The organism is Streptomyces sp. NPDC052910 (genome assembly GCF_055585605.1).
The window spans coordinates 56,335-114,005 of record NZ_JBVJJR010000012.1; the positions used below are offsets into that span (position 1 = coordinate 56,335).

The window sequence follows — 57,671 nt, forward strand, 5'->3', positions numbered from 1 at the left end:
CTTCGCTCACTGGGCCGTCTCCTGTTCCTGTGCGTTGGCGTCGGCTTCCTGTGCGATGGCACCGTCGATGACATCGGCCTCGTCGGCGCCCGCGGTCTGGGCCCCGGTCGGCTCGTAGACGAGCACCGCGCGGTTGTCGGGGCGCAGCCGCGCCTGGGCGACGGCCCGCACCTCCTCCGGCGTGACCTCCAGGACCCGCCGGACCGCGGTGAGGGCGAGCTGCGGGTCGCCGAAGAGGACGGCGAAGCGGCACAGTTCGTCGGCCCGGCCGCTGACCGTGGCCAGCCGGTCCAGCCACTCGCGCTCCAGTTGCGCCTGGGCGCGCTCCATCTCCTGGGCGGTGGGGCCCTCCAGGGCGAAGCGGGCCAGCTCCTCGTCGACGGCCGCCTCGATGTCGGCGACCTCGGCGCCGGCGGACGCCTTGACGTCCAGCCAGCCGAGCGAGGGGGCGCCCGCCAGGCGCAGCATGCCGAAGCCCGCCGCGACGGCGGTACGGTCGTGCCGGACGAGGCGGTTGTGCAGCCGCGAGGACTCGCCGCCGCCGAGGACGGTCAGCGCCAGGTCGGCGGCGTCCGCCTCACGGGTGCCGTCGTGCGGGAGGCGGTAGGCGGCCATCAGGGCGCGCGAGGGCACCTCCTCGCGGACCACCTGGCGCAGTTGCCCGCCGATGACGTCGGGCAGGGCGCCGTCGCGCGGCGGCTGCTTGCGGTCGTGGGCGGGGATGGACCCGAAGTACTTCTCGATCCAGGCCAGCGTCTGCTCGGGGTCGATGTCGCCGACCACGGCGAGAACGGCGTTGCCGGGCGCGTAGTACGTGCGGAAGAACTCCCGCGCGTCCTCCAGGGAGGTGGCGTCCAGGTCGGCCATCGAGCCGATGGGCGTGTGGTGGTAGGGGTGGCCCTCGGGGTAGACCATCGCGGTCAGCCGCTCGAACGCGGTGCCGTAGGGCACGTTGTCGTACCGCTGGCGGCGCTCGTTCTTGACGACGTCGCGCTGGTTCTCCATGGACTCGTCGTCGAGCGCGGTGAGCAGCGAGCCCATCCGGTCGGCTTCCAGCCACAGCGCCAGCTCGAGCTGGTGGGCGGGCATGGTCTCGAAGTAGTTGGTCCGCTCGAAGCTGGTGGTGCCGTTGAGCGAGCCGCCGGCGCCCTGCACCAGCTCGAAATGGCCGTTGCCCTTCACCTGCGCCGAACCCTGGAACATCAGGTGTTCGAAGAGGTGGGCGAGGCCGGTGCGGCCCTTGACCTCGTGACGCGAGCCGACGTCGTACCAGAGGCAGACTGCCGCGACCGGGGTCAGATGGTCCTCCGAGAGCACCACCCGCAAGCCGTTGGCCAGGCGGTGCTCGGTCGCTGTCAGGCCGCCGGTGCCGGCCTGTTGCGCGGCCGTGTGACCCATGGGCATGTACGTCCCTTCGATCGCTCGATATCTCGCTGCATCCCGCGCCGCCGTTGCCCCGCCCGCGGCGCCCGCGACGACTCGCGTGATGAACACTGCTGTCACTGTATGCAAGCGCACCGGCATCCGGCGAAGTTCCCGGGGCCTCCGCACGGACGACGCGGTCCCCCGCGGACGGGTCGCGGTCGGCGTTGTCAGTGGGGAGGTCCACAATGGTCCGCGTCAGTCCGCCCCCGGCAATCGACCGAAGGAGCCGCAGCCGCGATGGCCCGCCGCAGCACGAAGACCCCGCCGCCGGAAGAGTTCGAGGAGCGCATCCTCGACATCGACGTCGTCGACGAGATGCAGGGCTCCTTCCTCGAGTACGCCTACTCCGTCATCTACTCCCGGGCCCTGCCCGACGCCCGCGACGGCCTCAAGCCGGTGCAGCGCCGCATCCTCTTCCAGATGAACGAGATGGGCCTGCGGCCGGAGCGCGGCTATGTGAAGTGCGCCCGGGTCGTCGGCGAGGTGATGGGCAAGCTGCACCCGCACGGTGACGCCTCCATCTACGACGCGCTGGTGCGCATGGCACAGCCGTTCTCCATGCGGGTCCCCCTCGTCGACGGACACGGGAACTTCGGCTCGCTGGGCAACGACGACCCGCCGGCCGCCATGCGGTACACCGAGGCCCGGATGGCGTCCGCGACCTCGCTGATGACCGAGTCGATCGACGAGGACACGGTCGACTTCGCGGCCAACTACGACGGCAGCGAGAAGGAACCGGTCGCCCTGCCGGCCGCCTATCCGAACCTGCTGGTCAACGGTGCCACGGGCATCGCGGTCGGCATGGCGACGAACATGCCGCCGCACAACCTGGGCGAGGTCATCGCCGCCGCCCGGCACCTGATCCGGCACCCGAACGCCGACCTCGACACCCTGATGAAGTACGTGCCCGGCCCCGACCTGCCCACGGGCGGCCGGATCGTCGGCCTGAGCGGCATCCGCGACGCGTACGAGACCGGCCGCGGCACCTTCAAGATCCGCGCCACCGTCTCCGTCGAGAACGTGACGGCCCGCCGCAAGGGCCTGGTGGTGACCGAGCTGCCGTTCGCGGTCGGTCCGGAGAAGGTCATCTCCAAGATCAAGGATCTGGTCGGCGCGAAGAAGCTCCAGGGCATCGCCGATGTGAAGGACCTCACCGACCGCTCCCACGGCCTGCGGCTGGTCATCGAGATCAAGAACGGCTTCAACCCCGAGGCCGTGCTGGAGCAGCTCTACAAGCTGACCCCGATGGAGGAGTCCTTCGGCATCAACAACGTCGCGCTGGTGGACGGCCAGCCGCTGACGCTGGGGCTGAAGGAGCTGCTGGAGGTCTACGTCGACCACCGCTTCGAGGTGGTCCGGCGGCGCAGTGAGTTCCGCCGCGGCAAGCGCCGTGACCGGCTTCACCTCGTCGAGGGCCTGCTGGTGGCGCTCGTTGACATCGACGAGGTCATCAGAATCATTCGATCGAGTGATAACGCCGCGGCGGCCAAGGCATCACTCGTCGAGCGCTTCTCCCTCTCCGAGGTGCAGACGCAGTACATCCTCGACACCCCGCTGCGCCGGCTGACGAAGTTCGACCGGATCGAGCTGGAGGACGAGCGCACCCGGCTGACCTCGGAGATCGAGGAGCTGACGAAGATCCTCGAGTCCGACGCCGAGCTGCGCAAGCTCGTCTCCTCGGAACTGGCCGACGTGGCCAAGAAATTCGCCACCGACCGCCGCACGGTCCTGCTGCAGTCGGCGGGCGCCCCGGCCTCGGCCGTCCCGCTCCAGGTCGCCGACGACCCCTGCCGGGTGCTGCTCTCCTCGACCGGCCTGCTGGCCCGCACCGCCACCGGGGAGCCGTTCGCACCCGGCACGGGCGAGGCCAAGCGGGTGAAGCACGACGTGATCGTCTCGGCGGTCCCCGCCACGGCGCTCGGCGAGGTCGGCGTGGTGACCTCGGCCGGGCGGCTGCTGCGGGTGCGGGTGATCGACCTGCCGCAGCTCCCCGAGACGGCCGCGGCGCCCAACCTGGCCGGCGGCGCGCCGATCTCGGAGTTCCTGTCGCTGACGGACGGCGAGCGGGTGGTCTGTCTGACCACGCTGGACGAGTCGTCGCCCGGCCTCGCCATCGGCACCGAGCAGGGTGTCGTCAAGCGGGTGGTCCCCGACTATCCGGCCAACAAGGACGAGCTCGAGGTCATCTCCCTCAAGTCCGGCGACCGCGTCGTGGGCGCGGTCGAGCTGCGCACCGGCGAGGAGGACCTGGTCTTCATCACCGACGACGCCCAGTTGCTGCGCTACCAGGCCGGGCAGGTCCGGCCGCAGGGCCGGCCCGCGGGCGGCATGACGGGTGTCAAGCTGTCCTCCGGGGCGAAGGTGATCTCCTTCACCGCCGTCGACCCGGCGGAGGACGCGGTGGTCTTCACGGTGGCCGGGGCCGCGGGCGGCCTGCCCGGCGCGGCCTCCGAGGGGACGGCGAAGCTGACGCCGTTCGACCAGTACCCGCGCAAGGGGCGGGCCACCGGCGGTGTGCGCTGCCAGCGGTTCCTCAAGGGCGAGGACTGTCTGGTGCTGGCCTGGGCGGGGGCCGCTCCGGCCCGCGCCGCCGCGGCCAACGGCACGCCCGTGAACCTGCCGGAGATCGACCCGCGCCGGGACGGCTCGGGCACACCACTGGCCAAGCCGGTGGCGGTGGTGGCCGGACCGGTGTGACCGGACCGATGTGATCCGGCCGGTGTGACCGGACCCATGTGATCCGGCCGGTGTGATCCGGCCGGACGCCCGGGGCCGACCCGCGCCGTCAGCCCTGGGTGTACCGCAGGACGCCCCACATGCTGTGGTCGTCGGCGTCCTGCGGTGCCGGGTGCCGGCAGGCCTCCAGTCCGTCCCGGAGAGCGTTCCCGTCGACGCCGCTGCCGATCATGACCAACTGGGTCCGGCGGGGCTCCGACCGCGCCCACGGCGAGCGGTACATCCGCAGGAAGTCCCCGACCGCGTGCAGGGCGAACTTCTGCCGGTGCCCGGGCACCCCGAAGTACACGAACCCCTTGATCCGGTAGAGCCCTTCCGGCCTGCGGTCGAGGAACTCCATGAAGCGGCGCGGGTGCAGGGGGTCGTCGGAGACGAACTCGACGCTCTCGTACGCCGTGTGCAGATGCCCGGCGTGCGCGTGGTCGTGCTCCTCGTGGGCCAGGTCCTCGAAGGAGAGCTGCCGGATCGCCTCCGGACGGTCCTCGCGCGGCTTGCGGTCGAAGAGCAGCTCGGGGTCGACCCGGCCGTGGGAGGAGGCGACGACGGGGGTGCCGGGCGCCAGTCCGGCGAGGACCGTTTCCAGCTCCTCCCGTTCGCCGTCGGTCACCCGGTCCGTCTTGTTGAGCACCACCAGGTCCGCGATGCCCAGGTGCCGGTCGAGCTCGGGGTGCCGCTCCCGGGTCCGGCCGAACTCGGCGGCGTCCACCACCTCCACGAGGCCGCCGTAGACGATGCTCCGGTTGTCACTGGCCAGGATCATCCGGACCAGTTCCTCCGGCTCGGCCAGTCCGCTGGCCTCGATCACGATGACGTCGATCCGGGCCGCCGGCCGGGCCAGCCGCTCCAGGAAACCGTCCAGCTCGCTGGTGTCGACCGCACAGCACAGGCAGCCGTTGCCGAGCGACACCATGGAGTCCACCTGGCCGGCCACGCTCATGGCGTCGATCTCGATGCTGCCGAAGTCGTTGACCACCACGCCGATCCGGCTGCCGCCGCTGTGCGCCAGCAGGTGGTTGAGCAGCGTGGTCTTGCCCGACCCGAGGAAGCCCGCCAGCACGATGACGGGGATCTGTCGTCTGGCCACGCGAGCGCCTTTCCTTCGTCGGCCGGAGAGCAACGGCGGGCCTCCGCGCGCCCGCCCGCCCCAGGATATGGTCGTACCGGAAACCGGGGCCGACCGGGCGCGCAGCGCCCTCCGCCCCAGGTTAGGCTCACCTATGTGAGCACGTGCGCCACCGCTTCCCGACTGCTGACCGAGCCACTGGCCGGTACGGCCGTCACCGCCCCCACCTGGCTGCTGATCGAACAGCCCGGCCCGTGGGGAGCCAAGGCGCTCACGGGCAGCCGCCTCGACCCCGCCGTGGGACACGCCCTGGAGGAGGCGGCCGCCGGTACGGGCGTACGGGTCGCCCTGATCCGCCGCCCCGGCCGGCACGCGGACTGCCGCCCGCCGGCCGGCCGCCGGATCTTCGTCGCGCACACGGCCCCCGGCGGCTCCTGGATCCGCACCACCGAGCTGGGCGACCCGGCGCTCCTCCAGGGCCTGGACTTCCCCGCGCTCGGAGCCGGCCGTCACGGCGGCCTGTGGGAGCCGTACGCCGGCGATCCGCTGGCCCTGGTGTGCACCAACGGCAAGCGCGACCGCTGCTGCGCCCTGCTGGGCCGTCCGCTCGCGGCGGAGCTGGCGGCCGCCGGGGGCACCGGGGTCTGGGAGGTCACCCACATCGGCGGCCACCGCTTCGCGCCGACCCTCTTCGTCCTGCCCTTCGGCTACGCGTACGGCCGGGCCACCGCCCACGGTGTGAAGGACGTGCTGGAAGCCGCCCGTGAGGGCCGGGTGGTGACCGCGAACTGCCGTGGCCGGTCCGCCTGGGACCGCCCCGCCCAGGCCGCCGAGCTGGCCGTCCGCGGCCTGACCGGCGAGCCGGACGCCAACGCCCTCGACGTGGTCGGTACCACCGCCGGCACCGCCGCCGGATCCGCCTCCCGCCACGAGGTGACCGTGGCCCACACCGACGGCCGCTCCTGGCGGGTCGTCGTCGAGCGGGGCGCCGCCGAGCCGCCCCGCCCCGAGAGCTGCGGCCGGGCCCTCGGCACCCCGGCCCGGATGGACGTCGTCGCCATCGTCCCGCTCACCTGAGGCACCGTGGAAGCGGTCCCTCCGCGCCGGACCTTGTGCGCGTTCCGCCGCTTGAGCACACGAACCCTGTTCTGCTCGTTCTGCGCGCGCTAGAACAGGTGACGGCACGACGGGGACCGCGCGACGGCGGAACCGCAGGCCGTCCGGCCACACCGCTCGAAGGGGTGAACCAATGATCGAAGTCCTCGTCGTGGACGACGACTTCCGTGTGGCGGAGATCAACGCGGCGTACGTGGAACGGGTTCCGGGCTTCCGCGTACGGGCCACCGCCCACAACGCGGCCCAGGCCATGGCCGTTCTGGAGCGCGAGCGCGTCGACTTGATGCTGCTCGACCACTACCTGCCGGACGAGACGGGCCTGTCCCTGATGGGCCGCGTCCGGCAGTCGGGGCATCTGACGGACGTCATCATGGTGACCGCGGCCCGGGACATCGCCACGGTCCGCACGGCCATCCGTTACGGAGCCCTGCAGTACCTCGTCAAACCGTTCTCCTTCCCGGGTCTGCGGGTGAAGCTGGAGGCCTACGCCCGACTGCGGCTGGCCCTGGACGGCACGGAGGAGGCCGAACAGGAACAAGTGGACCGGATCTTCGGCACCCTGCGCACGGCCGCCTCCCCACCGTTGCCCAAGGGCCACTCCGCCCCGACGGCGGAGCTCATCCGCCGGGTACTCCGCGACGCCGCGCACCCCCTCTCCGCCCATGAGGTGGCCACCCGCGCCGGCCTGAGCCGCTCCACCGCCCAGCGCTACCTCAAACGCCTGGAGGCGTCCGGCCGGCTGAGTCTCACCCTGCGCTACGGCTCCACGGGCCGCCCGGAACACCGCTACACCTGGGCGCCCCACTGACCTGACCGCCCCAGGGCCGCCCCGGACGGTCGAGGGGCAGCCGTCGCCGTCAGCTCCGCGCCCCCGGGCCGAGGGGCCCGGCGATACCGTGGTGGAACGCGTACCGAACGGCCTGCGCCCGGTCCCTCACCCCCGTCTTGGCGAAGAGGTTGTTGATGTGCGTCTTCACCGTGGCCGTGCTGACGTGCAGCCTCCGGGCGATCTCCGCGTTCGACAGCCCGTCCGCGACCAGCGCCAGCACTTCCGCCTCCCGCGCCGTCAGCCCGTCGGGCAGCCCCTCCGCCGCTGCCGCCGCTCCCGCCGACCCCTCCGTCCTCGCGCCGGCCGGCGCGCCCGACCGCCCGTACCCGCCGGGCCCCGTAGCGGGTGCGGTGACGGGTGCCGCCGCCAGCCGCTCCAGCAGCCTCCGCTGTACGTGCGGGGAGAGACCCGCCGCCCCCGACCTCACGTCCGCGATCGCCCGGACGATCTCCTCCCCTCCGGCGTCCTTGGTCAGATAACCCCGCGCCCCGGCCTGGAGCGCGGGGAACAGCGAGTCGTCGTCACCGAAGGTGGTGAGCACCACCACCTGGGTGTCCGGATGGCTCTCGCGGATCCGCCGGGTGGCCTCCACCCCGTCACACCGCGGCATGCGCAGATCCATCAGCACCACGTCCGGGGCGTGCTCGGCGACCAGCCGCACGGCCTCCAGCCCATCGGCCGCCGACCCGACGACCTCGATACCGGGCAACAGCCCCAGCAGCATCACGATCCCCTCGCGCACCACGGTCTGATCGTCCACCACCAGAACCCGCGCCGGCGACCCTTCCACCTCGCTCGCTCCGCTCACACCACACCCGTCTCCCGAACGCACTCTCACTCCCCCAGCCCGTCGTGCCCCACACCCCGCATCACGCCGGGACTCTCAGGCGCACCACGAACCCGTGCCGGCCCTGACCCGCCGGCCCGGCCTCCAGGCTGCCTCCCAGCAGTTCGGCCCGCTCCCGCATGCCGAGCAGTCCGTACCCGGCCCCGGAGGCGGCCAGTTCGGAGTTCTTCCCCCGCGCCCCACCGTCGTGAACCGCCAGCTCGATTTCTCCCTCCAAATAGGAGAACTCCATCTCGACCCGCGCGCCCGGAGCGTGTTTGCGCACATTGGTGAGCGCCTCCTGAGCGACCCGGCGCACCGCCTGCCCGGCCTCCGCCGGAAGCCGCCTGGGCTCCCCCGACACCCGCAGGGCGGCCCCCTGCGCCGCCGCGAGGTCCCGCAGGAACTCCTCCGGCCGGGTCATCTCCCCCCGCAGCGCCGACAGCGCCTGCCGCGTCTCGGCCAGCCCTTCCCGTGCCATCCCCCGCGCCGACACGATCCGTTCCAGGATCCGGTCCCGCTCCGCACCGCTCTCGACCAGCAGCCGCGCGGCCTCCAGATGCACCAGTTGGGCCGAGAGACTGTGGGCGAGGACGTCGTGGATCTCCCGTGCGATCCGGGCCCGCTCGTCCAGGGCCGCCGTCTCCGCCTCCGCCCGGCGCGCGGCCCGCTCCTGGGCCAGCATCCGGAACCCGGCCCCCCGTGCCTCCTCGTCCAGCCGCAGCGAGTATCCGATGAGCAGCACCATGGCCACCGTCCCGGCCGTCCCCACCCACGAGCCCCGCGTCGTCAGCACATAGGCCCCGAGGGGCACCACCGCCAGCCCCAGACCGGGCCCGAGCGGCAGCCTCTCCACCGCGACCGCCGCGGCGACGCACCACAGTCCGGTGGCGGCGACATGCGTCCCCGCCCATTCCGCGAGGACTCCCGCCACGACCGGCACCGCCAGCCACCCGACCGAGGCGGAGAGCCGCCGGTCAAGCGTCGTGAGGAAGCACCGCCACATCGCGACGCCGCACACCGCGAAGCCCGCGGCCACCACCGCGTACTGCCACCGGGGAAGCGCGTCCTCGCGCAGCACACCGACGAAGAACGCTCCGACCAGTACGGCCCGTACGATCCAGGTCAGCACCCGGCGTCGGCGTGGCACCCCGGCCCCGGAGAGCGCCTCCCGGGCGGGCCACGCGGTCCAGCTCTCCCTGGGCACGTCCGGCTCGTCCACCGCTGCTCCCGTCTCAGCCACCGGCGAGCACACCGTACGACGGAAGCGTCCGCCGGGCCCGCGACACCACGATCCCGGTACGGGCCAGGAGCATCGCGGCGAGCGTGAGCAGTGTGGCCGAGGTCCCCTGGTGGACGCCGATCAGCGCGCCGACCCCGAACAGCCCCAGCCGCAGCAGCAGCCCGCCGGCCCAGACCCCCGCCGCGGCCTTCGTGCCGCGCGCCCAGACCGCCCCCGACTCATCGGTCCATATTCGTGTGGTCCAGGCCCAGGCGGCACCGGTGGCGAGCCCGACCGCCACCCCCGCCGCCAGCAGCCCCGCGGACGCCGCCCGGTGGCCCGCGTCCACCATCCCGGGCTCCCTCACCGCGACGAAGGCCAAGACCGCAGGCGCGACCCACCACGCCCGTCCGTCCGAGGTCACCTTCTGCGGCCTGAACTGCCGGACGACGACAAGCGCGACGACGGCGACGATCACCCCTGCGTCGATCAGACCGGACATGGCAAGCCCCTCCGTTGAGCGTGGACACGGCGGCCGGTCGCGGGCGAACACGCCGCCGGCCGACACATCCGACGTTACGGAGCAGGCACCCGGCACGGATCGGAGCACGGGTGGAGCCGGGGTGGGCTTGTGAGGGGCCTGGGTGGAGATCTTCTCTCCACCCAGGGGTGGAGACTCAGGCGTCGATGCGCGAGCGGTCGAGCGTCGCCGCCGAGTTGGTGATGAACTCCTTGCGCGGCGCGACCTCGTTGCCCATCAGCAGGTCGAAGGTGCGCTCGGCGGCCTCCAGGTCGCTGATGTTGATCCGGCGCAGGGTGCGGTGACGCGGGTCCATCGTGGTCTCCGCGAGCTGGTCGGCGTCCATCTCGCCCAGGCCCTTGTAGCGCTGGATGGAGTCCTTGTACCGGACGCCCTTGCGCTCCAGCTCCAGCAGCGTCTGCCGCAGCTCGTTGTCGGAGTACGTGTAGATGTACTTGTCCTGCCCCTTCTTGGGCTGGGTGAGCTCCACCCGGTGCAGCGGCGGCACCGCCGAGAACACCCGCCCCTCCTCCACCATCGGCCGCATGTAGCGCTGGAAAAGGGTGAGCAGCAGGATGCGGATGTGCGCCCCGTCGACATCGGCGTCGGCGAGGAAGATGACCTTGCCGTAGCGCGCGGCGTCGATGTCGAAGGTCCGGCCGGACCCCGCTCCTATCACCTGGATGATCGCCCCGCACTCGGCGTTCTTGAGCATGTCCGAGACCGAGGCCTTCTGCACGTTCAGGATCTTGCCCCGGATCGGCAGCAGCGCCTGGAACTCCGAGTTCCGCGCCAGCTTGGCCGTGCCCAGCGCCGAGTCGCCCTCGACGATGAACAGCTCGCTGCGCTCGACGTCGTCACTGCGGCAGTCGGCCAGCTTGGCCGGCAGCGACGAGGACTCCAGCGCCGTCTTGCGGCGCTGGGCCTCCTTGTGCTGCCGGGCCGCGATCCGGGTCCTGGCCGCCGCGACGATCTTCTCCAGCACGGCCCGCGCCTGCTGCTTCGCGTCACGCTTGGTCGACGTCAGGAACGCCTTGAGCTCCTTGGCGACGACGTTGGCGACGATCCGCGAGGCCGCCGAGGTGCCCAGCACCTCCTTGGTCTGCCCCTCGAACTGCGGTTCCGCCAGCCGCACGGTCACCACCGCCGTGAGGCCCTCCATGGCGTCGTCCTTGACCACGTCGTCCTCGGCGACGCGCAGCAGCTTGCTCGCGCGCAGCGCGTCGTTGACGGTCTTGGTGACGGACCGCTCGAAGCCCGTGACGTGCGTACCGCCCTTCGGGGTGGCGATGATGTTGACGAACGACCGGACCGTCGTGTCGTACCCGGTCCCCCAGCGCAGCGCGATGTCCACGCCGAGCTCCCGGGTGACCTCGGTGGGCGTCATGTGCCCGCGCTCGTCGAGGACGGGCACGGTCTCCTTGAACGTGCCCTGCCCGCTGAGCCGCAGGACGTCGCAGACCGCCTTGTCCTGCGCGAGGAACTCGCAGAACTCGCTGATCCCGCCGTCGTAGCGGAACGTCTCCTCGGTGACGTCCGCGCCGTCCAGGCCCCGCTCGTCCCGGACCACGATGGTCAGGCCGGGCACCAGGAAGGCCGTCTGCCGGGCGCGCCCGTAGAGCGTCTCCAGGGACAGCTTGGCGTCCTTGAGGAAAATCTGGCGGTCCGCCCAGTAGCGGACCCGGGTGCCGGTCCGGTTCTTCGGCACCTTCTTGCCCTTGAGCAGCCCGTTCGCCGGGTCGAAGGGCGCGTCGGGGCCGGACTCGGTGAAGATGCCCGGCACACCGCGCCGGAAACTGATCGCGTGGGTCCTGCTGTTGCGGTCCACCTCGACGTCCAGGCGGGCGGAGAGCGCGTTGACGACCGAGGCGCCCACGCCGTGCAGACCGCCGGAGGCGGCGTACGAGCCGCCGCCGAACTTGCCGCCCGCGTGCAGCTTGGTCATGACGACCTCGACGCCCGACAGCCCCGTCTTGGGCTCGACGTCCACCGGGATGCCCCGGCCGTTGTCCCGGACCTCCACGGAACCGTCGCCGTGCAGGATCACCTCGATGTGGTCGCAGTAGCCGCCCAGGGCCTCGTCGACGGAGTTGTCGATGATCTCCCACAGGCAGTGCATCAGGCCGCGGCTGTCCGTGGACCCGATGTACATGCCGGGACGCTTCCGGACGGCTTCCAGTCCCTCGAGGACGAGCAGGTGCCGCGCGGTGTAGTTGGATCCGTCCCGGTCTGCCCCGGTCAGCAATGCGGTGGACGGCACGGACGTATCGGCGGTCACGCGGTTCGCTCCTCGCTGAATTTCTCTGTCACCCATCTGCGGGCGCATGGCTGGCTCGTTCGCCGTTCAGAGGGTACCGAGGCCCGGTAGAGCCTTTGTGCCGCCACCCGCGGCGCCGACCATGCTAGTCGAGTTTCGAATGCCTGTTCGATGACTCGATGGGGTGACGTGCACATCACGTTCCCTTGGAGGCATGAACCATTTAGGCTCCGGGCACGTCCTGAAGAACAACCCGGCAAGCCGGCCGGGCGGAGGGACCCCCCGACGATGCGAAACTCAGCGATGTGAAACCGTAGACCCACGCAATACGGCTCATTCGCCGCCAAACGTCAAGATCCGGCTCACTCGGAAGGAAGTTTCGAGGAAAAGCCACGAGCGGGAACGTTTTCGGCCTGGTTGGATGTTGACCCTGGTACGACAGCTCGTCGAGCTAGAGAAGAGGCGACGTGACTACTGTTCTGACCCCCGCGAGCCCGCTGACGGCCGCTGACCGCTGCGACCGGTGCGGCGCTCAGGCATACCTGCGCGTCGTTCTCCTGAGCGGCGGTGAGCTGCTGTTCTGTGCCCACCACGGGCGCAAGTTCGAGCCGGAGCTCAAGAAGATCGCCGCGGAGATACAGGACGAGACCGAGCGACTGACGGCCGTCCCGGCCTCCGCGTCCGACGAGGATCACTGAGGTCCTCCCGAGGACCGCTGGGTCCACCGCTGGAACGCCGGCACATCGCATCCACGACGAGCGAGGTCCGACCCCTGTGGGCTGGACGGCGACGGGCGGCACCCCCACCCGGGGGCGGCCGCCCGTCCTCGTCCGGTCCGACGCTCACCACTCTCCCGACCCTCACGACGGGACAGCCGGCCGCGCCAACTGTGCGGGCCCCTGAGAGGCGTGCTGTTTCGCGTCGACACTGTGTGCCGTGACCATCGCGGAAACGGCTGAGATACGCGTATAGACCCCTGGATGGCCGGGTTGGGCGCATCCGGCTCCCCACGACACCAGCCCCACCAGCCGCCCGTCCGCCACCAGCGGCCCTCCGCTGTCCCCCTGGCAGGCGTCCTTCCCGCCTTCCGGCCAGCCGGCGCAGAGCATGGTCTTCCGGTCGTAGGCGCCGTCCGGACCGCCGGGATAGGCCTGCTCACAGAGCTCGTCACCGAGGACGAGCACGGACGCCGCCCGCAGCGTGTCCGAGTACGACCCGTTGCCCTGGGTGTCGCCCCAGCCGTACACCATGGCGGGCGTATTCGCCGCGTAGACCGCCTCGCCCTGCTGGGCCATCGCGATGGCCCGGCCGTCGGGAAGCGGCTCCGCCAAGGTGAGGACGCCGACGTCCCCGGAGTTCGTCCCCGCGCTGAAGTCCGGGTTGACCCACGCCTCCTTCACGGCCAGCTCTTTTCCGGCCGTCCCCCGCAGATCGTCACGGCCCACGATGACCCGCAGGTCGGAGGCGGAGCTCGGCTCCGTACCGAGTACGTCGCGGGTGAGGCAGTGGGCGGCGGTCACGATGGTGCTGCGCCCCACCACGACGCCGCCGCAGAACTGCCCGGAGCGCGTCGCGCCGAAGCGCTGGCGGCTCGCCAGGGCGACCGCCCAGGGCGCGTCCGAGGTCTTCACCTCCTGCCCGCCCACGACCAGCCGCTCATCGGCCGTCGCGGGTCCCGGCATGGCGAGCAGCAGTGCCAAGGCGGCGGTCAGCGAACAGCCCAGGGCACGCATACGGTCTCCTGACGCAGCGGAGTCACTTGCCTTCCCAGCGTCAACCCGGGTCTCTTCCGCCGCATCCGGAGTCCGCCGTCCGCCGCACCCGCCCAGCACGAGGGCCCGGCCCCTCCGAAGAGGAACCGGGCCCCAATGACCGGGACGGCCGGGCCGTCGCCCGGAGATCAGTCCAGGTAGTCGCGCAGTACCTGAGAACGCGACGGGTGACGCAGCTTGGACATGGTCTTCGACTCGATCTGGCGGATGCGCTCACGCGTCACCCCGTAGACCTTGCCGATCTCGTCCAGCGTCTTCGGCTGACCGTCGGTGAGGCCGAAGCGCATGGACACCACGCCGGCCTCGCGCTCGCTGAGCGTGTCCAGAACCGAGTGCAGTTGCTCCTGCAGAAGCGTGAAGCTCACCGCGTCGGCGGGGACGACCGCCTCGGAGTCCTCGATGAGGTCACCGAACTCGCTGTCCCCGTCCTCACCCAGCGGGGTGTGGAGGGAGATCGGCTCACGGCCGTACTTCTGGACCTCGATGACCTTCTCGGGGGTCATGTCGAGCTCCTTGGCCAGCTCCTCCGGGGTGGGCTCGCGGCCCAGGTCCTGGAGCATCTGGCGCTGCACGCGCGCGAGCTTGTTGATGACCTCGACCATGTGCACCGGGATACGGATGGTGCGGGCCTGGTCGGCCATGGCTCGCGTGATCGCCTGGCGGATCCACCAGGTGGCGTAGGTCGAGAACTTGTAACCCTTGGTGTAGTCGAACTTCTCGACCGCACGGATCAGACCGAGGTTGCCCTCCTGGATCAGGTCCAGGAAGAGCATGCCGCGGCCGGTGTAGCGCTTGGCCAGGGACACCACGAGACGGAGGTTGGCCTCCAGCAGGTGGTTCTTGGCGCGCCGGCCGTCCTCGGCGATGATCTCCAGCTCGCGCTTGAGCTTCGGGGCGAGCTTGTCCGCGTTGGCCAGCTTGTCCTCGGCGAACAGACCGGCCTCGATCCGCTTGGCGAGCTCCACCTCCTGCTCGGCATTGAGGAGGGGGACCTTGCCGATCTGCTTGAGGTAGTCCTTGACCGGGTCGGCGGTGGCGCCGGCCACCGCGACCTGCTGCGCCGGGGCGTCGTCCTCGTCCTCGTCGGACAGCACGAAGCCCTTGTTCTCGCCGGTCTCCTCCTCCTCGTCGACCTTGCCGGGAGTGGGGGTCTCGTCGACGAGCTCGTCCTCGAGGAGCTCGTCGGCGTCCTTCTTGGCGGTGGCCTTCTTGGCCGTCGTCTTCTTCGCGGTGGCCTTCTTGGCCACCGTCTTCTTCGCGGCCGTCTTCTTCGCGGCGGCCTTCTTGGCGGGCGCCACGGCCTCGTCGCCCGCTTCGTCGCCGTAACCCGCGGCGGACGTGGCGGCCGCGGACGACGGGCGGGACGTGACCGTCTTGGACGAGACGGCCTTGGTGGCGGTGCGCTTCGCCGGGCTCTTCGCTGCGACGCTCTTGCGGGTGCGCTTGGGCGCCTCTGCCGCACTGACCATCAGCGTCACACCTTCCTCATCGAGGACCTGGTTGAGGCTGCGCAGAACGTTCTTCCACTGGGTTGGCGGAATCTGGTCAGCCTCGAAGGCCCGACGCACGTCGTCGCCGGCGATCTGCCCCTCGGCCTTTCCCTGCTCGATGAGCGCCATCAGAGACTCGGATTCGGCGATCTCCGGCGGGAGCGTACGGGATGTGCTGGCCGACACGAACAACCTCTCGGAACGATGGAAACGGCTTCCGGCTCCATCCCGCTGGGGATCGGAGCCGACGACCGCCGGCAAGGATGAACCGACGGCGCGGGCGATAGTGCGGTGCAACACAGCGCCTCGTTCGAGACCTGTATTCCCTCCGCGGCCACCGCCTCTTTAGTCATCGCGCTGCCTCAAGGAGCGTTACGCCCAATCCCCGTGGCCCGAGTCACACCCTATAACGGAGCGAATCACCACTGAAGGGGACGGATCGATGCGCTTCTCCGCAGCTTGACCCAAGACCGGCGGCGCGTTTCCTCTCGCATGCGCCTGTACGGGACGCCCCGCGCGGTTCTGCGACTCCGCGCGCGGCCGTACGCGCGGGGCGGACGAACAGTCCCGCGCGCGTCTCTCCTTGTCCGTGCGGCCCGTTCCCGCGGATCAGTGCTCGCGCGGCGCGGGCACGGCCCGCTCGACTTCCGGATGCGACACGAGCAACTGACGCATGGCGGATTCCGCGGCGGCCGCGTCACCCGCGCCGACGGCGTCGACGATCCGGAGGTGGTGTCCGACGCCCGCGTCCGTGGGGCGGTCACAGCCGCCGACCGAGGCGCCGGAGACGTGGAGGGCGGCCGACACGATGCCCGCCAGGTGCTCCAGCATGCGGTTGCCCGCGACCTGGAGCAGCAGGGTGTGGAACTCGGAGTCGGCGCGGGAGAAGGTGAGCGAGTCACCCTGGGCCAGGGCGTGCCCCATGATCTCCGCCATGTCGGCGAGGCGCTGCTGTACGTCCTCGCGGCCGTGCCCGGCCGCCAGCCGCGCGGCCAGCGGCTCGATGATCCAGCGGAGCTCGCAGAGCTCCCGGCGCTGGTCGTCGCGCTGGGGCCCGAAGGCCCGCCACTCGATGATGTCCGGGTCGAGCAGGTTCCAGTCGCTGACCGGACGGACCCTGGTGCCGACGTTGGGGCGGGCGCTGACCAGACCTTTGGCCTCGAGGACGCGCAGCGACTCCCGGACGACGGTGCGGGAGACTTCGAAGCGCTGGCCGATCTCCTCCGGGACGAGCGGGCGGTCGGCGCCGAGGTCGCCGGAGACGATCATCTGCCCCAACTGCTGGACGAGCTGGCCGTGCAGCCCCCGGCCCCGGCTGCCGGCCGCCCGGCGGCCGGCGCGGCCGAGCTCCGCGTCACCGTCCCAGGCGTGCGCGGTACCGCGGTCGGCCCCGGGGGCCTCCGCGTAGGAGTAGCGGTCGAGCTCGCCCGGGCCCGTCAGGCCGGAGTCGGCGGGGCGAGCCGCGGTCATCATGGTGTGCGCAAGGGTACTCACGTCTCCTTTGTCGGCGACGGGCCGACGAGCCTTGAGGTCTTTGGTGAAAAGCACACGAAAGGGTGATCGCCCATTACCTCACAATTGACGTCCAAACGGACAGATTTGGGCACTCTTCGAGGTCGGGCGCGTACGGAGAGCTATAGAGGGCCGGTTCCGGAGCGTGTCGTAGGACCTCTCCCCTCCGGCGTCGGCGGTCGCGGCGCCCGCCGGTGACGTCCGCCTTTCCCGGAGGCGCGGCCGGCGGCCGGTTACGCTCCGTACCCCTCGGCGCCCGGGGAAGCCGCGCGGCAGGCCGGCGGCGTCCTAGCACAGTCCTCGCCCCGGCCCTCATCGCGGTCTGCCCCGGAGCACCGTGAGGACGTAGGCCCCGAGCAGCCCGGTCAGGGACAGCACGAGCGCCCAGCCGACGGGCTGGGAGACCAGCCGCAGGGCCGTCGAGACCCCCTCGTCCATCCCGGCCGGCCACTGGAGCGGAGCCGTGGAGCGGAGCCGCTCGGGCAGGCCGGCCAGGGACCGGGCGGCGGGGCGGGTGAGCACGGCGTTCACCACCGGGACCACCAGCGTCGGGACCACCAGCACCGCCGCGAGCCCCAGGAGCGTGGACCGGAACACGCCCGCGGCGAACAGCCCGGCCCACGCGCAGCCGAGGGTGAGGGCGATCCACCCGGCGAGGGCGCCGGGCCAGGCCTCCGGGAGGTGCGTCGCGGCCCCGCCGAAGAGGAGCCGCACCAGCGCGGCGTCCAGGGCCACCGAGGAGAGGGCGAGCAGCAGGGCGACGGCGGTCGTGGCCACGAGCTTGCCACCCAGGAGCGCCAGCCGCCGGGGGAGGCCGCCCGCGTCCGGCGCCAGGGCGGGGTAGCGGTACTCCTGCCCGAAGGCCAGCGCTCCCAGCACCCCCGCGCCGAGAGCGGCCGGGGGCAGCGGGAGCGGCGCGGGCCAGCCGGTCAGCAGGCTGGGCCCGGGGGCCCCGGCCCGGGCCAGCAGGACCGAGGCGAGCAGGGAGAGCAGGAGAGCGGCGGCGAGTACCAGCCAGCCGGTGCGCACGCCGGCGAAACGGTACAGCTCGTAGCGCAGCGGCCAGGCCGGGCCGGGAGCCGGCAGGGGCGGCTGGACGCGGGAGAGCGGCCCTCGCGGCGCGTCGCGCCCGGGAGCGGTGCGCACGGTCGCCGGGGCGTCGGGGGCGGTCGCGGCGTCGGCGGACCGGCGGCCGTCGGCACGCTGCAGCGGGGGGACGGGCCCGGCCTCGGTCTCCTCGGCGAGCCGGTGCACGAGGATCCCGTGCCGGTACGCGGTCTCCCCTACGGCGGCGCAGGTGCTGCCGTAGACCGCGAGGGCGCTGCCGCCCTCGTGGACGACCTCGACGGGCGGGGCCTCGGACGGCGGGCAGGCGGCCTCCGCCTCGGCGGAGAGGATGTGCGCGAGCCGGGCCGCCGAGGGCGACCGGACGGCGACGCGCGGCCTGAGGCGGGCCCGGGCGAAGACCTCGGTCTCCTGGTCGGCGACGAGGCGTCCGCGGTGGATGGTGACGACCTGGTCGCCGACGCGCGCCGCCTCTCCGGGAGAGGACGAGGTGACGAGCACGGCCCCGCCCTGGGCCGCGTAACCGCGGAGGAGCCCGTGCAGCCAGGCGGTCTCCCGGGGGGAGAGCCCGGCGGTCGGCTCGTCCAGGACGAGGGTGTGCGGGTCGCCGAGGAGCGCGGCGGCGATGCCCAGCCGGCGGTCCATGCCGCGGGAGAAGTCGCCGATGCGCTGGTCGGCCAGCCCGCTGAGGCCCACGACGTCCAGCACCTCGTCGGCGCGGGTGGCGGGCACTCCGGCCGCCGCGCTGAGCATGCGCAGGTGGCCGCGGGCGGTACGGCCGGGGTGGCCGGGGACGTCGCCGAGGAGCACGCCGACCTCGCGTGCCGGGTGGGCGACGCGGTCGAGGCTGCGCCCGCGGAACAGGGCGACGCCGCGGCCCGGGTCGAGCCGCAGCATGAGGCGCAGGGCGCTGGTCTTCCCGGCGCCGGCCTCGCCGAGCAGGACGGTCACGCGCCCGGGGCGCGCCTCGAAGGTCAGGTCGTCGACGACGGGGGGCCGGTTGCGGCGGGGGACGCTGGTCAGTCCGATGGCCTGGATCATGACTTCCCTCGCGGGGCGTGGGTCGGTCCCGCGCGCCGGGGAAGGGACGCGCGGGAGCACGGGGCGTACCGCAGCACCGTAACCCGATATGTCCTATTTGCTACGCAGTGAAGGCGGCGGCGTGTCCCTGGCCGCCCGCCGCCGGCCGGGCGGGGCGCACCGGTTCTATGCCTCGGGGCGGAGCATGGGCGGGTTGAGGAGGGTGGCGCCGCCCGCGCGGAAGAGCTGGGCGGGACGCCCGCCCTGGCGGGTCGTCGTCCCGCCGGTGGGGACCAGAAAGCCGGGGGTGCCGGTCACCTTGCGGTGGAAGTTCCGGGGATCCAGGGCGACGCCCCAGACGGCCTCGTAGACGCGGCGCAGCTCTCCGACGGTGAACTCCTGGGGGCAGAAGGCTGTGGCGAGGGACGAGTACTCGATCTTCGAGCGGGCGCGCTCCACCCCGTCGGCGAGGATGCGGGCGTGGTCGAAGGCCAGCGGGGCCGCCTGCTCGCCGTCCCGGGCGTGGCCGTCCTGGTTCAGCAGGTCCTCGACGGGGGCCCAGCGCACGCTGTGCGCGTCGCCGCCGGCACGGGGCGCGGGCAGGTCCGGGGCGAGCGCGAGGTGCGCCACGCTGACGACGCGCATCCGGGGGTCGCGTTTGGGGTCGCCGTAGGTGGCGAGCTGTTCGAGATGGGCCGCGTGGGCCGTGGCGGGGCAGGCAGGGTCGTGCAGGACCCGCAGCCCCGTCTCCTCCGCCAGCTCGCGGGCCGCCGCCGTCGCCAGATCCTCGTCGGACCGGACGAATCCGCCGGGCAGCGCCCACCGGCCCTGGAAGGGGGGCTCACCGCGGCGCACCGCCAGCGCGCACAGGGAGTGCCGCCGCACGGTGAGCACGACCAGGTCGACGGTGACGGCGAAGGGCGGGAAGGCCGACGGGTCGTAGGGCATGACGCGATCATAGTCGTCTGCCTGACGATAAACAGGTTCTTGCCCCTTGTGGGCCGCCAGGGAAAGCGCCGTGCCGCGGGAGGCTCCGCGAGGGCCCTCGAAGGGGACACTGCGCACGGCTCACACCCCCAGTTGCAGTCCGTCGGCGGCTTCCTCGACCATGCCGAGGCCGAGCCGGCTGATGCGTACGGCGAACGGCTGCTCGGCGACCCGCAGTCCGGTGAACCGCAGCGCGCCCAACGGCGCCGAACCGGGCGGGCGGACCGTCACGCCGCCCGCCGGGACGTCGGGCCGCACCCCCGCGAACGCCGTCAGCAGGTGGACGGCGCCGGCCGCCGCGACGGCCGCCGGGCGGCAGGCCGCCGGGTGGGGCAGCGGGGCGCTGCCGGTGGTGCGCTGCTCGCCCGCGTACATCTCGGGCAGCCGGTGGGCGAAGGCCTCGGCGGCGTCCAGCACGCCACGGGCGAGGGAGCCCGCCTCCTTCTCGAAGCCGGCGGCGGCCAGTCCCGCGACGGCCACGGCCGTCTCGTGGACGCGGACGGCACCACCGCGGTGGCCGAAAGGGTTGTGTCCCCCCTCCTTGACGCCCAGGCTGCGCAGCCCCCAGCCGGAGTCGAGGGCGGGGCTGCCCAGCAGCCTGGCCAACTGTTCGGCACGGGCCCGGTCGAGCAGCCCGGGGGCGTACTCACCGTCGCCGAGGAGCCCGGTGTCGAGGACGTGGGCGGCGGCGCAGCCGAGGTGCGGGACGGGTTCGCCGTCCGGCGTCAGGGCGGCCACCGGCCGGCCGCCGCCCCGGTCGTCGGCCCAGAAGTCCTCCCGGAACCGGCGCCGCAGGCCGGCTGCCCAGTCCCGCCACTCGTCGGCGCCCGGGCGTCCGTGGGCGGCGAGGAGGTCGGCGCCCAGCAGGGCGGCCCGGTGGGCGTGGGCCTGCACCTCACAGCGGTACGGGCCGCCGGGTGCCGGATCCGCCAGGTAGCCGCGGTCGCCGGCGGCCGTGCGCAGCCAGGCCAGGCAGCGTTCGGCCGCCGGGAGCAGCGGCTCGATCTCCTGGGCGGGCAGGCCCCAGCGCCTCGCCTCCGCGAGCACGGTCGGGAACAGCAGCGTCGCCTCGATCCCGGTGCAGCCGGGCGGGAGGTGCGCTCCGGCGTGCCGGAGCGCACCGGGGATGCGGCCCCGTTCCGGGCCGGGGCCGGGAAGCTGGGCGCGGGCCAGGGTGCGCAGGGTCCCGGCGGCCAGCCGGACGCCGAGCGGCAGGGTCATCCGGGCGGCCCACAGGGCCTCAGCGGGGGCGAGCCCGCCGCAGCGCCAGGGGGCGCCGGCTGCGACGTGCACATCCCCGGGGATCTTGGGGTCGCGGACGAGCAGGGCCCTCAGGTCGTCGAGACTGCCGGCCAGCAGGGCGGCGGCCCGCGGGTCGTCGCCCTCCGCCTGGGCGTCGCCCCAGGGCGCCGCGGCACGCGTCCGGACGCGGGGACCCTCGGGCGGGCGGGGCCTGCCGGGGACCTCGGGACGGACGCGCAGCTCGACACTGCGCGTACCGCCCGGTGGCAGCCGTATCTCCCAGCAGAGCAGTCCGGCCGAGGCCAGCGCGTCGTCCGGCGGTGGGTCGGCGGTCACCACGGCGTGCAGCCCGGGGGCCGTCCAGCGGAGGCCGGATCCGTGGACGGCGGCGGGCAGTTCGGGCGCCGCCGTGCCGTGGGCGATCAGGCCGAGGTCCGCGAGGTCGGTGCCGAGCGACACCTCGACCCGGAGCCGGGCCTCGCGCGTCGCCGCGCTGCGCAGGGTCATCCGCTCCACGCCTTCGGCGTCCCGGACCCGCTCCACCGTGACGGCGGGGTCCGGCCCCTCGTCCGCCGCGGTGCGCAGGGTGGCCACGAACCGCGCCCGGCCGGCGTCCACCAGCCGGCCCTGGAGGGGGACCGGCTCGGCCCCGTCCACCCGGAGCACACAACGCGCCAGCAGGCGGCGGCCGTTGCGGTAGAAGCCGTCGAGACCGTGGCCGGTGAGCTGGCCGTGCTCCTCGGAGATCGCCAGGGCGGGCAGGGCGACGCAGATCAGCGCCGTGTGGACCGGACGCGGCCCCTGGGGGCGGGCGTCGCCGGGACGCCGGGGAACGGCCGGGCGGGGGGCGGGCTGGGCATGGGCGGCGGTGCCTTGCACGGGTCTGCGCTCCCTGGGGAGGTCACGGGCCGGAACGTCGGACGGGAAGGAGGGCCACACAGGTGAACGGCGGCGGTGGTGCCGAGGTCACGGCGGTGTCCACGTGATCGCCGTCACCGGCGGTCTCGGGTGGTGCGGCGCGTCGGCTGCCGCCGCGCCCCGGGCTTCCCCGCGGGGCTGCCGGCGGGGGCTTCGCCGGTCGTCCGCCTGGGGTGCGCGGCGGCGGGCTTGCGCCGACGCGCTCGCGGCACGGTGGCCTTCCCACCGGAAGGCCTGCCCGGCCGGGCGCCGGGCGTCGTCTCGGCCGCCGTCTCGACTGTCGTTTCGGCCGCCGTTTCGACTGTCACCTCGTCCTTCGCTTCGTCCCCTGCTTCGTCCGGCACCCCGCCCGCCCCCACGTTCGGCGTCTCGTCCGACACCGCGGCCGATGCTCTGTCCGGCACCACATCCGCCGCCGGACCCGGTGCCGCGCCCGCCACCGCGTCCCATGCCGCGTCCGGTGCCACGCCCGTCACCACATCCCGTGCCTCAGCCGGCGCCACCCCCGGCACCACGCCCCGTGCCTCGCCCGACGCCACGCCCCGCGTCCCCGCGGTCGGTCGCTCCTCGGCCGCCGCGCGGGCCGCCTGGCAGACGGCCCGATCGGCGCGTTCCTGGCGGAGGCAGTTCCGCAGGGCCTCCGGGTCCAGCCCCTCGTTGCAGGCGTGGTGCAGGAGTTGTGCGAAGAGGTAGTCGGGATCGGCGGTCAGAGCGCGGCCGAGGGCGACCCTGGCCTCGGCCTGGTCGCCGCCGGACCAGGCCACCCACCCGGCGAGGGTCAGCGGGGCGGCGGCGTGCTCCGTGTACGGCGGGACGCAGCGTCGGGCGAGGGCGCGCCAGAGGCGCAGGGCGGCCTGGAGGCGTGGCCCTTCCATCCACTCGGCGGCGCGGTCCCGGGCGACGCGGTCCTGGAGGCCGATGACGAGGGCGGCGGTCTCCTCCGCCGTGAGGAGCGCGTCGTCCCGGGCGTCGGACTCCGCAGGGTCCGCTCCGGCGGGCGTCTCGTGGAGGCGTTGGAGCAGCCGCTCCGCGAGGTCGAGAGTCTCCTGGCGCGCCGTCTCGCGGTCCCCGCCGAGGAAGCGCGGGACCAGGCGGGCGGTGGCGGTGTCCAGGGCCCGCCGCTGCCCGTCGGCCGGCGGGCCGGTGCGGGGGCTGAGGCGGGCTTCCATCTGGCGCAGGGTCCCGCGGACCCGGATACCGGCGTAGGCGGCGGCCGCCGCCATCACCGTGGTGCCGGGGGGCTCCAGGGGCACCCCCTCGGGCGGGCAGCAGCGGGGGCCGGAGCAGCAGTACGACCAGTAGCGGCCGTCGGAGAGGCACAGCGCCTCGACCACGGGCACGTCGAGAGCGCCGCAGGCGATCCGCAGGCGCTGGGCGAGGGGGCGCAGCCGTTCCATCACGGCGGCGGACGTCTCGCCGTCCGCCGGGTCCTGGCAGAGGTAGAGCACGATGCCGTCGGGTCGGGCGCCGCGCTTGAGGCAGCCGGTGACGAGCGTCTCCGCGAGGTGGTCGGAGACGTCCGGCCAGTCGTCCGGTACCGGGATGCCCAGGCGCAGCCGGCCGCCGAAGCGTCCGTCCTCGCCGTGCAGTGCCATCAGGACGATGCTGTCGTTCGGGTGGAAGCCCAGCAGGTAGGGCAGGGCGTCGGCGAGCTCCGCCGGGCTGCGGAGGGTGACGTGTCCGGGCGCCGACGGCGGCCAGCCGGACGCGGGCGGGTGCGGGGGGCCTGATGATGCGTCGTGGTCGGTCATGCGCCGAGCGTCCCGCAGGCCGGTGGGGCCCACCAGGCCTGTGGACACGCGGCAGTTCATCGTACGAATGCCTGTGGATGACGGCCGGGCCGAGGGGCCCTTCGGTTCGGTCACTCGCGCCCGGGGGCCGCCGCCGGTGCCGCCTGAGGCCCGAGTGCCGCCTCCGGTGCGCGGCCGCCCCGAGGCGGCACAGCGCGTCGGCCCGCCGGACGGAATCCGGCGGGCCGACGTCACGGAGCCCTCGTCAGGCCAGACGGCCTCCAGTCACCTCAGGCACCCCAAGTACCTCAGGTACCTCAGGCACCGGCCTCCGCCGGCGCCGGTTCGCTGACGGACTCCACCCGCGGCTGTGCGAGCCGGGCGTAGTCCTTGGTGTCCAGCGCCACGGAACGGTCCAGCTCGACGTTGAAGAACATCTCCTCGTGCGCGAGCAGGGCCGGGTCCACCACGAGCTCCAGGGCCGGGTCGAAGGTGAACGGGACGATGGCGCCGCTCGTGCAGCCCGTCAGGCGTTCGGCCGTCGGCTGGTCCGCGAACATGGCGTGCCGGGCATCGCACAGCTCGGCGATCCGGCCCAGGTCCACGCGCCGGTCGCCGGGCACGGTCGCCAGGACGTAGTGCGAGGTCTTCTTGGTCTTCTTGACCCGCACCACGACGCACTTGGCCGCCTGTGCGATGTCGTTGCCGCGCAGGGCGCTGACGACGTCGGTCCGCCCCTCGGCCGCGTGCTCGATCCGGCGGAAGCGGGCGCCGCCCTCCTCCAGCAGGCGCAGGAGCCTGCCGGAGGCCGGTTCGGGCGTGGAACCGGGCTGCTCGGCTTGCTGTTCCGGTGCCGGCGTCATCCCCACACCACCGCCGAGCCGAGCCGCTCGTCGGGGAAGCCGAGGAAGAAGCCCATGGTGATCCGGTCGGAGCCGGAGACCCGCTCGATCGAGTGGTACTGCATCGGGTTGATCACGTAGACGTCGCCGGCCTGCGGCTTGAACTCGTGACCGGGGTGGCCCTCGACGACTCCCTCGTCGTAGCCGAGACCGCCGTCTATCTTGAACGTCTCGTCCTCGGGCCGCCACGGGCGCCGGTAGATGCGCAGCTCGCCGCCCTCGTCGCACTCCTGGAGGCAGACGACGCAACTGAGCTGCCGGGCCAGGCCGGCCAGCGCGATGCCGGTGTCGGCCGCGTCCCGCATGATGTTGTCGTTGTGCAGCGGGTTGCGCACGCCGTCCGCGTGGATGCGGACGACCGAGGCCGCGTACTCCCGGCCGTCGGGCTCCCGGGCCGGCTCGAGCGCGTCGAGACCGAAGGCCTCGCGCAGGCCCTCGCGCACCCGCTCGGCGAGGTCGAAGGAGACGCCGTCCAGCATCGCCCGCGACTCCTCGCTCTCGCGGAAGTACGTGTCCAGGTCGGCCAGGTGCTTGGCGAGGTACGGGCCGATCGTGGTGAGCGTGCCGTTGGAGTAGCTCGTCGTGGACGCGTTGGCGAACAGCTTTCCGACGCGCTCCCGGTTCTCGGTGAAGGCATCCTCGGGCAGCAGGTTGCGCAGCACGACCACGGCCACCTCCCCGGTCGCCAGCTTGTGCAGCAGGTCGGGGCCGGGCCGCTCGGTGGCCGCGTCGATGACCACGCGGGTGAAGGTGTCAGTGCTGGACATGAAGGGCTTCTCCTTGCCGTGCCGTGCTGCTCGAATTGCCGTGGAGGGGGATTTCGATGAGGCTGTCGGGTTCGAGGGGCTCCCACTGGTGCGTCGGGGCCAGGTCGGGTATGCGCTCCGACGCGATGATCGTGCACCGGTCGGTCCGCAGGCGGAACATGCCGAAGTAGACGGGCGAGGCGACCCCGGGCGACGACCAGTGGATGACGTACGCGGCGTCGGGGTTGACCGCGATGGCGTTGCCCGAACTCCCCCCGGGCGGAATGGCCATGAGCCGCTGGAGCGTCTGCCGCTCGTCGAGCCGGCGGCTTCCCTCGGGGATGACGTGGTCGAAGTATTCCTGCGAGTCGAACTCGGACTCGGGGAGGCCCAGGAGCTGGTGAACGGTGGGCAGGAAACCGTTGTGCATGAAGTGCCACGGGAACTCGGCCTCCCGTGTCAGGGGATGCGTGAACCGGAGCCCGTGGTTCTTCGCGAGCGTCGCGTGCCGGGAGTGGATGGCCAGGAAATCGGTGTCGAGTCCCGCGATCGGGGATTCGTGATGGCTGTCCGTGAGCGGTCGCACGTCGCGGTGGAGCGCGAGGCCGTGCGGGGCGTCCGGATCGCGCCAGACCGCTCCCCATCCGTTGGGGTGCACGTCGGTGGGCCCGTCGTGGTCGGCGGTGCGGCCACAGCTCATCGCCTCGGCCGCTTTGAGGATGTCGTTCGCCGCGAACTGACCCGAGGCCAGTATGAGTCGGCACATGATCGGTCAGTCCCGCTTTCGGTCGTCGGCCAGGGAGGAGAGAACGGAGCGGATCGCGTCGCCGTCGTCACCGGTGACGACGATCCGTCCGGCGGACCCGCCGTGCCGTGTGATGTCGGACGCGAGGGTGGTCAGCTCGTCGGGGGTGAGTCCCTCCGTCGCGGGGGGCGGGCCCGCGGGGAGGACGTCCAGCGAGCAGCCGGCCGGAGCGAGTCCGGCCGCGGTGGCCAGTTGCTCCGGGGAGGTGGCACGGATCTGTCCGGCGGTCGTCCTCCCGGACGTGCCGACCAGTTCCCGCGGGTCCGCGCCGTCGAGATGGACCCGGAACGTCAGTTCGGCCCAGTTCAGCCCGGTCGCCCGCTCCACGAGTGCCACCAGGGCGCCACCGGAGAGCCGGAATCCCATCTCCACGAGTACGGGTCCGTCCGCGCCGAGGATGACGTCGATGTGGAACGGGCCCTCGCGGTATCCGGCGGCGTCGACGCAGGCCCTCGTCAGTTCCAGGAGTTCCGCGGAGGCGGTGTTTCCGTGCCGGGCGATGTGGCCCACCTCGCGGAATCCCGCGGGTTCGCCGTCGGTGCCGTCCTCTATGGCGGTGATTTTCTCGCAGACGCTGAGCAGCACCGGGTTCCCGCCCCCGGCCACGCCTTGCAGGGAGACCTCGGGGCCCTTAACGAATTCCTCCGCGACGACCCCGGTGAACGCGCCGCCGCCGTAATTGGCCAGCCGCTCGATGTGCCGGAGGGCGTCACGCCGTTCTTCGGCTCCCTGGACGAGGAAGACGCCGAGTCCTCCCCCGCCGTCCACCGGCTTGATCACCTGCGGATAGCCGAGGCCGTCGCCCTCCGTGCCGTCAGGGTGTTCCGCGCCGGATGCCGGGCCCAGGAGCCGCTGTCGCGGCTGCGGAAGGTGGCCGGCGATCTCACGGACGGCGGACCGCAGTTCGTGTTTGTCGAGCGGACGGAAGTCCGCTCCCGTCGACGGCCAGGGCCGGGCGCCCAGCGACCGGGCGAGGGCGAATCCGGCGTACACGTAGCGCTCGAATCCCGAGAGCAGCAGGACCGGGACGACCCGCGCGGCGGCGAGGGCCTCGCGCACCTGCTCGGGGTCCTGCGGCTCCTCGACGCCGATCTCCAGGTCGAACGGCCGGCGGCCCAGTAACCTGCGCCAGCGCAGGTACGCGGGGGTCTCCACCAGAACGGCGCGCAGCGACCGCCGTCGGGCGCAGTCCAGGTAGGGGTCGAGTCCGTCCCGGGTCGCGCCCAGTTGGACGAAGTCGCCTCCGGGACCCTCACCCGTCATGTCCCCCTCCATGTCCCCGCTCACCTCAGCGGCCGGAGAGGAGCTCGGGGACCAGCGGGCCGCCGGCGCTCTGCCGCGTCCGGATGACGGCCTTGTGCGGGTCGCCCTCGAGGATGGCGTCGATGAGCTGGGCGCTCTGGGGTGTGGTGGACGGCAGCCGCAGGGAGCTGCCGTAGAGCACGCGGAGCTGGGCGAGCTTCAGGCCGGTGATCCGCTCCAGTCGTGCGGCCACGGCGGTCTCGTCCTGCTTCTCCGGCTCGAAGTCGCCGCTCAGCAGGGTGTGGACGGTCGCCGAGCTCTCCAGCAGGTCCGGCTGCTCCTTGCGGAGGTACTCCTCCAGGCCCAGGCCCTTCTCGGTGAAGGGGGCGTAGACCATGGCGACGAACTGCTCCTCGGTCACGCCGTACGCCTCGGCCGCGTACGCGTTCATCGCCTCGCGCATGCGCTCCGCGGTGCCCTCGCCCGCGTACCGCTCGCGCATGATCTCGACGAGCTGCGGCGGGAACTCCTTCTTGTGCATGAGGGAGACCGCGAAGTCGACGTATTCCGCCAGGCCTTCGGCGTACGTCTGGCCGTACCGCCGCTCGCACTTGAGCGCGCGCAGGTGGGCCATGAGCGCGGGGTTTCCGCAGTCGGACTCGGTGAAGCTGAAGGCGATGTCGTCGAAGAGGAAGCCCAGGTAGTCGGTCAGCAGCTCCCAGTGGTCGCCGGACGCGTAGGCGGTGTCCTGGTAAATGGAGAAGAATTCCAGGCCCGTGCGGACGTCCGAGTGCACGGAGTGCTCGGCGATGACATCGACGGCCTCTTCGCCGTGGATGTCGGCGAAATACGCCTGGGAGATGTTGTCGAGCGCGGTGAGGAAGCCCTGGAAGGTGCCCCGGACCTCGCGCGGCGGCTGCAGCCCGAACTTCCGGGCGAGGCGCGAGACCCAGAGGTAGTAGTCGCGCTGTTCCTGCTTGGAGTCGCCGGTGATGATGAGGTCGACGCCGCCGTCGTATCCGGCCGCGAGCCCGAAGGCGTTCAGCATGCTCAGGTTGCACGCGTTGCAGAACGTGGGGCGGGCGTCGGCGGCGGTGCGGTGGCCGGTCATGAGGATGTCGGTGCGGTTCCGCTCCACGACATCGGTGGTCTGCGGCAGGTTCGCGTCGAAGTTCCGCACCAGTCGGCCGTCGATCAGGAGGAGTTCGGCGCTGGGGTCCGCGTAGAGGTGGAGTGCCCGGTAGGCGCGGTCGATGTTGTCCATCACGGCCTGCGGCATTCCCGCGTGCCGGTTGGTCGCGACACGCATGCGGAACGTCGCTCCGTGGAGCTGCGAGATGATGAGCTGCATCGTGCGGACGAAGGCCAGCGTGTAAGAGCTGTCCTTTCCGCCGCCGTACGCGACCAGCACGACGTTGCGGTCCAGGTTCTCCTGGTCGGGAAGGGCGGCGTGGAGCCGCATGGCGCAGGAGACCGCGCCCTCGTAGTTCTCCTTGGACAGCACCTCGCGGAGCTGCCGCAGGGCTTCGGCGTGTTCGACCTCCCGCGGTATGTCCGTGTACAGGGGGGTGGTGTGCGACATCATGGATTTCCCTCGCTGTCGTGTGAATGTGTCACCGCAGCCGTGCGCCGTGATTCCCACGGCGGTTCCGATGTGCCGGCGGATGCGGAAGCTGATGGGGTGGGAGCGGGTGGAGCGGAATCAGGAGGCCGGTTGCACGGGTACGGGGACGTCCGCGTCGCGGATCAGCCAGTGCAGCAGTCCGCCCAGCACCGCCGCGAGGACGGCGAGCACGAGCAGGATGGCGCGGACCGACACCGTGTCTCCCGCGATGCCCACCCAGGCGACGAAGGAGAGCTGCACCGCGGACGAGGCCACGAAGACCGCGCTGAGGATCTTGCCGAGGTCGGCGTCGGGGGCGTCACGCTGGATGTACGCCGGGAACATGATGTTGGCGCAACTAAGGAAGAACCCGAGCACTACACCCGCGGCCAGGCCCGAGCGGAAGCCGGGAGCGAGGGCGAAGAGGATCGCGAACGCTCCGGTGAGCAGGAGTGAGGTGGCGAGGTGGGAGTGCTTCCGCTCGCCGAAGAGGCGGGAGACGAGCAGGCCGGCCGCCAGCGCTCCGATGCCCCAGGTGCTGTCGAGCACGCCGAAGCCCGAGGCGTCGGTGCCCAGGTCGTTCCGGGCGAAGGGGGCGAGCAGGGTGTTGGCGGCGGCCAGGAAGCCCACCGGTACCGCGGAGAACACGGTCACCAGCAGCAGCTTCCGGTCGGTCCGCAGCACCGTGAAGGCCGTGCGGAACTCCCTGACCAGGCCCGCCTTCACCGCCTTGCGCGTCGGCCGCACGGCGGGGACGAGGAAGAGGAGCGCCGCCGCGCCCAGGTAGGCCCCGGCCGGCATCCAGAGCGCCGCACCGCCCCAGGCGTCCACGAGGGGGCCACCGGCGAGGGCGCCGGCGATGGTCCCGATCTGCGTCATGATCTGCCACTGCGCGTTGGTGCGCACCAGGCGGTCGTCCACGGACACGGCCGGCAGCAACGCCCCGTAGCACGGGAGGGTGATGGCGTTCCCGACCCCGATGACCAGGGTGGCGAGGAACAGGTGCCACATCCGCAGCTCTCCGGCGGCGGAGCACAGGGCGAGGCCCACGGCCGCCGCCGCCCTGAGCACCTCGGCGCACTGGGCGAGCGTGCGCCGCTCCCACCGGTCGATCAGCAGACCGCCGTAGAGACCGAGCACGAGGGACGGCACGGCGAGGGCCCCGGCCAGCAGAGCCTGCCCCCGTGTGCCGGCCCCGCACTGCAACGCGAGCCAGGAGCTGAGGATGAAGTAGGCCGCCACGCCGATGAACGAGACCAGTCTGGTCGTCATCAGCACCACCAGGGGACCTCTGCCGACGGCCGTCGCTTCCTGTGTCATGAGAGGAGAAATATCCGGTCCTTGAGCTGCTGGACGCGCTGGTGGTCGTCCAGGATGGCGGCGCGGGACGCGTGCGCCATAAAGATGCGGAGCGGGCTGGTGGACAGGTCCTCGGTCGGGACGAGCAGGGTCCCCTCCGACGGCTTCACGACCATCTTGAAGACCGATTCGAGGGATTCGACCGCCTCGATCGCGGCCGTGTCGAAGCCCTCGATCTTGCCGTACAGCGTCGTGCTCGCGTTGTGCACGATCGCCTCGGTCCGCTTCCGGTATTTCCGCCCGCCGTATTCCCGGATGAACGCGTCGGGGTCGACGGCGGCGAGTGCCACGAGGTCGGCCTGGTTGGCGTCCATGCACGCATTGTGGAATTCCGGATGGGAATTGCCGTTCATGCGGGCGGCCACTTCCACGAGCATCGGGCCGGAATCGGTCATCATGACCTCGGCGTGCGCGGCTCCGTAATCGATGCCGAGCGCGTCGAGAACCGTGTACACATAGGCGGCGAGCTCTCCGGCCGGATTTTCGTCGGCGGAAAGGAGGACGTCCTTGTCGTAAATGCGGCGGCCGGACTCCAGCATGCGCTTCTCGTAGCGCCAGACACCGGCCAGGAAGCGCCGGCCGCGGGCGCTGACCGCGTCCACGATGTACTCGGTGCCGTCCATGCGCTCCTGTACGAGCACCTCGGTGTTGTGGCGGCCGAAGAGGTCGGTGGAGCTCTGGATGGCCCGGGCCGCGGCGGCGACGGCCACCCGGTCCGCGCAGAAACGCACTCCGTCGGAACCGGTGGAGCTCATCGGCTTGACGACGACCGGATAGGAGTCGAGCCGCTCGGCCCAGGACGCCAGCTCCTCCGGGTCGGAACTCTTGTGCTGCCGCACGCAGGCGATGCCCGCGCGGCGCAGCGTCTCGATCATCTCGTACTTGTCGCGCCGGGCGGCGGAGAGGGCCGTGCCGTTCCCCTCGAATCCGAGGCGTTCGCCCAGCCGGTCGGAGAGTTCGACGCCCATCTCGCTGCCGGTGGTCACGCAGACGGGCGACCAGCGGCGCAGCTCCTCGACGAGGGCGTCCTCGTCGTCGGCGTCGAACGACGTCAGGTAGGCGGAGAGGTCCGGGACCGCCAGCGCGTTGCGGACGAACGGGTCACTGAAGACGTGAATGACGCGGACGCCCTGCCGGGCGAATGCCGCCGGCAGGAAATTTCCCATCGCATGACCGTCCACGACAACGGCCACGGGGCCGTTTTTCGAATGGTCCACAAATCCCTCTTGATCACTTGCGGGGCGGAATTGGAGAATCCAGACGAACACATCGGAAAAAGCTGGCCTCGGCCGCTGGGAACTCGCGATGGCGACGCTACTACAGCAATGCACACCAAGTGACCGAATGTGCTATGAATCGTCCTGAAGGGCATCTATTAGCATGGCTTCATGCTCGACATCAACCGACTCCGGGCCCTGCACGCCGTGGCCGTGCACGGCTCCATCAGCGGCGCCGCGGCGGCGCTGGGCTTCACCCCGTCCGCGGTCTCCCAGCAGATCGCCAAGCTGGAGCGGGAGACCCGGACCGCGCTGCTCGACCGGCACGCCCGGCATGTGACGCTCACTCCGGCGGCCGAGGCCTTAGCCGAGACCGCGCGTCAGGTGGTCGGCCTGCTGGAACAGGCGGAGGCGGGCCTGGAGTCCCAGCGCCGCACCCCCTCCGGCACCCTGCGGCTGGCCGCCTTCCCCACCGCGTGCCGTTCACTCGTCCCGGGCATGCTCGCCGAACTCGCCCGCCGCTACGAAGAGCTCGACTGCCGCCTGACCGAGGCCGATCCGTCCCGCGCGCTGGGCCTGGTCAGCGAGGGCGAGGCCGACATGGCGATCGTCCACGACTGGCACAACGTCTCCCTCATGGTGCCCAGCGCGCTGGCGATGTACGAGATCGGCGAGGACGTCGGCGACGTCCTCGTCCACGCGAGCCACCCGATGGCCGACCGTCGCTGTCTGACCCTGGACGACCTCGTGGACGCGCGCTGGATCAGCCACTCCCCCGGCGCGATGTGCCATAGCTGGCTGGAGCGCACGTTCGCCGACCGCGGGCTGCTCCCCGACATCGCCTACTACGTGGAGGAGTTCCAGTCCCAGATAGCCCTGGTGGAAGCGGGCGTCGGCGCGGCCGTCGTCCCCCGCCTCGGCCGCGGACCGCTGCCGGCCGGCGTCCGGGCCATCCCGCTCGCCCCGGGTCCGCACCGCAAGATCTACGCGGTGTGGCGCAGGCAGACGGGGAGCCGCCCGTCCGTGCGGGCGGCGCTGGCGTTGCTGCGGATGCCGGAGGGGACGTCCTCCGGGAGCGGCGCCGTCGCGCGGTGACCCGGCGTCCGCCGGGCGAGCGTGCCGCTCAGCCCGTCGTCGCGAGGACCAGCGGCAGCACCGGTCCGCTGCCCGCCCGGCGGAGCAGCCGGGCCGCGACGGCGAGGGTCCAGCCGGACTCCGTGTAGTCGTCCACGAGCAGGACGGGGCCGGACGCGCGGGTCACGGCGGCGGCCAGTTCGTCGGGCAGGACGAACGCGCCGGACAGCCCCCTGAGCCGCTGGGCGGAGTTGCTGCGGCGTGCCTCCCGGGCCCCGTCCGGCCCGGCGTACGCCAGGCTCCCCAGGAACGGCAGCCGACCGACGTCCGCGATCCCCCGGGCGAGGGAGTCGACCAGTCGGGGGCGGGTCGCCGACGGTACGGCGACGACGCCGACCGGCCGGGCGACGGCGTCCGGGGCGTCCGACGCCCAGCCGCCCGCCGAGCGCGCCCAGTCGGCGAGGACGGTCACCGTCGCCCGCAGCACCTCGTCGGGGACCGGGCCGTCGGCCGCCTGCTCGGCCAGCAGCGGGCGGAGGCGGTTGCCCCATCCGATGTCCGAGAGGCGCCCCAGGGCGCGGCCGGGGGAACACTGTTCGCCGGCCGGGATCCGGCCCTTGAGGTCGATGCCCAGGGCCGGCATCCCGGTCGGCCACATCCGGCGCGGCTCCACCTCCGTACCGGGGCGGTCCAGTTCCCGCGCCGCCCCCGCCGTCGCCTCCGCCGACACGGACGCGCCGATCCAGGGGCCGGCGCAGTTGTCGCAGCGGCCGCACGGGGCCGCGCCCTCGTCGTCGAGCTGCCGCCGCAGGAACTCCATGCGGCACCCGGACGTGCTCACGTAGTCCCGCATGGCCTGCTGTTCGGCCGCCCGCTGCCGGGCCACCCACGCGTACCGCTCCGCGTCGTACGCCCAGGGCCGCCCGGTACTCTCCCAGCCGCCCTTGACCCGCCGCACGGCCCCGTCCACGTCGAGGACCTTGAGCATCGTCTCCAGCCGGGTGCGGCGCAGGTCGACCACCGCCTCCAGGGCGGGTACGGACAGGGGCCGGCCCGCGTCGGCGAGGGCCGAGAGGGTCTGCCGGACCTGGGCCTCGGGCGGGAAGGCGGTGTCGGCGAAGTAGCGCCAGATGGCCTCGTCCTCCCTGCCGGGCAGGAGGAGGACCTCGGCGTGCTCGACGCCGCGGCCGGCGCGGCCGACCTGCTGGTAGTAGGCGATGGGGGACGACGGCGAGCCGAGGTGGACCACGAAGCCCAGGTCCGGCTTGTCGAAGCCCATGCCCAGCGCGGACGTCGCGACCAGCGCCTTGACCTTGTTCCGCTGGAGGTCGGTCTCGGCCTGCAGCCGGTCGGCGTTCTCCGTCCGCCCGGTGTACGACGACACCCGGAAGCCGCGCCGGCGCAGGAACGCGGTGGCCTCCTCCGCCGCGGCCACCGTGAGGGCGTAGACGATCCCGGACCCCGGGAGCTCGTCCAGATGCTCGGCGAGCCAGGCCAGCCGGTGCGCGGCGTCCGGGAGCCGGACCACGCCCAGCCGCAGGCTCTCCCGCTCCAGCGGGCCGCGCAGGACCAGGGCCTCACCGGCGCCGGTCCCCAGTTGCTCGGCCACGTCCGTGGTGACACGGGCGTTGGCGGTCGCCGTGGTGGCCAGTACCGGCACCCCCAGGGGCAGCTCGGCGAGCATCGACCGCAGCCGGCGGTAGTCCGGCCGGAAGTCGTGACCCCAGTCGGAGATGCAGTGCGCCTCGTCGACGACCAGCAGGCCGGTCGTCGCGGCCAGCTTGGGCAGCACCTGGTCGCGGAAGTCCACGGAGTTGAGCCGCTCGGGGCTGACCAGGAGGATGTCGGTCTCGCCCCGCTCGACCTCCTCGTGGATGGCGCCCCACTCCTCGGGGTTGGCCGAGTTGATCGTGCGGGCCCGGATGCCGGCCCGCTCCGCGGCCTCCACCTGGTTGCGCATGAGCGCCAGCAGCGGGGAGACGATCACCGTGGGTCCTGAGCCGCGCCGGCGCAGCAGAGCGGTGGCGACGAAGTAGACCGCCGACTTGCCCCAGCCGGTGCGCTGCACGACCAGAGCCCGTCGGCGCTCCCGGACCAGCGCCGCCACGGCCTGCCACTGGTCCTCCCGCAGTCGGGCCGTACCTCCCGGGTCCCCGACCAGCTCGGCGAGGATGGCATCGGCTTCGGCGCGGAGCTCCAGATCGTCCATGGCTCCATGCAACCCGATACCGCGGACGCCTGGCCAGTTCACCCAGCGTGACGCCCCGGTCGCGGCGCCGTCCGTCCCGGGCCCGGCGCCGTCCGATACCGGCCGGTGGCGACGATCGGCCGTTGCCGTGCGGCGGGCGGGGCCACGAGAATCGAACCGGCTCCCCGCTCCCGTCCCCCACGGCCCGCCGGGCTGCCGTCCGCTGTTCCTCGTTGCCGACGCCCGCGGGTGCCGCGGGCGCGCAGGCGAAGGGAGACTCATGGCCCTCGGCCCGGTCCCGTCCCCGTCCCGGCACGCCCCCGGGCGGCCGGCCCGTGTCGTGGGGCCCGCCGAATGGGCCGCCGCCGGAATTCCCTTGCTGCGCAACCCCCGTGAGGTCGTCACCGGACTGCACGCCCGGCATCTGCCCACCCCCCGCACGGCCGTGGTCGCCGTCCTCGGTCCGGACGAACGGCTGGTGGCCAGCGCCTCCTTCGCCCACCGGGCGCCGGTCGCGGACGGCTGGGAACTGCGCAACGCGCTGCTGGCGCGGCTGCGCCGGGTGATCCCGCACGACCTGCGCAGACGGTCGCCGGTGCGCACGGCGGTGCTGCTCTACTGCCGCGCGGGGGACGGTCGTTGGACCGAGGTGGACGGCGCGTGGATGTGGGCGCTCCGGGACGCCTGTGTGCTCCACGGGCTGCGCTGCGGGGCGTACATCACGCTGACGGACGCGGGTTGGCGGATCCTCGGCGAGGGCAGGAGCGGACGCAGCCCCCACTCCGGCGCGCACCGCGCCGGGGCCTTCGACGCCGTCCGCCCCGCGCCGGAGGCGCTGCGGCACGCCGCCGCCGGGTGACGCGCGCGGGTCACCCGGCACCGGCCCCGGGGGCCGGGACCGGCGCCTCGGGGAGGCGCCGGGTCAGACGGCCGTGGACAGCGCGGAGTTGACGCGGGCGCCGTCCCCGCAGACGACCAGCAGGGCACCGGCACGGCGCAGGGCCGCGGGCAGCGCCCGCCGCACCGTCTCGTCGGAACCGCCGTTGACGGCGACGACCACGACGGGGCGGCCGGCCACCCGGTCGGCACCGGCGTCCGCGTAGAAGACGTCGTCCGCGGCGTCGTGCTGGGCCCAGTAGGAGGCCTCGCCGAAGGACAGCTCGTGCGCGGCCCAGGGGTGCGCCTCGCCGGTGGTGAGCACCAGGACGTCGCCGGGGGCGCGGCCGGTGTCGAGCAGCAGGTCGACGGCCTCGTCGGCGGCGTCCAGGGCACCCTCCGCCGGAACGGGGATCAACTGGACCTGCGGGGCGGCGGGTGCCGCCGGGGGCGGGGTGCGCGGGCCGGGGGGCGCGGGCACCGGGCGTGCGGCACGGGGGCCGGGCCGGGGGGCCGGGCGGGGGCCGGGAACGGGGCGGGGGGTCGACGCGGTACGGCCGGCGGCCGGGACAGCGCGGGGACCCGGGACACTCTCGTGAATCTGAGGCTCCTCGGGGATGAGAGGCATGGGTGGATGTCTATCAAACACCGGTGCGAGCCGCACCGGCGGGTGGCACTTCCGCGGTCAGAAGTCGAACCCGAGCTGACCGCCGGCCTCCAGGGCGGCCGTTCCGCGGCCCGCGGGACCTTCCGGCCCCCCGGCCGCGAGACGCGTCCGCTTCAGATGCTGCCACCGGGGAAGCGCGTCCAGGTAGGCCCAGGACAGCCGGTGGTGCGGCGTGGGTCCCAGCCGCTCCAGGGCGTCCCGGTGGACGGGCGAGGGGTACCCCGCGTTGCCGGAGAACCCGAACTCCGCGTGGTCCGCGTCCAGTTCGGCCATCAGCGCGTCCCGCCGCACCTTGGCGATCACGGACGCGGCCGCGACGGCCACACAGGACTGGTCTCCCTTGACGACCGTGCGGACGTGCCACGGTTCGCCGAGGTAGTCGTGCTTGCCGTCCAGGATCACGGCGTCGGGCCGCACCGGAAGGCCGTCGAGGGCCCGCACCGCCGCCAGCCGGAGCGCCGCCGTCATGCCCAGCTCGTCGATCTCCTCGGGGGAGGCGTGACCGAGGGCGTAGGCGGTGACCCACGACTCCAGCAGCCCGGCGAGCGCCCGGCGGCGCTTCGGGGTCAGCAGCTTGGAGTCGGTGAGCCCGTCCGGCGGACGGCGCAGGCCGGTGACGGCCGCGCAGATGGTGACCGGGCCGGCCCAGGCGCCCCGGCCGACCTCGTCGACACCGGCGACGATCTTGGCTCCGGTCGTCGCCCGGAGGGAGCGCTCGACGCTGTGGGTAGGCGGTTCGTAGGGCATGGCGCCAGCAAGGGTACGCCCCGGAGGCCGTCGGTGCCGCCCCGGCCCCCTTCCTCACCCCTCCAGGGCAGGTCCGGGGGCCGGTCCGGGGCCGGTCCGGGGTCAGTCCGAGGCGGTCGGCAGCCAGTCGGGGAGGGCCTCGGTGGCGTCCCGCCAGGCGGCGGGAGGCGTGCCGCGGCCGGCTGCGGCGATCACCCCGCCGACGATGGCGCAGGTGGTGTCGACGTCCCCGCCGACCGACGCCGTCGTCCAGAACCCGGTCGCGTAGTCGCCGAGATGGCGGGCCGCCGACCACAGGGCGAACGGCACGGTGTCGTGCGCGCTGGTGCGGCGCCCGCAGCCGAGCACGGCGGCGACGGTGGTCGCGTCGTCGTAGTCGAACATGTCGCGGGCCCGGCGCAGCCCCGCCTGCACCGCGCTGCGCGGGACGAGGGCGATCACCTCGTCCAGCAGCCGCTCGCCGGTGACGGCCGTGCCGTCGGCCTCCGCCGCGACGGCCGCCGCGGCGGCCACGGCCATGGCGCCCGCCACCGCCTCGCGGTGCTGGTGCGTGGTGTAGGCGGAGATCTCCGCCTGGTGCGTGGCCTGCTCGGGGTCGCCCGCGTACCAGGCGCCCAGCGGCGCGATGCGCATGGCCGCGCCGTTGCCCCAGGAGCCCTGCCCCTTGAACAGCGCCGCCGCGAGCTCACGCCAGTCACCGCCCTCCCTGATCAGCCGGAGCATCCGGTTGACGGCCGGGCCGTAGCCCCGGTCGAAGTCGTGGTGCTCGGCGAAGGACCGGGCCAGGGCGTCCTGGTCGATCCGGCCGTGGGCGGCGAGCACCGCCACGACGGAGCAGGCCATCTCGGTGTCGTCGGTCCACTGCCAGGGGGCGGGTGGCAGGTCACGGCGCTTGAGGGAGGGAAGGTTGGCGGGGACGAAGAACTGGGAGCCGAGGGCGTCGCCCACGGCCAGCCCGCGCAGGCTGGCGAGGGCTCGGTGGATTCGGTCAGCGGTCATCGCAGCGAACTCTAATCGGTGAAGCCGTACGATTCAGGGGTACACCAGCGCTCGAACGGCCGGTCCAGGTGGTAGCGCCCGTCGGCCCCCAGGAGGAGCATCCGGCTCTCCCCGTTGCCCGGGTTCGACAGGCTCTCGAACTCCGCGACGGTCCAGTGCAACCACCGCATGCAGAACAGCCGCATGGTCAGCCCGTGAGTGACCAGCAGGACGTTCGGCGGGTGCCCGGGGTCGTCGAAGCTGCGCCAGAGGCTCTCCAGGAAACTGCCCACCCGGTCGTAGACGTCGGCTCCGGACTCGCCCTGGGCGAAGCGGTAGAAGAAGTGGCCGTAGGCGTCGCGGTACGCCTTCTGCCGGCGCACGTCGTCCCGGTCCTGCCAGTTCCCCCAGTCCTGCTCACGCAGCCGGGGCTCCTCGCGGACCCGGACCCGGGCGGGGTCGAGGCCCAGCGCGCGGAAGGTCTGGTGGGCGCGACGGTAGGGGGAGACGTAGGCGGAGACGGGCTCGTCCCCGAACGTCTCCCGCAGCCGGGCCCCGGCCTCCTCGGCCTGCCGGCGGCCCAGGGCCGTCAGGGCCAGGGCGTGGTCGGGTTCGCGTTCGTAGACGGTGTCGTCGATGTTGCCCTCCGACTCGCCGTGCCGGAGGAGGACGATGCGCCGGGGCCGTGCCATGACGCCACCCTATTGCGGAACGCCCGGTGGCGGGCGCCCGGCGCACCCGCCGGGCCCCGAGGGCCGGTGACGGGCAGCGACTCCGGGCCGGGGCCGCCGGGCACCGTGCTTGGGGCTTCCCCTGAGAGCCGCCGTGTGAGGGCCTCCGGGCGAAGGCCGCCGTGCCCCCGGGCGAAAACCACCGGCCGAGAGCCCCGCATGACGGCCACCGCGTGACAGCAGCCGCGTGCAGGCGCCGTGTGACAGCGGCCGCGTGACAGGTGACGCGTGACAGGTGACGCGTGACAGCAGCCGCGTGACAGGTGTCGCGTGACAGGTGACGCGTGACAGCAGCCGCGTGACAGGTGTCGCGTGACAGGTGACGCGTGACAGCAGCCGCGTGACAGGTGTCGCGTGACAGCAGCCGCGTGAGCACCCCCCGAAACGCCCCCACCACCCCTCACACGGTCCAGGAAGGCTCCACCCCGACCACGTCCCCGTCCACGGCCTCCACGTCCGTCTCCATCCCGGCGCGCGACGCCAGCCGCTCCACGCGCTCCGCGCGGTACTTCCCGTGCTCGCCCTCGGAGTTCCACATCGAGAGGACCAGGAACTCCGGGCCCGGAGCGGCGCCGAGCATGCCGCGCAGCATCCCGGGCGAACCCGCCATCGCCGGGTTCCACACCTTCTCCTGCATGGCGCGGAAGTGCTCCTCGCGCTCCTCCCGGACCCGGCAGTGCGCGATCCGCACCACGTCCGCGCCCGTGAACTCCGGGCGGAATCCCACCTTCACGTCCAGGCAGTGCTCGAACAGCCGCACCCGGACGTCCTTGTACGTGCCCGCCTGGGCCGCCGCCAGTCTGTCGTGTGATCGCGCCATGAACGAGTCGTAGAACGCCCTGCTCTCCCAGAAACCGAAGAGGTGCACCACGTCGGGCCGGCCCCGGCTCCACCCACCCCCCTGACTCAGGAAACCCGGCTCCCCCAGCAGTCCCGCCCACTTCCGCTGCGCCCGGTCGAAACCCCGGCGGTCCACCACGACGCAGCGAATCCACTTGATCAGCACGACGTCATCGTACGGCGCCGGAAGTGGCCCGCATCACGTCGCGCGAACCGGCCCCCGCCGGACGCGCCCGCTCCCTCCGCCCGCCGGACGCACCGCCGGCCGACTCCTCCCCCGGAGGCAACTCCCTTTCCGGAAGCCCGGCTTCGAGCATGGTGGCGTCCGGGCGCGTCCGGACCCGGACGGACGCCCCTCACGTTCCCCGCGCCTCCGTATCCGCCTCCCGGACCACCCCGGCGTAGACGCCCGCGGCGGACGGATGGGCTGATGTCGGGAGGAACGCCGAGGGCGGCGGAACCGGAATCGGTTCCGCCGCCCTCACCCGGGGAATCACCCCCGGTTCACGACCGGATCAGCTACAGCCGCTGGTCGAGCCGCAGCCCTCGCAGAGGTAGCAGCTCCCCGCGCGGCGCATCTTGGTGCCGCAGGAGAAGCACAGCGGGGCGTCCGCGTTCAGGCCGAGCTGCATCTCCATCAGTTCGGTGGAGTTGTGCGGCTGCTTCGGAGCCGGGACGGCGGCCGCGGCGGGGGCGGCCTCCGCCTTCAGGGCCTCCGCCTGGCGCGGGGCGGACTGGGCGAGACCCTCGACGTCCATGTCCTCGTCGGACGGCTCGTACGAACCGGTGTCGAGGTGGCGCTGACGCTCCTCGGCCGAGTGGATGCCGAGCGCCGAACGGGTCTCGAACGGCAGGAAGTCCAGCGCCAGGCGGCGGAAGATGTAGTCGACGATCGACTGCGCCATCCGCACGTCCGGGTCGTCCGTCATGCCGGCCGGCTCGAAGCGCATGTTGGTGAACTTCGAGACGTAGGTCTCCAGCGGCACGCCGTACTGGAGGCCGACGGAGACGGCGATGGAGAAGGCGTCCATCATGCCCGCGAGGGTCGAGCCCTGCTTGGACATCTTGAGGAAGACCTCGCCCAGGCCGTCGTCCGGGTAGGAGTTGGCCGTCATGTAGCCCTCGGCGCCGCCCACCGTGAAGGAGGTGGTGATCCCCGGGCGGCCCTTCGGCAGCCGCTTGCGGACCGGGCGGTACTCGACGACCTTCTCCGCGGCGGCGGGGGCGGCGGGCTCCTCGGCCTTGGCCTCCTCCTTCTTCTTGGCGGAGAGCGGCTGGCCGACCTTGCAGTTGTCGCGGTAGATCGCGAGGGCCTTCAGGCCCATCTTCCAGCCCTCGAAGTAGACCTCCTCGACCTCCTCGACGGTGGCCGTCTCGGGCAGGTTGACGGTCTTGGAGATCGCGCCGGAGAGGAACGGCTGCGCGGCGGCCATCATGCGCACGTGGCCCATGGCGGAGATCGCGCGCTCGCCCATGGCGCAGTCGAAGACCTCGTAGTGCTCGGCCTTCAGGCCCGGGGCGTCGATCACGTTGCCGTGCTCGGCGATGTGGGCGACGATCGCCTCGACCTGCTCGGGCAGGTAGCCCAGGCGCTTGAGCGCCTTGGGGACCGTGTTGTTCACGATCTGCATCGAGCCGCCGCCGACGAGCTTCTTGAACTTGACCAGGGCCAGGTCCGGCTCGACGCCCGTGGTGTCGCAGTCCATCATCAGGCCGATGGTGCCGGTGGGGGCCAGCACGGACGCCTGGGCGTTGCGGAAGCCGTTCTTCTCGCCGAGGCGGATCACGTCCTGCCAGGCCTCGGTGGCCGCGGCCCAGACCGGGGTGTCCAGGTCGTCCATCCGCTTGGCGGCGGTGTTGGCGTCCGCGTGCTGCTTCATGACGCGCCGGTGGGCGTCGGCGTTGCGGGCGTAACCGTCGTACGGGCCGACGATCGCGGCCAGCTCGGCGGAGCGGCGGTAGGAGGTACCGGTCATCAGCGAGGTGATGGCACCGGCCAGGGCACGGCCGCCGTCGCTGTCGTAGGCGTGGCCGGTGGCCATCAGCAGGGCGCCGAGGTTGGCGTAGCCGATGCCCAACTGGCGGAAGGCGCGGGTGGTCTCGCCGATCTTCTCGGTCGGGAAGTCGGCGAAGCAGATGGAGATGTCCATCGCCGTGATGACCAGCTCGACGACCTTGGCGAAGCGCTCGGCGTCGAACGACTGGTTGCCCTGGTCGTCGTCGCGGAGGAACTTCATCAGGTTGAGCGAGGCGAGGTTGCACGAGGAGTTGTCCAGGTGCATGTACTCGCTGCACGGGTTGGACGCGGTGATGCGGCCCGACTCCGGCGAGGTGTGCCAGTGGTTGATGGTGTCGTCGTACTGGATGCCCGGGTCGGCGCAGGCCCAGGCGGCCTCGGCCATCTTGCGGAACAGCGCCTTGGCGTCGACCTCCTCGATGACCTCACCGGTGAGGCGGGAGCGCAGGCCGAACTTCGACGCGGTCTCGACGGCCTTCATGAACTCGTCGTTGACGCGGACGGAGTTGTTGGCGTTCTGGTACTGGACGGAGGTGATGTCGTCGCCGCCCAGGTCCATGTCGAACCCGGCGTCGCGCAGGGCGCGGACCTTCTCCTCCTCCTTCACCTTGGTCTCGATGAAGGCCTCGACGTCCGGGTGGTCGACGTCCAAAACGACCATCTTGGCCGCACGGCGGGTGGCGCCACCGGACTTGATGGTGCCGGCGGAGGCGTCGGCACCGCGCATGAACGACACCGGGCCGGAGGCGTTGCCGCCGGAGGAGAGCAGCTCCTTGGAGGAGCGGATGCGGGAGAGGTTCAGGCCGGCGCCGGAGCCGCCCTTGAAGATCATCCCCTCTTCCTTGTACCAGTCGAGGATCGACTCCATGGAGTCGTCGACGGAGAGGATGAAGCAGGCGGAGACCTGCTGCGGCTGGGCGGTGCCCACGTTGAACCAGACCGGCGAGTTGAAGCTGAAGACCTGGTGGAGCAGGGCGTAGGTCAGCTCGTGCTCGAAGATCTCGGCGTCCGCCGGGGAGGCGAAGTACCCGTGCTCCTCACCGGCCTTGCGGTAGGTGAGCACCACGCGGTCGATGAGCTGCTTGAGGCTGGACTCGCGCTCGGGGGAGCCGACCGCGCCGCGGAAGTACTTGCTCGTGACGATGTTGACCGCGTTCACCGACCAGAAGTCGGGGAACTCGACGCCGCGCTGCTCGAAGTTGATGGAGCCGTCGCGCCAGTTGGTCATGACGACGTCACGACGCTCCCAGACCACCTCGTCGTAGGGGTGCACGCCGGGGGTGGTGTGGATGCGTTCGATGCGCAGGCCCTTGCCGCCCTTGTTCCCCTTGGAGCGGGAACCTCGTGCCGGGCCGCTCGTCGTCTCTGTCATGCCACGCCTCCCTCTACCGGGCGAAAACGCCCTTGTGCGCACATTTCTTCCATGGCGCGATGTGTGTCGTTCGCCCGGGTGCGCGGGGGCGCACCGGGCAGGTCTCGTATGAGGCCGCTCAGTCGGCGGCCGTGGCGGGCGCGGGGACATCGAGGTCCCCGCCGCGACCGCCGGCGTCCTTCGCGGGGCCGTCCCGGCCCTCCTGGCCGGCGCCCACGGGGGCGCCGGGAGCACTGCCGCGCAGCTCCGCGATGGCGGACTCGAAGTCCTCGAGCGAGTCGAACGCCTGGTACACGGATGCGAACCGCAGGTAGGCCACGAGATCGAGGTCCTTGAGCGGGCCGAGTATGGCGAGGCCGACGTCGTGCGTGGTGAGCTCGGCACTGCCGGTGGCGCGCACGGCCTCCTCGACCCGCTGGCCCAGCTTGGCCAGGGCGTCCTCGGTGACGGGGCGGCCCTGGCACGCCTTCCGCACCCCGGAGATCACCTTGGTGCGGCTGAACGGCTCGGTCACGCCGCTCCGCTTGATCACCATCAGGGACGCGGTCTCGACCGTCGTGAACCTGCGGGAGCAGTCGGGGCACTGGCGGCGCCTGCGGATCGAGCAGCCGTCGTCCGTGGTCCGGCTGTCGACGACCCTGCTGTCGGGGTGCCTGCAGAAGGGGCAGTGCATGGCTCTCCACCTTCCTTCACCCTCGACGAGATCCCCGGGAGACCCGGGGGACGTGCACGATCCACGGCTCCGGCCGGCCCTGACCACAGGGCCCCCGCGAAGCAGCCCCAAGCATAGGCGATGGCCATGGGTGGGGCTGACCGGGATCGGCCACCGACCACAACTTGTGGGCGGCTGCCGCCATCAAACCACTAGATCTGGTGTCCGGTCGCCAAGCGGGCCCAGCGCGTGTCGCGGGACGGCGGCGGGGCACCGGCGGTGCGGAAGGCCCGGAAAAAGCCCCCGGAGAGGCGTCGGACGGCCGTCAGGCGGCCGCCGGGCGCCCGACCGCCGGGCAGGGCGCGCGGCACTCCGCGAGGCCCGTGGACGGCCGTCCGCGCGTTCGGCGAGGAGGGCCGGAGGACCGGCCGCCAGGGCGGCGGAATCAGGCGCGGCCGGGGCCGGCGGGGCCGGTGTCGAGGGTACGCGAGCGGGGCGGCGGACGACCCTCGGGGGCGTCGGCGGGCGGGTGGATGCCACACTGGTGCGACCGCGACGCACCACACGTCGGGTCCGCGCCCGAGTACACCTCCTCCGGCACGCGCCCGCGACCCCGCGGAAAACGCGTCCGCGCGTTCCGCCGGAACCACCGGGCGCGCACCGGAACCGCGAATTGCGGAATTCCGGCGGTGGGGAAGGGCTGCGCGGGAGCCGGGGGAACCCGGAGAAGGCGGGTTCCCGGAATTCCCGGAATCGCGCCGAGTGAAGGCCGCTCGAAGGTCACCGGAAGGCCGCTCGAGACCGCTTCGAGAGCCCCGCGAAGAGGGTTGGGGCGGGTCGCGAACGGAATTGATCTTCGCTCGTACACCCTCACGCCTGATCAAGTCAGCGAATCAGCGATATTTCACTCGAACGTGTGTTTGGCGCAACCTTTCGAAAGCAACTACCGTTGTCCAGCCAGGGAGAACATTTCGAGAGGGGCCGACGTGACCACCACCGCAAACAGCGCCACCATCACCGCCCAGGACCGCTCCCAGAACCGACTCGACCAGGCACACCCGATGAACGACACCGGCATGAACAGCGAGGGCCAGAAGCCGGCCCGTTCGCTCCCCGGGCGGCCACCCGGAATCCGCGCGGACAGCTCCGGCCTCACGGACCGGCAGCGGCGCGTCATCGAGGTGATCCGGGACTCGGTGCAGCGGCGCGGCTACCCACCGTCCATGCGCGAGATCGGCCAGGCGGTCGGGCTCTCCAGCACCTCCTCGGTCGCGCACCAGCTCATGGCGCTGGAGCGCAAGGGCTTCCTGCGCCGTGATCCGCACCGCCCCCGCGCCTACGAGGTGCGCGGCTCCGACCAGCCCAGCTCGCAGCCGACGGACACCACCGGCAAACCCGCCGCGTCCTACGTACCGCTCGTCGGCCGGATCGCCGCCGGCGGCCCGATCCTCGCGGAGGAGTCGGTCGAGGACGTCTTCCCCCTCCCCCGGCAACTGGTGGGCGACGGCGAGCTGTTCGTGCTCAAGGTGGTCGGAGACTCCATGATCGAGGCCGCCATCTGCGACGGGGACTGGGTGACGGTCCGCCGCCAGCCGGTCGCCGAGAACGGTGACATCGTGGCCGCGATGCTCGACGGGGAGGCGACGGTCAAGCGCTTCCGCCGCGAGGACGGCCATGTGTGGCTGCTGCCGCACAACTCCGCCTACCAGCCCATCCCCGGCGACGAGGCCACCATCCTGGGCAAGGTCGTGGCCGTGCTGCGGCGGGTCTGAGCGGACCGAGACAGGGCCCCGGAATCACTGCGCCGGTTCCGGGGCTCTCCGCTGCCCGCGGCCGGTCCGGCGTTCGCCGCGCCCTTTCCCTGACGGGCCGGAGAGCGAAGCGGACGCCGAACGCAGAACGAAGCGGACGCGGAACGGAAGCGAAGCGGGGAGAACGGAACGCCGGACGGAGGCGGACGGGATCCGCCCGAATTCCCCCGCCTCCGCATTGCGTCCGGAAATACCGGTCGCTCAGCGATTCTCCGCCTTCGCCGCCGCGTCGATGGCCGCCAGCGAGCGGCGGACCTGATTGCGGTCGGTCGTGTACCAGAAATCCGGCAGGGAAGCGCGCAGGAAGGACCCGTAGCGCGCCGTCGCCAGCCGCGGGTCGAGCACCGCCACCACGCCCCGGTCGCCCGTGGCCCGCACCAGCCGCCCCGCGCCCTGGGCCATGAGCAGGGCCGCGTGCGTGGCGGCGACGGACATGAAGCCGTTGCCGCCGGCCTGCTCCACCGCCCGCTGCCGGGCGCTCATCAGCGGGTCGTCGGGGCGCGGGAAGGGCACCCGGTCCATCACGACGAGCTGGCAGCTCGGCCCCGGCACGTCGACGCCCTGCCAGAGGGAGAGGGTGCCGAAGAGGCAGGTCTCCGGGTCGGCGGAGAAGTTCTTGATCAGCTCGCCGAGGGTGTCCTCGCCTTGGAGCAGGACCGGTGTGTCGAGCCGGCCGCGCAGCGCCTCGGCCGCGGCCTGCGCGGCGCGCATCGACGAGAAGAGACCGAGCGTCCGTCCGCCGGCCGCCTGGATGAGCTCGGTCAGCTCGTCCAGCATGTCGGCCCGGCCGCCCTCCCGGCCGGGCTGGGACAGGTGCCGGGCGACATAGAGGATGCCCTGCCGGGGGTAGTCGAAGGGCGAGCCGACGTCCACGCCCTTCCACTCGGGCAGGTCCTCGCCGGTCACGCCCTCCGGCGCGAGGCCCAGCGAGGCGCCGACGCCGTTGAAGTCGCCGCCGAGCTTGAGCGTCGCCGAGGTGAGCACCACGGACCGCTCGCTGAAGAGCTTCTCCCGGAGCAGCCCGGAGACCGAGAGCGGGGCCACCCGCAGGGACGCGCCGTAGCGGTCGTGACGCTCGTACCAGACGACGTCGTACTCGGAGCCCGCGACGATGCGCTCGGCGACGGCGTGCACGTTCTCCACGGCGGCGAGCGCCTGCTTGCGGACGGCGTCCTCATCCTGGACGGACTTGTCGCGCGTCGTGCCCAGCGCCGAGACGACCGTCCGCGCCGCGTCCCGCAGCGACACCAGGGCGTAGCCGAGATCCTCGGGGATCTCCTCAAGGCGCCCGGGCAGCGCCAGCTCCATCAGCCGCTCGAAGCTCTCCGCCGCCGTCTGGAGCGCGTCGGCGACCTTCTCGTCGACGAGCTTGGCCGCGCGCCGGACGGCCTGGTTGACGCGCCCCGGGGTGAGCTCGCCGGTGGCGACGCCGGTGACCCGGGAGACCAGCTCGTGTGCCTCGTCGACGATCAGCACCTCGTGCTGGGGCAGCACCGGGGCGCCCTCGATGGCGTCGATCGCCAGCAGGGCGTGGTTGGTGACGACGACGTCCGCGAGCTTGGCCCGCTCCCGGGCGGCCTCGGCGAAGCACTCGGCGCCGTAGGCGCACTTCGAGGCGGACAGGCACTCCCGCGAGGTGACCGAGACCTGGGACCAGGCGCGGTCGGAGACGCCGGGGGTGAGGTCGTCCCGGTCGCCGGTCTCCGTCTCGTCGGACCAGTCGCGCAGGCGGAGCAGGTCCTTGCCGAGCTTGCTGGTGGGGGCCGCCGCCTCGAAGGGGTCGAAGAGGCCGTCTTCCTCCTCCTGCGGCACGCCCTCGTGCAGCCGGTGCAGGCAGAGGTAGTTGGAGCGGCCCTTGAGCATCGCGAACTGGGGGCGCCTGCGCAGCAGCGGGTGCAGCGCGTCGACGGTCCGGGGCAGATCGCGCTCGACGAGCTGGCGCTGGAGCGCGAGGGTCGCGGTGGCGACCACCACCCGCTCCCCGTGCGCCAGGGCGGGCACGAGGTAGCCGAGGGACTTGCCGGTGCCCGTGCCCGCCTGGACCAGCAGGTGCGAGGTGCCGTCGATGGCCTCGGCGACCGCCTCGGCCATGGCGACCTGGCCGGGGCGCTCGGTGCCGCCGACCGCGGTGACGGCCGCGTGCAGCAGGGCGGTGAGGTCGGGCCGGGACCCGGACGGGGCGGGGGACGCGGAGGGCGCGGGAGTGGCAGTCATAGCTCTCTCAGCCTACGGGGCGGCACCGACATCGCGGGCCCCGTCCGCGCCGTCCGCCCCACTCCGCCACCCCTCGGCGTGACCCTCACCGCGCTCATCGTCCGGGCGCCGCAAGGGGGTTGGCGATCGTGACGTACGGCGGGCCGGCGTCGTCGTCGGCCGGCCCGCCCGGCAGGTGGGCCGGGCAGCGCAGGGTGGGCGCGTCCAGCAGACGGCGCGGCAGGGACGAGCGCGTCGCGTCCGGTCCGGTGGCGGCGCGGGCGAGGAACCGGCGCAGCGCGGCCAGCAGGATCCGCTCGTCGGCGAGCCGCTGCGAGCCGAACGCGCCGATCAGCCCGAGGACGTTGTCGCAGCCCAGGTGGTGGGCGAACCGCTCGTCGGCCGTCCCGTCCGGCAGGAACGCCTCCTCTTCGTCCTTGGCGAGCGCCGGCAGCCGGGCCGTGAGCGCGTCGCGCGCCGACTCGCGGAACGCGGCGCGCTGCCCGCCGCGGTACCGGCCGCCGACCGGCCAGCCGTCCCGGTCCAGCAGGACGAGGGTGTTCTGCCGGTGCGCGGCGAGGACGACCCCGGCCTCGCCGTCCAGCCAGAGGAGCGGGCGGACGACCGCGCCGAGGTAGCGCAGGAACCATTCGACGCCGATCACCGTGGGCGGCCGCCCGGTGCGGCGGGCGAGCGCGTGGACCGTCTCGGCGAGCCGGGAGGAGACGGCCGGGTGCCCGGCCGGTGCCGTGCGGCCCGGCCAGGGGCGGAGCGAGGTGAGCCCGGCGAGGCAGACGGCGTCGTCGCCGGGGCCGAAGGGGTTGTGCCGGAGGACGGCCGCGAGGCCGGGCTCCGGACCGCCGCCTGGGGTGTCGACGGCGAGCCAGGCGGGGTCGCGGACCACGTCGAAACCCAGGCCGCCGGGGCACGCCGCGCGCCAGCGCTCCGCGAGGCCGCCGCGCAGCAACCGGTGCAGGGCGACGCCGCGGCGCAGCTCCGCCCGGCCGAGCTCCCGGGTACGGCCGGCGAGGCGCACCCCCAGCGACAGTTTGATCATCACGGGGGCGTCCGGCCGGTGCACGGTGCGGACCGACGAAGTCGGGTACCAGGGCGCGCCGTGCGGCCCCAGGTCGTGGACCAGCCCGGCGTCGAACAGCTCGGCGACGGCGGGGCGGCAGCGGACGTCGTGGGCCTGCCAGGGGTGGAGCGGCAGCGGCACGGTGCCGGACGGGAGGTGCGGCCCGGCCGGTCCGGCCGTGAGGAGGCGGGCGGCCAGGGTCGCCGCCTCGACGGGCCGGCCGCGTTCGGTCCAGGCCGAGTCGGCGGCCAGGACGGAGCAGTGGACGGCCAGCCAGTGCAGGGGGAAGGCGCCCCGGCACTCGGGCGCGTAGCGCGGGGACGCGGCGGCGGAGAAGCCCTCGCGGCTCTGTGGCGCGGGGTGCCAGGGGTGGCCCAGGAACGACGCCTGCTCGCCGTGGAGGAACAGCGCCTCCGTGCCGGGGTCGGCCGGGCGGGCCCGGCGCTCCTCGACGAACACCGCCGTCCCGCGCACGGAGTCGGCGACCCGGCCGACCAGCGTGGCGAGGCCGGCGGCGCGCCCGCGGTTCCCGGTGTACGCGGCCTCCCGGCCGAGGAGCGCGGCCAGGGTGACGGCGTCGAGCGCCGGGGCGCCGGCCGGGGCGTTCAGCAGCGTCGGGGCGCCGAAGCGGTGCCATCCGGTGGGCGACCAGTAGCGGACGGGGACGTGCAGGACGTGCCCGTCGGTGACGAGCGGCAGTTGGAGGCAGCCGCCGGGCGGACGGTCGACGTCGTGCTCCCGCACCCAGCAGCGCAGGAGCCCCTCGACGGCGGCGCTGTCGGCGGCGACCCGGGGGTCGGGGTGGTCCAAGGGATCGGGATGCCGGAAGAGATCCGGGTGATCGGAGTGTCCGGCCGTGGCACACGGGTCGGCGGGGGAGCCGAGAGACGCTCGACTCTGCCCGTCGCCCCGCGGCGCGGGCCGGAAGGCGACCGGGGCGGGGGGCGCGAGGGGCGCTCGGGGAGCCGGGGTCACCGGCGTCATGGGCGTGGGGTTCATACGGTGCGGCGGGCCGGGCCGTCAGGCGGGGGCCGCGCCTGCCTCCTTCCGCGGGCTGACGGGCTTCCGGGCGGTGGCGGGGTTTCCGGGGGTGGCGAGGTCCCGGGGGGTGTCAGGGTCCCCGTGGGGGGCGGGCTCCCGGGGAGTGGCGAGGCTCCGGGGGATCGCGGGGTCCCGCAGGACCGTGGGCGCCCGGGGGTCCGCGTTCGTGACCGCCGAGGAGCCGGACGTCCCGAGCGCTCCCGGCCCCGCCGCGGCACCGGACGGAACGGGCCACTCCCCCGCGGCCGCCGAGCGGCCGCCCTGCCCGGCCGTCCCCGGCGTCTCGGCGGCCCGTCGCCCGGGCGCGCCGCCGGTGACCGCCACCGGCCCCGTCGGCCCCACCGGCCACGGCGTCCCGCGCACGGCGCCGACCGCGTCGGCGAAGCGGTCCAGGACGGCTTCCGCCTGTTCGTCCGTGATGGTGAGGGGTGGCAGGAGCCGCAGCAGGCGGGGGTCGGTGCCGTCCGGGCCGACGAGGAGGCCGCGGCGGAGGCAGGCGTGCCGGATCGCCCCGGCGGTGGCGTCATCCGCGCAGGTGACGATCAGGAGCAGGCCGCGGCCGTGGACGTCGGTGACCGCCGCGCCGTCCGCGACGGCCCGGCGGAGCCGGGACAGCATCCGGGCGCCCAGGCCGGCGGCCCGGGGGGCCAGGCCGTGCTCGCGGACGTACCGCAGGGTGGCCGCGCCGGCCGCCATCGCCAGTCGGTTGCCGAGGGGGCCGTCCGGCGGGACGGGGGTGCGGTCGGCGGGTACGTCGTCGCCGAGGACGAGGAGGGCCAGCGGCAGGCCGCCGCCGATCGCGCCGGCCAGGGCCAGGGCGTCGGGGACGCGGCCGGTGTGCTCGATGCCCCAGAAGGCGCCGGTGCGGCCGAGGCCGGTGCGGGTCTCGTCGGCGACCAGGAGGCGGGGACGGCCACCGGGCGCGTCCGCGCCGGGCTCGAAGATCCCCTCGTCGCCCCCGGCGAGCGCCCGTGCCGCGGACAGCGCCGCCGTCCGTGTCGGCGCGCAGAAGCGCAGGCGGGCGCGGTCCGCCAGCCGGCCGGGGAGGGTGGCCCGCAGCTCGTCGGCGAAGACCTCGGCCGGCGGGACGCCGCGGGCGAGCGCGGAGCGGACGGCCTCCCGGACCACCGGGTGGTGGTGGCCGAGGACGAGCGCGCCGCCGCCGGGGAAGCAGTCGAGGTAGCGGCGGCCGTCGGCCGTCTCGACCGTCAGGCCCCGGGCGCGCGCCGGGACGACGGGCAGCGGGCAGGCGTGCGCGCGGGCCGCTGTCTCCCGGCGCCGGCCCCCGCGGGCCGCCGGGAGCACCGCCGGTGGCTGGGTCAAGGCCACGACCTGTGTCCTCCTCCTGTTGAACGCCGGACGTCCCCCGTACGTACCAACGACGCGGGCCCGTCGGGAACACGGCCCAGGCGCGAGAAGGTGCGGCGCGTGCCACACCGGAACCGGCGCGCCACCCCGGCCCGTCCCCCGGGACGGCGGCGTAGGGTGTCCCTGCCCCGTCACCGGGGCGGTGCATGACAAGTCCGTCCCGGGGCGGACGCGCGCACCCGCACACGTGTCACCGAACGGGGGAGAACACTCCATGCCATCCCAACGCCCGCCCGCCGACCGCCGGGGACGCCGGCGGGGCCCGCGCACCGCGGCCGCGGTCGCCGTCGCGTCCGTGCTGGCGCTGACCGCCGCCGCCTGCGGACCGTCCGACGACGAGGCCGCGGCCGGCGGTGACAAGCCCACCGCGTCCGCGAGCGCCCAGGGCCTGGAGGGGCTCAAGCTGCCCAAGGGGCTCACCCTCCAGGACCTGGACAAGTGGCGGGGCGGCGCCTGGAAGAAGTGGGACAAGGACCGGTGGCTGCGGGAGGCCCGGGACTTCATCAACCCGATCATCGAGGGGCACTGGAAGCCGGACTCGATGAAGGACGCCCGTTCCAGTGACAAGACCGTCAAGGACGCGCCGGGGACTCCCCCGGGCGGCTCGTCCGACGGCGACCAGGGCGTCACCGACCCGGAGCCGCGGCCGGTGAAGGCCCGTGAGGTCAAGCGGCCGTACAGCAAGAACGCCGCCCCGGTCGGCAAGGTCTTCTTCGACAGTCCGCAGGGCCACATGGTCTGTTCGGCGACGGTCGTCAAGGACCCGGCGCACCCGGGCAAGTCCAACATGGTGTGGACGGCGGGCCACTGCGTGCACGCGGGCCAGAAGGGCGGCTGGTACCGGAACATCGCCTTCGTGCCGTCCTACAACGACCGGGGCCTGCCCGCCTCGCGGGTCAACGCCGCGCCGGCGGGGCAGATCGCGCCGTACGGCGTGTGGTGGGCGGACTGGGCGCAGACCTCCGGTCAGTGGATCGCCCAGGGCGCGTCCAGCGGCGGCGCGGGCGCTCCGTACGACTTCGCCGTGCTGCACGTGAAGCCGGAGCAGGGCGCGGGCAAGTCACTGGAGGAGACCGTCGGCAGCGCTCTGGCGGTGGACTTCGACGCCCCGAGGGTCCCGTCCATCTCGTCCATGGGCGCCTGGGGCTACCCGGCCGCGCCGCCCTTCGACGGGCAGCGGATGTACGACTGCGTCGACCGGCCGGGACGGCTGACGCTGGACAGCGCGCAGCCGACCATGTACCGCATCGGCTGCACGATGACCGGCGGTTCCTCGGGCGGCGGCTGGTTCCGCGTCGGCCCGGGCGGCAAGGCGGTGCTGGTGTCCAACACCTCCGTCGGCCCGTCCGACAGCCGCTGGCTCGCCGGACCCCATCTGGGGCCCGAGGCCAAGGGTGTCTACCAGGCCGTCAGCAAGAAGTTCGCGGCGACGCGCTGACGACACGCACATACGGCGAAGGGCCCGCCCCGAGTGGGGCGGGCCCTTCGCCGTATGTGCGTACCGGTCAGGCGGCCTGGACGAACGGCCGCAGCTCCGCGGCCAGTTCCTCGTGCACCCGGGCCTTGACCAGGGTGCCCTCCGCGGTGTGCTCCTCGGAGAGGATCTCGCCCTCGGAGTGGATCCGCGCGGTCAGCGAGCCCTGGGTGTACGGCACCAGCGCCTCGACCTCGATCGCCGGGCGGGGCAGCCGCTCGTCGATGAGGGCGAGCAGCTCGTCGATGCCCTCGCCGGTGCGGGCGGAGACCGCGATGGCGTTCCGCTCGACGCGCAGCAGGCGCTGCAGGGTGAGCGGGTCGGCCGCGTCGGCCTTGTTGACCACGACGATCTCGGGCACGTCGAGCGCGCCCACGTCGCGGATCACCTCGCGGACCGCCGCGAGCTGCTCCTCCGGCGCCGGGTGCGAGCCGTCCACCACGTGCAGGATGAGGTCGGAGTCGCCGACCTCCTCCATGGTGGAGCGGAACGCCTCGACGAGGTGGTGCGGCAGGTGCCGGACGAAGCCGACGGTGTCGGCGAGGGTGTAGAGCCGGCCGCCGGGCGTCTCGGCCCGCCGGACGGTCGGGTCCAGGGTGGCGAACAGCGAGTTCTCCACCAGGACGCCGGCGCCGGTGAGGCGGTTGAGCAGCGAGGACTTGCCGGCGTTGGTGTAGCCGGCGATGGCGACCGAGGGCACCTTGTTGCGCCGGCGCTCCTGGCGCTTGATGTCGCGCCCGGTCTTCATCTCGGCGATCTCCCGGCGCATCTTCGCCATCTTCTCGCGGATCCGCCGCCGGTCCGTCTCGATCTTGGTCTCACCGGGACCACGGGTGGCCATACCGCCGCCCGAGGAACCGGAGCCACCGCCACCCATCTGCCGGGAGAGCGACTGACCCCAGCCGCGCAGCCGGGGCAGCATGTACTGCATCTGCGCGAGGGCGACCTGCGCCTTGCCCTCACGGGACTTGGCGTGCTGGGCAAAGATGTCCAGGATCAGGGCGGTACGGTCGACCACCTTGACCTTGACGACGTCCTCCAGGTGGATGAGCTGGCCGGGACTCAGCTCACCGTCGCAGACGACGGTGTCGGCGCCGGACTCCAGGACGATGTCCCGCAGTTCCTGGGCCTTGCCGGAGCCGATGTAGGTGGCCGGGTCCGGCTTGTCGCGGCGCTGGATCACGCCGTCGAGGACGAGGGCGCCCGCGGTCTCCGCGAGCGCGGCGAGCTCCGCCAGGGAGTTCTCGGCGTCCCGCACCGTGCCGGACGTCCAGACGCCTACCAGCACCACGCGCTCCAGGCGCAACTGCCGGTACTCGACCTCGGTGACGTCCTCGAGCTCGGTGGACAGGCCCGCGACGCGGCGCAGGGCCGCGCGCTCGGAGCGGTCGTACTGGTCCCCGTCCCGCTCCCCGTCGATCTCGTGGCTCCAGGCGACGTCCTCTTCCATCAGGGCGTCGGCCCGAAGGCTCTCCGGGAGGCTCTGCCGGTCCTGGGGAAGGGAAGAAGTGGAGGTCATGTGATCCTTTGCTTCGTCGGGTCGTGCTCGCGCACAGTGGCGCCCCCGGACGGGGACCCACACATCGTGAACGTCCGGCGGCCTCCGGTGATTCCCGGGACCTCCGCCGCGTCCGTCGACCCGACGATGGTCCCATGCCGCGCGGGGGCCGTCACGCGGGTTTACCGGTGACCTTCCAGTCCGGGTGGCCGGGCATCGGCGGGGTGGTGGCGGAGTAGAGCCAGGGGCGCAGGAAGCCGGAGAGGTCCCGGTGGGCGGTCTTGGAGGCGAGGGCGACGAAGTCGGCGGTGGTGACCGTGGCGTCCGCGTACCGGTCGACCCAGGCGCGCTCCAGCTCCTCGAAGGCGCGCGCGCCGATCTCCTGCCGGAGGGCGTAGAGCACCAGGGCGCCGCCGTCGTAGACGACCGGCCGGAAGATGGCGACCTTCTTGCCGGGGGCGGGCTGCTTCAGGGCGGCCGGCGCGCCGCCGTCGACGCGCATGAGGTCGGAGTACTGGTAGGCGCGGCGCATCCGGTCGACGAGCTTGCGGCCGCCCTTGTGCTCCGCGTACTCGGCCTCGTACCAGGTGGCGTGGGCCTCGTTGAGCCAGAGGTCGCCCCAGGTGCGCGGGGTGACGCTGTCGCCGAACCACTGGTGGGCCAGCTCGTGGACCATCACCGACTCCAGGTACCAGGCGGGCAGGGACCGCTTGGTGAACAGGTCGCTCTCGAAGAGGGAGAGGGTCTGGGTCTCCAGCTCGAAGCCGGTCGTCGCCCCCGCGAGGAGCACGCCGTAGTTCTCGAAGGGGTAGCGGCCGAGCCGCCGCTCCAGCCAGGTCAGGTGCTCCGGGGTCTTGGCGGCCCAGGGCGCCAGCCCGTCCCGTTCGGCGGCCGGCACCACGCTGCGCAGCGGGAGGCCGTGCGGGCCGGTGGACTCCAGGACGGCCGAGCGGCCGATGGCGACCTGGACCAGCTCGGTGGCCATGGGGTGGCGGGTGCGGTACGTCCAGGTGGAGGTGGCGCCCCGGGTGGTGCGGCCGGTGGCGACGCCGTTGGCGACCACCGTGAGCTCCTTGGGAGCGCGGATCCGGAAGCTGAAGTCCGCCTTCTCGGAGGGGTGGTCGCTGCCGGGGAAGACACGGTGCGCCGCGTCCGCCTGGTTGGCCATGACCAGCCCGTCCTTGGTGGTGACCCAGCCGCCCTCCCGACTGCCCCGGGGGTCGCTGGTGTGGCGGACGGTGATGGTGAAGGGGGTGTGGCGGGGTACCGGACGGGCCGGGGTGACGACCAGGTCCTCCTCGACGGGGGTGAAGGCGGCGCTCGCCCCGTTCACCTCGATCGAGCGCACGGTGCCCCTGGCGAAGTCGAGGTTGAACCGCTCCAGCCGTTCGGTCGACCGGGCCTCGATCGTGGTCACGGCGTCCAGCGGTCTGTCGTTCCCCCGGTAGTCGAAGGCGAGGGCGTACTCGGTGACGTGGTAGCCCGGATTGCCGAGGTGGGGGAAGAGCCGGTCGCCGATGCCCAGCGGGGCGGGCGGCGGCGCTGCGGCGGTCAGGAGCAGCAGCGGCACGGCGGCGGCGAGGGCGGCGCGGCGGAGCCGGCGGCGGTGCTGCGGGGGGCGGGGCCCGGGAGAGTGCGGCATGCGTCCACCGCTATCAGCGCGCCGTCGTCCGCGGGGCGCGGCGCGCGCGGTCCCACTCGTACGGGCGGCGCCTCGTGGGCGCGTACGCCCCCTGGGCCGCGGAGGCCCCGGAGCTCACAGGGGCGTGGCGGCGGGACGGCCCGCGCGCCCCACGTCGTACACGCCGGGTACCCGGCGCATGGCGCGCATCAGCTCCGGCAGGTGGGCGGCGTCCGGCAGTTGCAGCGTGTACGTGTGGCGGACGCGCTGCTCGTGCGGGGGCTCGACGGCGGCGGAGATGACGGCGACGCCTTCCGCCGCGATGGCCTCGGTGAGGTCGGCGAGCAGGTGCGGGCGGCTGAAGGACTCGGCGCACAGGGTGACGCGGAAGTCCCCGGGCCCGGTGCCGTCCGGCCGCCGCCAGCGCACGGCGATCCGCCGCCGGCCGGCCGTGGTCATCCGGGCCACCGCCGGGCACTCGGCCCGGTGCACGGTCACGGCGCCGCCGCGCACGGCGAAGCCGGTGACCTCGTCCGGGGGCACGGGGGTGCAGCAGCCGGCCAGCCGCACGCTGGCGTCGGCGAGGCCCGCCTCGGCGCAGCCGAGCACGACCGGCTCGCGGGCCGCGGGCGCCGGGCCGCGGGTGTCCGGCCGGGCGGCGGGGGGCGGCGGCAGCGGGCCGGCGGGGCCGGCGACCGCCGCGGGGTCGGGTGCCGGGTGGGTGGCGAACCAGCGGCCGATGGCGATCCGGGCGGCGGCCGTACGGGCGTGCTCGCGCCAGTCGGGGGACGGCCCGGAGGCGGTGTCCGGGGACATCAGCAGGTGCAGGGTGTCGCCGTCGCGCAGGACGGTCCCGAGGGCGACCAGCCGGCCGTTGACCCGCGCGCCGATGCAGGTGTGGCCGCCCTGCCCGTACTGGGCGTAGGCGGCGTCGACGCAACTGGAACCGGCCGGGAGGCCGATGGTGCCGCCGTCGGCGCGGAAGACGGTGATCTCGCGGTCCTCGGCGAGCTCGTCGCGGAGCGAGGTCCAGAAGGTGTCCGGGTCGGGGGCGGACCGCTGCCACTCCAGGAGGCGGGAGAGCCAGCCGGGGCGGGTGGGGTCGACGCGTTCCCCGTCCGCCGCGTCGGGGTCCTCGGCGGCGGCGTAGGGGTTGCCGAGGGCGATCACGCCGGCCTCGGCGACCCGGTGCATCCGGTGGGTGCGGATCAGCACCTCGGCCACCTGGCCGGCCTCGCCGGCGATGGCGGTGTGCAGCGACTGGTAGAGGTTGAACTTGGGAACGGCGATGAAGTCCTTGAACTCCGAGATGTACGGGGTGAAGCAGGTGTGCAGCTCACCGAGGACCGCGTAGCAGTCCGCGTCCTCCGCGACGAGCACGAGCAGCCGCCCCAGGTCCGAGCCGGTCACCTCGCCGCGCTTGAGCCGCACCCGGTGGACGGAGACGAAGTGCCGGGGCCGGACCCGGACTTCGGCGGCGACCCCCGCCTCGCGGAGCACCGCGCGCACCCGGGCCGCCGTGGCCCGCAGCGGATCCGGGCGGCCGGCGTGGGCGAGGACGGCCTCCCGGGTGGCGGCGTACTCCTCGGGGTGGAGGATGGCGAAGACCAGGTCCTCCAGCTCGGCCTTGAGCACCTGGACGCCCAGCCGTTCGGCGAGCGGGATCAGCACGTCCCGCGTCACCTTGGCGATCCGGGCCTGTTTCTCCGGGCGCATCACCCCCAGGGTGCGCATGTTGTGCAGCCGGTCGGCGAGTTTGATGGACATCACGCGGACGTCGTTGCCGGTGGCCACCAGCATCTTGCGGAAGGTCTCGGGCTCGGCGGCGGCGCCGTAGTCGA

Annotated in this window: 42 protein-coding genes (1 of these 42 running past the window's edge); 8 read left to right on the forward strand and 34 right to left on the reverse strand. The window is 73.2% G+C overall.

Annotated elements, in window-relative coordinates:
- Positions 1–6: 6 nt before the first annotated feature.
- Complete coding sequence (locus tag ACZ6X9_RS30490; RefSeq protein WP_469781325.1) at positions 7–1,398, reverse strand: M16 family metallopeptidase; 1,392 nt, start codon at positions 1,396–1,398, stop codon at positions 7–9.
- Positions 1,399–1,662: 264 nt separating this feature from the next.
- Here ACZ6X9_RS30490 and ACZ6X9_RS30495 point away from each other — a divergent pair, with 264 nt between their 5' ends.
- Entirely contained in the window at positions 1,663–4,122 is a 2,460-nt protein-coding gene (locus ACZ6X9_RS30495; protein WP_469781251.1) for a DNA gyrase/topoisomerase IV subunit A, read from the forward strand.
- Positions 4,123–4,210: 88 nt separating this feature from the next.
- On the opposite strand, the gene ACZ6X9_RS30500 is transcribed toward ACZ6X9_RS30495, so the two are convergent.
- Positions 4,211–5,245, reverse strand: coding sequence for a CobW family GTP-binding protein (locus ACZ6X9_RS30500; RefSeq protein ID WP_469781252.1), 1,035 nt, complete (start codon positions 5,243–5,245; stop codon positions 4,211–4,213).
- Positions 5,246–5,380: 135 nt separating this feature from the next.
- On the opposite strand from ACZ6X9_RS30500, the gene ACZ6X9_RS30505 reads away from it, so the two are divergent.
- Together ACZ6X9_RS30505 and ACZ6X9_RS30510 are read left to right on the forward strand one after the other, a co-directional pair.
- A complete protein-coding gene (locus tag ACZ6X9_RS30505) occupies positions 5,381–6,301 on the forward strand; it encodes a sucrase ferredoxin (protein WP_469781253.1) in 921 nt (306 codons plus the stop codon).
- Positions 6,302–6,473: 172 nt separating this feature from the next.
- Complete coding sequence (locus ACZ6X9_RS30510; protein ID WP_469781254.1) at positions 6,474–7,148, forward strand: response regulator; 675 nt, start codon at positions 6,474–6,476, stop codon at positions 7,146–7,148.
- Between the two features lie 49 nt (positions 7,149–7,197).
- Here the strand turns inward: ACZ6X9_RS30510 and ACZ6X9_RS30515 are convergent, their stop codons facing one another.
- From ACZ6X9_RS30515 to ACZ6X9_RS30530, 4 genes are all read right to left on the reverse strand, one after another.
- A complete protein-coding gene (locus tag ACZ6X9_RS30515) occupies positions 7,198–7,893 on the reverse strand; it encodes a response regulator (protein ID WP_469781326.1) in 696 nt (231 codons plus the stop codon).
- Between the two features lie 145 nt (positions 7,894–8,038).
- Positions 8,039–9,202, reverse strand: a complete 1,164-nt coding sequence (locus ACZ6X9_RS30520; RefSeq protein WP_469781327.1) for a sensor histidine kinase — start codon at positions 9,200–9,202, stop codon at positions 8,039–8,041.
- A 28-nt stretch (positions 9,203–9,230) separates the two neighbouring features.
- On the reverse strand, positions 9,231–9,719 hold the full coding sequence (locus ACZ6X9_RS30525) for a DUF1453 domain-containing protein (RefSeq protein ID WP_469781255.1): 489 nt from the start codon (positions 9,717–9,719) through the stop codon (positions 9,231–9,233).
- Positions 9,720–9,894: 175 nt separating this feature from the next.
- Positions 9,895–12,015 (reverse strand): DNA gyrase/topoisomerase IV subunit B, encoded by a 2,121-nt coding sequence (locus ACZ6X9_RS30530; RefSeq protein ID WP_469781256.1) that lies wholly within the window; start codon positions 12,013–12,015, stop codon positions 9,895–9,897.
- A gap of 446 nt (positions 12,016–12,461) precedes the next feature.
- Here ACZ6X9_RS30530 and ACZ6X9_RS30535 point away from each other — a divergent pair, with 446 nt between their 5' ends.
- Complete coding sequence (locus ACZ6X9_RS30535; RefSeq protein WP_469781257.1) at positions 12,462–12,692, forward strand: DUF7455 domain-containing protein; 231 nt, start codon at positions 12,462–12,464, stop codon at positions 12,690–12,692.
- Between the two features lie 162 nt (positions 12,693–12,854).
- Here ACZ6X9_RS30535 and ACZ6X9_RS30540 read toward each other — a convergent pair whose 3' ends face one another.
- From ACZ6X9_RS30540 to ACZ6X9_RS30605, 14 genes are all read right to left on the reverse strand, one after another.
- Positions 12,855–13,727, reverse strand: a complete 873-nt coding sequence (locus ACZ6X9_RS30540) for a S1 family serine peptidase (RefSeq protein ID WP_469781258.1) — start codon at positions 13,725–13,727, stop codon at positions 12,855–12,857.
- A gap of 167 nt (positions 13,728–13,894) precedes the next feature.
- Positions 13,895–15,442, reverse strand: coding sequence for an RNA polymerase sigma factor (locus ACZ6X9_RS30545; RefSeq protein ID WP_469781259.1), 1,548 nt, complete (start codon positions 15,440–15,442; stop codon positions 13,895–13,897).
- 423 nt (positions 15,443–15,865) lie between these two features.
- Positions 15,866–16,804, reverse strand: coding sequence for a FadR/GntR family transcriptional regulator (locus ACZ6X9_RS30550; RefSeq protein WP_469781260.1), 939 nt, complete (start codon positions 16,802–16,804; stop codon positions 15,866–15,868).
- Positions 16,805–17,080: 276 nt separating this feature from the next.
- Positions 17,081–18,874 (reverse strand): ABC transporter ATP-binding protein, encoded by a 1,794-nt coding sequence (locus ACZ6X9_RS30555; protein ID WP_469781261.1) that lies wholly within the window; start codon positions 18,872–18,874, stop codon positions 17,081–17,083.
- Between the two features lie 165 nt (positions 18,875–19,039).
- Positions 19,040–19,801 carry an NUDIX hydrolase gene (locus tag ACZ6X9_RS30560; RefSeq protein WP_469781262.1) on the reverse strand — a complete coding sequence of 254 codons (762 nt, stop codon included), beginning with the start codon at positions 19,799–19,801 and terminating at the stop codon, positions 19,040–19,042.
- A gap of 120 nt (positions 19,802–19,921) precedes the next feature.
- The gene (locus ACZ6X9_RS30565) at positions 19,922–21,961 is read right to left on the reverse strand and encodes a glycogen debranching N-terminal domain-containing protein (protein WP_469781263.1); all 2,040 of its coding nucleotides are present in this window, start codon (positions 21,959–21,961) and stop codon (positions 19,922–19,924) included.
- A gap of 113 nt (positions 21,962–22,074) precedes the next feature.
- Entirely contained in the window at positions 22,075–23,751 is a 1,677-nt protein-coding gene (locus ACZ6X9_RS30570; protein WP_469781264.1) for a DUF4192 domain-containing protein, read from the reverse strand.
- A gap of 296 nt (positions 23,752–24,047) precedes the next feature.
- A complete protein-coding gene (locus ACZ6X9_RS30575; protein WP_469781265.1) occupies positions 24,048–24,593 on the reverse strand; it encodes a YbaK/EbsC family protein in 546 nt (181 codons plus the stop codon).
- Positions 24,590–25,399, reverse strand: a complete 810-nt coding sequence (locus tag ACZ6X9_RS30580) for a 2OG-Fe(II)-dependent halogenase WelO5 family protein (RefSeq protein ID WP_469781266.1) — start codon at positions 25,397–25,399, stop codon at positions 24,590–24,592. Before ACZ6X9_RS30580 ends, ACZ6X9_RS30575 begins: the two co-directional genes overlap by 4 nt.
- On the reverse strand, positions 25,386–26,144 hold the full coding sequence (locus tag ACZ6X9_RS30585) for a class II glutamine amidotransferase (protein WP_469781267.1): 759 nt from the start codon (positions 26,142–26,144) through the stop codon (positions 25,386–25,388). Before ACZ6X9_RS30585 ends, ACZ6X9_RS30580 begins: the two co-directional genes overlap by 14 nt.
- Positions 26,145–26,150: 6 nt before the next feature.
- Positions 26,151–27,446, reverse strand: a complete 1,296-nt coding sequence (locus ACZ6X9_RS30590; protein WP_469781268.1) for an ATP-grasp domain-containing protein — start codon at positions 27,444–27,446, stop codon at positions 26,151–26,153.
- Positions 27,447–27,471: 25 nt separating this feature from the next.
- On the reverse strand, positions 27,472–29,007 hold the full coding sequence (locus ACZ6X9_RS30595) for a PqqD family protein (protein ID WP_469781269.1): 1,536 nt from the start codon (positions 29,005–29,007) through the stop codon (positions 27,472–27,474).
- 120 nt (positions 29,008–29,127) lie between these two features.
- A complete protein-coding gene (locus ACZ6X9_RS30600) occupies positions 29,128–30,348 on the reverse strand; it encodes an MFS transporter (protein ID WP_469781270.1) in 1,221 nt (406 codons plus the stop codon).
- The gene (locus ACZ6X9_RS30605) at positions 30,345–31,718 is read right to left on the reverse strand and encodes an ATP-grasp domain-containing protein (RefSeq protein ID WP_469781271.1); all 1,374 of its coding nucleotides are present in this window, start codon (positions 31,716–31,718) and stop codon (positions 30,345–30,347) included. The genes ACZ6X9_RS30600 and ACZ6X9_RS30605 overlap by 4 nt, the downstream gene beginning before the upstream one ends.
- Before the next feature lie 57 nt (positions 31,719–31,775).
- Between ACZ6X9_RS30605 and ACZ6X9_RS30610 the strand changes: the two genes are divergently transcribed.
- Positions 31,776–32,699, forward strand: coding sequence for a LysR family transcriptional regulator (locus tag ACZ6X9_RS30610; protein WP_469781272.1), 924 nt, complete (start codon positions 31,776–31,778; stop codon positions 32,697–32,699).
- A 28-nt stretch (positions 32,700–32,727) separates the two neighbouring features.
- Here the strand turns inward: ACZ6X9_RS30610 and ACZ6X9_RS30615 are convergent, their stop codons facing one another.
- Complete coding sequence (locus ACZ6X9_RS30615; RefSeq protein ID WP_469781273.1) at positions 32,728–34,887, reverse strand: RecQ family ATP-dependent DNA helicase; 2,160 nt, start codon at positions 34,885–34,887, stop codon at positions 32,728–32,730.
- A gap of 259 nt (positions 34,888–35,146) precedes the next feature.
- On the opposite strand from ACZ6X9_RS30615, the gene ACZ6X9_RS30620 reads away from it, so the two are divergent.
- Positions 35,147–35,725, forward strand: a complete 579-nt coding sequence (locus ACZ6X9_RS30620; RefSeq protein ID WP_469781274.1) for a hypothetical protein — start codon at positions 35,147–35,149, stop codon at positions 35,723–35,725.
- A gap of 63 nt (positions 35,726–35,788) precedes the next feature.
- Here the strand turns inward: ACZ6X9_RS30620 and ACZ6X9_RS30625 are convergent, their stop codons facing one another.
- The 7 genes from ACZ6X9_RS30625 to nrdR form a co-directional block, all read right to left on the reverse strand.
- Positions 35,789–36,370, reverse strand: coding sequence for a hypothetical protein (locus ACZ6X9_RS30625; RefSeq protein WP_469781275.1), 582 nt, complete (start codon positions 36,368–36,370; stop codon positions 35,789–35,791).
- Positions 36,371–36,427: 57 nt separating this feature from the next.
- Entirely contained in the window at positions 36,428–37,156 is a 729-nt protein-coding gene (locus ACZ6X9_RS30630; RefSeq protein WP_469781276.1) for a ribonuclease HII, read from the reverse strand.
- A 102-nt stretch (positions 37,157–37,258) separates the two neighbouring features.
- Positions 37,259–38,155, reverse strand: coding sequence for an ADP-ribosylglycohydrolase family protein (locus tag ACZ6X9_RS30635; protein ID WP_469781277.1), 897 nt, complete (start codon positions 38,153–38,155; stop codon positions 37,259–37,261).
- Between the two features lie 11 nt (positions 38,156–38,166).
- Positions 38,167–38,826, reverse strand: coding sequence for a histidine phosphatase family protein (locus ACZ6X9_RS30640; protein WP_469781278.1), 660 nt, complete (start codon positions 38,824–38,826; stop codon positions 38,167–38,169).
- Between the two features lie 439 nt (positions 38,827–39,265).
- Positions 39,266–39,871 (reverse strand): YdbC family protein, encoded by a 606-nt coding sequence (locus ACZ6X9_RS30645; RefSeq protein WP_469781279.1) that lies wholly within the window; start codon positions 39,869–39,871, stop codon positions 39,266–39,268.
- A 349-nt stretch (positions 39,872–40,220) separates the two neighbouring features.
- Positions 40,221–43,094, reverse strand: coding sequence for a vitamin B12-dependent ribonucleotide reductase (locus tag ACZ6X9_RS30650; RefSeq protein WP_469781280.1), 2,874 nt, complete (start codon positions 43,092–43,094; stop codon positions 40,221–40,223).
- Positions 43,095–43,212: 118 nt separating this feature from the next.
- Positions 43,213–43,767 (reverse strand): transcriptional regulator NrdR, encoded by a 555-nt coding sequence (nrdR, locus tag ACZ6X9_RS30655; RefSeq protein ID WP_469781281.1) that lies wholly within the window; start codon positions 43,765–43,767, stop codon positions 43,213–43,215.
- A 965-nt stretch (positions 43,768–44,732) separates the two neighbouring features.
- Between nrdR and lexA the strand changes: the two genes are divergently transcribed.
- Complete coding sequence (lexA, locus tag ACZ6X9_RS30660; RefSeq protein ID WP_436779036.1) at positions 44,733–45,518, forward strand: transcriptional repressor LexA; 786 nt, start codon at positions 44,733–44,735, stop codon at positions 45,516–45,518.
- A gap of 240 nt (positions 45,519–45,758) precedes the next feature.
- Here lexA and ACZ6X9_RS30665 read toward each other — a convergent pair whose 3' ends face one another.
- The 3 genes from ACZ6X9_RS30665 to ACZ6X9_RS30675 all read right to left on the reverse strand — a co-directional run bounded on the left by ACZ6X9_RS30665 (position 45,759) and on the right by ACZ6X9_RS30675 (position 51,198).
- The gene (locus ACZ6X9_RS30665) at positions 45,759–47,771 is read right to left on the reverse strand and encodes an ATP-dependent DNA helicase (protein WP_469781282.1); all 2,013 of its coding nucleotides are present in this window, start codon (positions 47,769–47,771) and stop codon (positions 45,759–45,761) included.
- Between the two features lie 94 nt (positions 47,772–47,865).
- Entirely contained in the window at positions 47,866–49,827 is a 1,962-nt protein-coding gene (locus ACZ6X9_RS30670; protein WP_469781283.1) for an IucA/IucC family protein, read from the reverse strand.
- A gap of 21 nt (positions 49,828–49,848) precedes the next feature.
- Positions 49,849–51,198, reverse strand: a complete 1,350-nt coding sequence (locus ACZ6X9_RS30675; RefSeq protein WP_469781284.1) for an aminotransferase class III-fold pyridoxal phosphate-dependent enzyme — start codon at positions 51,196–51,198, stop codon at positions 49,849–49,851.
- A 253-nt stretch (positions 51,199–51,451) separates the two neighbouring features.
- On the opposite strand from ACZ6X9_RS30675, the gene ACZ6X9_RS30680 reads away from it, so the two are divergent.
- Positions 51,452–52,675, forward strand: coding sequence for a trypsin-like serine peptidase (locus tag ACZ6X9_RS30680; RefSeq protein ID WP_469781285.1), 1,224 nt, complete (start codon positions 51,452–51,454; stop codon positions 52,673–52,675).
- Positions 52,676–52,742: 67 nt separating this feature from the next.
- Here ACZ6X9_RS30680 and hflX read toward each other — a convergent pair whose 3' ends face one another.
- The 3 genes from hflX to ACZ6X9_RS30695 form a co-directional block, all read right to left on the reverse strand.
- The gene (gene hflX / locus ACZ6X9_RS30685) at positions 52,743–54,230 is read right to left on the reverse strand and encodes a GTPase HflX (RefSeq protein ID WP_469781286.1); all 1,488 of its coding nucleotides are present in this window, start codon (positions 54,228–54,230) and stop codon (positions 52,743–52,745) included.
- Positions 54,231–54,381: 151 nt separating this feature from the next.
- Positions 54,382–55,851 (reverse strand): M1 family metallopeptidase, encoded by a 1,470-nt coding sequence (locus ACZ6X9_RS30690; RefSeq protein ID WP_469781287.1) that lies wholly within the window; start codon positions 55,849–55,851, stop codon positions 54,382–54,384.
- A 114-nt stretch (positions 55,852–55,965) separates the two neighbouring features.
- A protein-coding gene (locus tag ACZ6X9_RS30695; RefSeq protein ID WP_469781288.1) for a RelA/SpoT family protein crosses the window boundary here: on the reverse strand, positions 55,966–57,671 show its 3' portion. 430 nt of this gene lie beyond the right edge of the window; only the last 1,706 of its 2,136 coding nucleotides appear in the window; the start codon falls outside the window, past its right edge — the gene reads right to left on this strand; it ends in the stop codon at positions 55,966–55,968.

Coding starts and splice junctions, on each gene's coding strand:
- ACZ6X9_RS30670 (WP_469781283.1), bottom strand. CDS start 49,827: ATGAACCCCACGCCCATGACGCCGGTGACCCCGGCTCCCCGAGCGCCC.
- ACZ6X9_RS30585 (WP_469781267.1), bottom strand. CDS start 26,144: ATGTGCCGACTCATACTGGCCTCGGGTCAGTTCGCGGCGAACGACATC.
- ACZ6X9_RS30525 (WP_469781255.1), bottom strand. CDS start 9,719: ATGTCCGGTCTGATCGACGCAGGGGTGATCGTCGCCGTCGTCGCGCTT.
- ACZ6X9_RS30575 (WP_469781265.1), bottom strand. CDS start 24,593: ATGACGCCGGCACCGGAACAGCAAGCCGAGCAGCCCGGTTCCACGCCC.
- nrdR (WP_469781281.1), bottom strand. CDS start 43,767: ATGCACTGCCCCTTCTGCAGGCACCCCGACAGCAGGGTCGTCGACAGC.
- ACZ6X9_RS30555 (WP_469781261.1), bottom strand. CDS start 18,874: ATGATCCAGGCCATCGGACTGACCAGCGTCCCCCGCCGCAACCGGCCC.
- ACZ6X9_RS30570 (WP_469781264.1), bottom strand. CDS start 23,751: ATGACCGACCACGACGCATCATCAGGCCCCCCGCACCCGCCCGCGTCC.
- hflX (WP_469781286.1), bottom strand. CDS start 54,230: ATGACCTCCACTTCTTCCCTTCCCCAGGACCGGCAGAGCCTCCCGGAG.
- ACZ6X9_RS30580 (WP_469781266.1), bottom strand. CDS start 25,399: ATGTCCAGCACTGACACCTTCACCCGCGTGGTCATCGACGCGGCCACC.
- ACZ6X9_RS30490 (WP_469781325.1), bottom strand. CDS start 1,398: ATGGGTCACACGGCCGCGCAACAGGCCGGCACCGGCGGCCTGACAGCG.
- ACZ6X9_RS30650 (WP_469781280.1), bottom strand. CDS start 43,094: ATGACAGAGACGACGAGCGGCCCGGCACGAGGTTCCCGCTCCAAGGGG.
- ACZ6X9_RS30635 (WP_469781277.1), bottom strand. CDS start 38,155: ATGACCGCTGACCGAATCCACCGAGCCCTCGCCAGCCTGCGCGGGCTG.
- ACZ6X9_RS30610 (WP_469781272.1), top strand. CDS start 31,776: ATGCTCGACATCAACCGACTCCGGGCCCTGCACGCCGTGGCCGTGCAC.
- ACZ6X9_RS30625 (WP_469781275.1), bottom strand. CDS start 36,370: ATGCCTCTCATCCCCGAGGAGCCTCAGATTCACGAGAGTGTCCCGGGT.
- ACZ6X9_RS30620 (WP_469781274.1), top strand. CDS start 35,147: ATGGCCCTCGGCCCGGTCCCGTCCCCGTCCCGGCACGCCCCCGGGCGG.
- ACZ6X9_RS30640 (WP_469781278.1), bottom strand. CDS start 38,826: ATGGCACGGCCCCGGCGCATCGTCCTCCTCCGGCACGGCGAGTCGGAG.
- ACZ6X9_RS30680 (WP_469781285.1), top strand. CDS start 51,452: ATGCCATCCCAACGCCCGCCCGCCGACCGCCGGGGACGCCGGCGGGGC.
- ACZ6X9_RS30595 (WP_469781269.1), bottom strand. CDS start 29,007: ATGTCGCACACCACCCCCCTGTACACGGACATACCGCGGGAGGTCGAA.
- ACZ6X9_RS30540 (WP_469781258.1), bottom strand. CDS start 13,727: ATGCGTGCCCTGGGCTGTTCGCTGACCGCCGCCTTGGCACTGCTGCTC.
- ACZ6X9_RS30590 (WP_469781268.1), bottom strand. CDS start 27,446: ATGACGGGTGAGGGTCCCGGAGGCGACTTCGTCCAACTGGGCGCGACC.
- ACZ6X9_RS30630 (WP_469781276.1), bottom strand. CDS start 37,156: ATGCCCTACGAACCGCCTACCCACAGCGTCGAGCGCTCCCTCCGGGCG.
- ACZ6X9_RS30665 (WP_469781282.1), bottom strand. CDS start 47,771: ATGACTGCCACTCCCGCGCCCTCCGCGTCCCCCGCCCCGTCCGGGTCC.
- ACZ6X9_RS30600 (WP_469781270.1), bottom strand. CDS start 30,348: ATGACACAGGAAGCGACGGCCGTCGGCAGAGGTCCCCTGGTGGTGCTG.
- ACZ6X9_RS30615 (WP_469781273.1), bottom strand. CDS start 34,887: ATGGACGATCTGGAGCTCCGCGCCGAAGCCGATGCCATCCTCGCCGAG.
- ACZ6X9_RS30495 (WP_469781251.1), top strand. CDS start 1,663: ATGGCCCGCCGCAGCACGAAGACCCCGCCGCCGGAAGAGTTCGAGGAG.
- ACZ6X9_RS30560 (WP_469781262.1), bottom strand. CDS start 19,801: ATGCCCTACGACCCGTCGGCCTTCCCGCCCTTCGCCGTCACCGTCGAC.
- ACZ6X9_RS30515 (WP_469781326.1), bottom strand. CDS start 7,893: ATGCTGCTGGGGCTGTTGCCCGGTATCGAGGTCGTCGGGTCGGCGGCC.
- ACZ6X9_RS30690 (WP_469781287.1), bottom strand. CDS start 55,851: ATGCCGCACTCTCCCGGGCCCCGCCCCCCGCAGCACCGCCGCCGGCTC.
- ACZ6X9_RS30510 (WP_469781254.1), top strand. CDS start 6,474: ATGATCGAAGTCCTCGTCGTGGACGACGACTTCCGTGTGGCGGAGATC.